42 protein-coding genes and 3 pseudogenes are annotated in these 48,503 nt (G+C 60.6%); 15 read left to right on the forward strand and 30 right to left on the reverse strand.

Annotated features, from left to right (window positions below):
* The coding region (locus YUU_RS0138645; protein WP_027527097.1) for a transposase at nt 1–322 on the forward strand (322 nt) is incomplete at its 5' end.
* Nucleotides 319–483: a hypothetical protein gene (locus tag YUU_RS55865; RefSeq protein ID WP_198031908.1), complete on the forward strand. Its 165-nt coding sequence runs from the start codon at nt 319–321 to the stop codon at nt 481–483. The genes YUU_RS0138645 and YUU_RS55865, both read left to right, overlap by 4 nt.
* 571 nt (nt 484–1,054) lie before the next feature.
* On the opposite strand, the gene YUU_RS0138655 is transcribed toward YUU_RS55865, so the two are convergent.
* The 9 genes from YUU_RS0138655 to YUU_RS0138695 all read right to left on the reverse strand — a co-directional run bounded on the left by YUU_RS0138655 (nt 1,055) and on the right by YUU_RS0138695 (nt 10,660).
* Nucleotides 1,055–1,810, reverse strand: coding sequence for an SDR family NAD(P)-dependent oxidoreductase (locus YUU_RS0138655; RefSeq protein ID WP_027527098.1), 756 nt, complete (start codon nt 1,808–1,810; stop codon nt 1,055–1,057).
* 60 nt (nt 1,811–1,870) lie between these two features.
* Complete coding sequence (locus YUU_RS0138660) at nt 1,871–3,385, reverse strand: amidase (RefSeq protein WP_027527099.1); 1,515 nt, start codon at nt 3,383–3,385, stop codon at nt 1,871–1,873.
* Between the two features lie 40 nt (nt 3,386–3,425).
* Nucleotides 3,426–4,133: an ABC transporter ATP-binding protein gene (locus YUU_RS0138665; protein WP_156944762.1), complete on the reverse strand. Its 708-nt coding sequence runs from the start codon at nt 4,131–4,133 to the stop codon at nt 3,426–3,428.
* A complete protein-coding gene (locus YUU_RS0138670) occupies nt 4,130–4,852 on the reverse strand; it encodes an ATP-binding cassette domain-containing protein (RefSeq protein ID WP_027527101.1) in 723 nt (240 codons plus the stop codon). Before YUU_RS0138670 ends, YUU_RS0138665 begins: the two co-directional genes overlap by 4 nt.
* Nucleotides 4,852–5,925 carry an urea ABC transporter gene (locus YUU_RS0138675; protein ID WP_051390128.1) on the reverse strand — a complete coding sequence of 358 codons (1,074 nt, stop codon included), beginning with the start codon at nt 5,923–5,925 and terminating at the stop codon, nt 4,852–4,854. The genes YUU_RS0138670 and YUU_RS0138675 overlap by 1 nt, the downstream gene beginning before the upstream one ends.
* Nucleotides 5,922–6,788 (reverse strand): branched-chain amino acid ABC transporter permease, encoded by an 867-nt coding sequence (locus YUU_RS0138680; RefSeq protein ID WP_027527103.1) that lies wholly within the window; start codon nt 6,786–6,788, stop codon nt 5,922–5,924. Before YUU_RS0138680 ends, YUU_RS0138675 begins: the two co-directional genes overlap by 4 nt.
* Before the next feature lie 39 nt (nt 6,789–6,827).
* On the reverse strand, nt 6,828–8,051 hold the full coding sequence (locus YUU_RS0138685; protein WP_027527104.1) for an ABC transporter substrate-binding protein: 1,224 nt from the start codon (nt 8,049–8,051) through the stop codon (nt 6,828–6,830).
* Between the two features lie 31 nt (nt 8,052–8,082).
* Nucleotides 8,083–9,081: an acetamidase/formamidase family protein gene (locus YUU_RS0138690; RefSeq protein WP_027527105.1), complete on the reverse strand. Its 999-nt coding sequence runs from the start codon at nt 9,079–9,081 to the stop codon at nt 8,083–8,085.
* A 61-nt stretch (nt 9,082–9,142) separates the two neighbouring features.
* Entirely contained in the window at nt 9,143–10,660 is a 1,518-nt protein-coding gene (locus YUU_RS0138695; protein ID WP_027527106.1) for an amidase, read from the reverse strand.
* 356 nt (nt 10,661–11,016) lie between these two features.
* On the opposite strand from YUU_RS0138695, the gene YUU_RS0138700 reads away from it, so the two are divergent.
* Both YUU_RS0138700 and YUU_RS0138705 read left to right on the forward strand, forming a co-directional pair.
* Complete coding sequence (locus tag YUU_RS0138700; RefSeq protein WP_027527107.1) at nt 11,017–12,198, forward strand: transporter substrate-binding domain-containing protein; 1,182 nt, start codon at nt 11,017–11,019, stop codon at nt 12,196–12,198.
* Complete coding sequence (locus tag YUU_RS0138705) at nt 12,195–12,797, forward strand: ANTAR domain-containing response regulator (protein ID WP_027527108.1); 603 nt, start codon at nt 12,195–12,197, stop codon at nt 12,795–12,797. The genes YUU_RS0138700 and YUU_RS0138705 overlap by 4 nt, the downstream gene beginning before the upstream one ends.
* Before the next feature lie 461 nt (nt 12,798–13,258).
* Here the strand turns inward: YUU_RS0138705 and YUU_RS0138710 are convergent, their stop codons facing one another.
* From YUU_RS0138710 to YUU_RS0138760, 11 genes are all read right to left on the reverse strand, one after another.
* Nucleotides 13,259–13,960, reverse strand: coding sequence for an HpcH/HpaI aldolase/citrate lyase family protein (locus YUU_RS0138710; RefSeq protein WP_027527109.1), 702 nt, complete (start codon nt 13,958–13,960; stop codon nt 13,259–13,261).
* 16 nt (nt 13,961–13,976) lie between these two features.
* The gene (locus tag YUU_RS0138715; protein WP_027527110.1) at nt 13,977–14,780 is read right to left on the reverse strand and encodes an SDR family oxidoreductase; all 804 of its coding nucleotides are present in this window, start codon (nt 14,778–14,780) and stop codon (nt 13,977–13,979) included.
* A gap of 7 nt (nt 14,781–14,787) precedes the next feature.
* The gene (locus YUU_RS0138720) at nt 14,788–16,470 is read right to left on the reverse strand and encodes a hydantoinase B/oxoprolinase family protein (protein ID WP_027527111.1); all 1,683 of its coding nucleotides are present in this window, start codon (nt 16,468–16,470) and stop codon (nt 14,788–14,790) included.
* A gap of 13 nt (nt 16,471–16,483) precedes the next feature.
* Nucleotides 16,484–18,550 (reverse strand): hydantoinase/oxoprolinase family protein, encoded by a 2,067-nt coding sequence (locus YUU_RS0138725; protein ID WP_027527112.1) that lies wholly within the window; start codon nt 18,548–18,550, stop codon nt 16,484–16,486.
* Between the two features lie 225 nt (nt 18,551–18,775).
* Complete coding sequence (gene nac / locus YUU_RS0138730; RefSeq protein WP_027527113.1) at nt 18,776–19,717, reverse strand: nitrogen assimilation transcriptional regulator NAC; 942 nt, start codon at nt 19,715–19,717, stop codon at nt 18,776–18,778.
* Between the two features lie 95 nt (nt 19,718–19,812).
* Nucleotides 19,813–21,021 (reverse strand): aspartate transaminase, encoded by a 1,209-nt coding sequence (locus tag YUU_RS0138735; protein WP_027527114.1) that lies wholly within the window; start codon nt 21,019–21,021, stop codon nt 19,813–19,815.
* 30 nt (nt 21,022–21,051) lie between these two features.
* Nucleotides 21,052–21,792, reverse strand: coding sequence for an ABC transporter ATP-binding protein (locus YUU_RS0138740; protein WP_027527115.1), 741 nt, complete (start codon nt 21,790–21,792; stop codon nt 21,052–21,054).
* Nucleotides 21,785–22,555: an ABC transporter ATP-binding protein gene (locus tag YUU_RS0138745; protein WP_027527116.1), complete on the reverse strand. Its 771-nt coding sequence runs from the start codon at nt 22,553–22,555 to the stop codon at nt 21,785–21,787. Before YUU_RS0138745 ends, YUU_RS0138740 begins: the two co-directional genes overlap by 8 nt.
* On the reverse strand, nt 22,552–23,538 hold the full coding sequence (locus YUU_RS0138750) for a branched-chain amino acid ABC transporter permease (RefSeq protein WP_027527117.1): 987 nt from the start codon (nt 23,536–23,538) through the stop codon (nt 22,552–22,554). Before YUU_RS0138750 ends, YUU_RS0138745 begins: the two co-directional genes overlap by 4 nt.
* Nucleotides 23,539–23,581: 43 nt before the next feature.
* On the reverse strand, nt 23,582–24,454 hold the full coding sequence (locus YUU_RS0138755) for a branched-chain amino acid ABC transporter permease (protein WP_027527118.1): 873 nt from the start codon (nt 24,452–24,454) through the stop codon (nt 23,582–23,584).
* Between the two features lie 20 nt (nt 24,455–24,474).
* On the reverse strand, nt 24,475–25,659 hold the full coding sequence (locus tag YUU_RS0138760; RefSeq protein ID WP_027527119.1) for an ABC transporter substrate-binding protein: 1,185 nt from the start codon (nt 25,657–25,659) through the stop codon (nt 24,475–24,477).
* 781 nt (nt 25,660–26,440) lie between these two features.
* On the opposite strand from YUU_RS0138760, the gene YUU_RS0138765 reads away from it, so the two are divergent.
* Nucleotides 26,441–27,202, forward strand: coding sequence for a C13 family peptidase (locus tag YUU_RS0138765; protein WP_245288237.1), 762 nt, complete (start codon nt 26,441–26,443; stop codon nt 27,200–27,202).
* Between the two features lie 52 nt (nt 27,203–27,254).
* Here YUU_RS0138765 and YUU_RS0138770 read toward each other — a convergent pair whose 3' ends face one another.
* The 3 genes from YUU_RS0138770 to YUU_RS0138780 all read right to left on the reverse strand — a co-directional run bounded on the left by YUU_RS0138770 (nt 27,255) and on the right by YUU_RS0138780 (nt 30,779).
* Nucleotides 27,255–28,751 (reverse strand): FGGY-family carbohydrate kinase, encoded by a 1,497-nt coding sequence (locus tag YUU_RS0138770; RefSeq protein ID WP_027527121.1) that lies wholly within the window; start codon nt 28,749–28,751, stop codon nt 27,255–27,257.
* Complete coding sequence (locus YUU_RS0138775) at nt 28,736–29,779, reverse strand: M42 family metallopeptidase (RefSeq protein WP_245288238.1); 1,044 nt, start codon at nt 29,777–29,779, stop codon at nt 28,736–28,738. The genes YUU_RS0138770 and YUU_RS0138775 overlap by 16 nt, the downstream gene beginning before the upstream one ends.
* Before the next feature lie 178 nt (nt 29,780–29,957).
* Nucleotides 29,958–30,779 carry a BtpA/SgcQ family protein gene (locus tag YUU_RS0138780; protein ID WP_027527123.1) on the reverse strand — a complete coding sequence of 274 codons (822 nt, stop codon included), beginning with the start codon at nt 30,777–30,779 and terminating at the stop codon, nt 29,958–29,960.
* A gap of 497 nt (nt 30,780–31,276) precedes the next feature.
* Between YUU_RS0138780 and YUU_RS0138790 the strand changes: the two genes are divergently transcribed.
* The 8 genes from YUU_RS0138790 to YUU_RS53230 all read left to right on the forward strand — a co-directional run bounded on the left by YUU_RS0138790 (nt 31,277) and on the right by YUU_RS53230 (nt 40,309).
* Nucleotides 31,277–31,987, forward strand: coding sequence for an FCD domain-containing protein (locus YUU_RS0138790; protein WP_035664576.1), 711 nt, complete (start codon nt 31,277–31,279; stop codon nt 31,985–31,987).
* Nucleotides 31,988–32,097: 110 nt separating this feature from the next.
* Nucleotides 32,098–32,877, forward strand: a complete 780-nt coding sequence (locus YUU_RS53225; protein ID WP_063621807.1) for an HpcH/HpaI aldolase/citrate lyase family protein — start codon at nt 32,098–32,100, stop codon at nt 32,875–32,877.
* Nucleotides 32,874–33,923, forward strand: coding sequence for an NAD(P)-dependent oxidoreductase (locus tag YUU_RS0138800; protein WP_035664578.1), 1,050 nt, complete (start codon nt 32,874–32,876; stop codon nt 33,921–33,923). Before YUU_RS53225 ends, YUU_RS0138800 begins: the two co-directional genes overlap by 4 nt.
* 68 nt (nt 33,924–33,991) lie before the next feature.
* Entirely contained in the window at nt 33,992–35,440 is a 1,449-nt protein-coding gene (locus YUU_RS0138805) for an extracellular solute-binding protein (RefSeq protein WP_027527126.1), read from the forward strand.
* Nucleotides 35,441–35,542: 102 nt separating this feature from the next.
* On the forward strand, nt 35,543–36,421 hold the full coding sequence (locus YUU_RS0138810; protein ID WP_035664580.1) for a carbohydrate ABC transporter permease: 879 nt from the start codon (nt 35,543–35,545) through the stop codon (nt 36,419–36,421).
* Nucleotides 36,418–37,257, forward strand: coding sequence for a carbohydrate ABC transporter permease (locus tag YUU_RS0138815; protein ID WP_027527128.1), 840 nt, complete (start codon nt 36,418–36,420; stop codon nt 37,255–37,257). Before YUU_RS0138810 ends, YUU_RS0138815 begins: the two co-directional genes overlap by 4 nt.
* A gap of 3 nt (nt 37,258–37,260) precedes the next feature.
* A complete protein-coding gene (locus YUU_RS0138820; RefSeq protein WP_027527129.1) occupies nt 37,261–38,334 on the forward strand; it encodes an ABC transporter ATP-binding protein in 1,074 nt (357 codons plus the stop codon).
* Between the two features lie 10 nt (nt 38,335–38,344).
* On the forward strand, nt 38,345–40,309 hold the full coding sequence (locus YUU_RS53230; protein WP_051390132.1) for a hypothetical protein: 1,965 nt from the start codon (nt 38,345–38,347) through the stop codon (nt 40,307–40,309).
* A 205-nt stretch (nt 40,310–40,514) separates the two neighbouring features.
* Here YUU_RS53230 and YUU_RS59365 read toward each other — a convergent pair.
* Nucleotides 40,515–40,685: pseudogene (locus YUU_RS59365) on the reverse strand (IS5/IS1182 family transposase); the annotation flags it as partial.
* Here YUU_RS59365 and YUU_RS53240 point away from each other — a divergent pair.
* Nucleotides 40,684–41,757: pseudogene (locus YUU_RS53240) on the forward strand (IS5 family transposase); the annotation flags it as partial. The pseudogenes YUU_RS59365 and YUU_RS53240 overlap by 2 nt on opposite strands.
* An 11-nt stretch (nt 41,758–41,768) precedes the next feature.
* Here YUU_RS53240 and YUU_RS0138840 read toward each other — a convergent pair.
* Genes YUU_RS0138840 through YUU_RS0138855 form a run of 4 tightly spaced genes read right to left on the reverse strand, consistent with a single transcriptional unit; the run spans nt 41,769 to nt 44,467 of the window.
* Complete coding sequence (locus YUU_RS0138840; RefSeq protein WP_027527130.1) at nt 41,769–42,707, reverse strand: glycosyltransferase family 2 protein; 939 nt, start codon at nt 42,705–42,707, stop codon at nt 41,769–41,771.
* On the reverse strand, nt 42,700–43,140 hold the full coding sequence (locus tag YUU_RS59370) for a hypothetical protein (protein WP_156944764.1): 441 nt from the start codon (nt 43,138–43,140) through the stop codon (nt 42,700–42,702). Before YUU_RS59370 ends, YUU_RS0138840 begins: the two co-directional genes overlap by 8 nt.
* Nucleotides 43,137–43,916, reverse strand: coding sequence for a glucose-1-phosphate cytidylyltransferase (gene rfbF / locus YUU_RS0138850; RefSeq protein WP_027527131.1), 780 nt, complete (start codon nt 43,914–43,916; stop codon nt 43,137–43,139). The genes YUU_RS59370 and rfbF overlap by 4 nt, the downstream gene beginning before the upstream one ends.
* A gap of 47 nt (nt 43,917–43,963) precedes the next feature.
* Nucleotides 43,964–44,467: a hypothetical protein gene (locus YUU_RS0138855; protein WP_156944765.1), complete on the reverse strand. Its 504-nt coding sequence runs from the start codon at nt 44,465–44,467 to the stop codon at nt 43,964–43,966.
* Between the two features lie 250 nt (nt 44,468–44,717).
* On the opposite strand from YUU_RS0138855, the gene YUU_RS53245 reads away from it, so the two are divergent.
* Nucleotides 44,718–46,049: a DUF4910 domain-containing protein gene (locus tag YUU_RS53245; RefSeq protein WP_051390133.1), complete on the forward strand. Its 1,332-nt coding sequence runs from the start codon at nt 44,718–44,720 to the stop codon at nt 46,047–46,049.
* Between the two features lie 552 nt (nt 46,050–46,601).
* Here the strand turns inward: YUU_RS53245 and YUU_RS57310 are convergent.
* Together YUU_RS57310 and YUU_RS53255 are read right to left on the reverse strand one after the other, a co-directional pair.
* Nucleotides 46,602–47,314 (reverse strand): annotated as a pseudogene (locus YUU_RS57310) (IS5 family transposase).
* A gap of 235 nt (nt 47,315–47,549) precedes the next feature.
* Nucleotides 47,550–48,503, reverse strand: a 954-nt coding sequence (locus YUU_RS53255) for an IS5 family transposase (RefSeq protein ID WP_035664599.1), incomplete at its 5' end; no start/stop codon positions are given.

Here is a 48,503-nt window from a genome sequence, read left to right on the forward strand (position 1 = left end):
CGCCTCCGTTCCGGAACTCGGCCGGATCGACAACAAAGCGGCTGCGGCCCTGATTGGAGTGGCTCCGTTCGTCCACAAGAGTGGGACCATGGCTGCTCCCGCACGCATCCATGGTGGCCGAGCGGCCGTACGCCATATCCTCTACATGGCCGCCATCGCAGCCAGCAGGCACAACCCTGTCCTGCGACCCTTCTACGAGCGGCTGATCGCAAAGGGCAAACCCGCCAAGCTCGCCCTGATCGCCGTCCTGCGCCGCCTCGTCGTCTTCGCCAACGCCGTCCTCAAGTCAGGTCAGCCCTGGAAAGGAGCTGCCATTGCTTGACAACCGACACGGTAGATCCCGGTACGTTCGTCTGGTTTCCCGAGGGGATGGTGCAATCGCATGGTGCGACGGAAACGGACGATGTGACTTTTCTCTTCATTACCAACAAAGCCTTCGATATCCACTTCACCCATCTTGAAGGCGAACCGATGCCTTCTTGATGGTTTATCGGAACTCGGATTCGAACCCTCTCCCGTGATGGTAATAGCTGAAGCGGGCTGAGTAATCGAACAGGTTCTGCCCACGGAGCTCGGGCTATGGCTCTTCTGACGCCCTGGTCCGGCCGCACGTCCGCTTTGCGCCGAAAACTGCCGCGCCTGCAATTGGGTCCCCTCCTTGCAAGTCGAGCGAAGAGCACAACCTCGTGACGGACAAGATCAGCACGTGAATCGCAGGCGAGTGCCCTGCCCTTGCGAGGTTCAGGCGTGGGAGTTCTGCGGAAGTCAGATCTTTCGAGGCCGCCCACTGCCCTCTATAGATTTTTCTTGATCTCCCGGTGCACACGTCGTGCACACGTCATCCTCTAACCAATTGAAAAACTTGAACTCTCGCTCCAATCCATCACGGGCCAATTTGAGCTAATTCCAGCCAATAGTCTCAAAGCAGGTCCCATCGACAATCAAGCGTCAGAAAGCATCATGCGTTGAAACTGCCGTCGCGGAAACCTTGAGCGAGCGCCAGCACCACGTCTTCCGCCAAGCGAGCTGCAATGAGACCCCAGTCGACAGCTCGCTAGACAGCCTTTGTGAGTGCACCATCGACGATGAGGTTGGTGCCAGAGATGCGGCTTGCGACCGGGCTCGCCAAAAATACCACGCCGGCGGCGACTTCCTGCGGCGTGCCCATACGCCCGGTCGGATTGAGCGACATCGCTGTCTTGTAAAGATCAGGCATGCCGCGCTCGATATTCTGCCAGATACCACCTTCGAAGTATGTGTTGCCTGGCGACACGGCGTTGACGCGAATTCCCTTGGCGATCAGCTGATTGCTTAGACCCTTGGCGTAGTGGATCAAGGCCGCCTTGAAGGCGCCATACGAACCGGCGGCAAAGTCGACCTCGAAGCCCGACACGCTGGACACGATGATGATCGACGCCGATTTCGACTTTTCCAGATAGGGCAGCGCGGCCGCGACCGAATTGACGGTATGCATCATGTCGGTGCGGAACGATTTCTCCCAGGTCTCGGGCGTATCGCCAACCGCCAGCGCGCTGACGTTGCAGACGATGGTATCGATGCCGCCAAGTTCGGCGGCGGCCCCTTCGATCCAATCCTTCAGCGCATCCGGGTCGGCGACATCAACCGCTCTGCCCCACGACTTGCCACCTTTCGTCGAGAGGCTCTTCACGACGTTGCCAACTTCGTCAGCATTGCGTGCGCAGATCGCGACGTTGGCGCCTTCGGCCGCAAATAGCTCGGCGATCGCCAGCCCAATGCCCTTGCTGCCACCGGTTACGAGCGCGCTCTTTCCCTTTAATCCAAGATCCATGGTCGCCTCCGTTGCTGGTGTGACGGCCTGCTCGCATGTCGGCAGGCCGCCTCGATCCGGTCACATCTTCTTCCAGTCGCCGGCACCTTCGAACGCCGCGGCGGCGCGATAGATCGTCGGCTCGTCAAAATACTTGCCGATCAACATCAGACCGACCGGCAGACCGTTGCTCATGCCGCAGGGAAGACTCATCGCTGGATGTCCGGTGGCGTTGAACGGCGCAGTATTGGGAACCATTTCAAACGCACGTTGGATATAAAGTTCGCGTGGCGCGTCCGCCGGCGGCAGCGGCGTCGCCTTCATCGGCAGGGTCGGCATCAGCAACAGATCGTATTTGGCCAAAGCCTCGTCATAGGATGCGCGCAGCTTGCGGTTCAAATTCTGGGCCTTGGCATAAAAGTGGCCGCGGTAGTGTTTGGTGAAATATTGACCGAGCAGCATCGTGATCTTGAGGCTGTCGGACAATTCGTCGGCGCGATGCTTCCAGGCGGAGTGGGCGTCAAGCAGCGTGGTGTTGTAGAGACCGCGCCAGTTTGTCCCCATGCCGTTGCCCTTCATCATGAACTCGGTGGCGCCTTCGGCGGCGATCGGTAGCCAGATCGCCGGTGCAACGAGGTGCATCGGGACCGAGACTTCCTCGACGGTAGCGCCGAGCTTGCGAAACAACTCGGCGGCCGCCTTAACCTTGGCGTCGACGTCTGGCTCCGAACTTGGATGCCCAAATCCTTTCCTCACGATGCCAACACGGAATCCCCTGACGCCGCCGTCTATCTCGTCGCTGTACTTTCCGACCTTGAGTGCGCCCTGCCTAGGATCAAGTCCGTCGGCCCCTGCCAGCACCTCCAGGAGCAGCGCGTTGTCGCGCACGTTGTTCGTCATCGGGCCGGTGTGATCGATCGTGAGTTCGATCGGCATCACGCCCGTATAAGGTACGAGGCCATAGGTAGCCTTCATGCCGTAAATGCCGCTGAAGGCGGCCGGAATGCGGATCGAGCCGCCCTGATCGCCGCCGATTGCCATATCGGCCTCACCGGTCGCCACCACCACCGCGCTGCCTGAGGACGAACCACCGGCGGAGTATCCCATCTTGTGCGGATTGTGCACGGGACCGGCCGCACAGGTGTGGCTACCGCCGGAGAAGCAGAAATATTCGCAATGCACCTTGCCCACGATAGTGCCGCCGGCGTCGAGCATACGGGTAACGATGGTGGCATCAGTATCGGGGATGTAGCCTTCCAGCGTCGATGCGCCGTTCATCATCGGAACGCCGGCGAGTGAGATGTTGTCCTTGAGCGCGATCTTCTTGCCAGCGAGCTTGCCGTTCGGGGCACCCTTGATCTCGGTCTTGATGTACCAGGCGTTGAATTTGTTTTCTTCGCCCTCGGGGCGATAGCCAGGCGTGCGCGGATACTTCACCACCGGCACATAGTCCGGCATGGCATCGACCGCATCGTAGGCCGCGTAATTCGCCTGCATTAACGCATCGTAGGATTTGAGCTCTGCATCACCCATGTGCATGCCAAGGTCCTCGGCGACGCTGCGCAGCTGATCGAGTGTGGGTCTCCTGACTGCCATGGCTTGATTCTCCCTCTGATCATGCCCGCATGCGGCGGGCTTACGTTGCGATACCGACAAATTCTCCGACGAGGCTTGCGTCGCCGAGTTCGCCTGGCTCCACTTCCCGGGTAATCGCGCCCTTCTGGATAATCAGGATGCGCTGCGACAGCGCAGCAATGAAGTCCAGATTCTGCTCGACTAAGATCATGGTGAGCCCGCTTCTGGCCCGCAGCCGCTGCAGTGTTTCGACGATCTCGTCGATGATCGAGGGCTGAATGCCTTCCGTCGGCTCGTCGAGCAGGATTAGCCGCGGGTCGCCGCAAAGGCAGCGCGCGATCGCCAGCAATTGCTGCTCGCCGCCCGACAGCGCGCCGCCGGGGCGATCGAGCAACGAATTCAGGCGGGGGAATTCCTCCAGTACGCTCGCGATGATGTCTTCTTCCGCGCGGTCCTGCGTATTGCAACCCATGCGCAGATTCTCGTAGACGGTGAGCCCGGGGAAGATCTCCCGGCCCTGCGGCACGTAGCCGAGACCGAGCCGCGCGCGCCGATAGGGTTCGATCGCCGTGACGTCGTCATGGCCGAACATCACGCGACCGCTGGTCGCCGGCAAAAACCCCATCAGCGCCTTGAGCAGCGTGGTCTTGCCCATGCCATTGTGACCGAGAATGCCGATGAATTCGCCCTCATTGACGGAGAAGCTTACCCCATTGAGGATCGGAATCCGGCCATATCCTGTTCGCAGTCCCTGTACATCGAGCATCATGCGGCCGCCTGTTTGCCCAGATAGATGTCGCGCACCTGCGGATTGCGCATGATGTTCTCAACGGTGTCTTCGACTAACACGCTGCCCTGATTGAATACCGTGACCTGCTTGGCGATCATGCGGATGAACTGCATGTCGTGCTCGACGACGATCAGCGCCTTGGTGCGGTTGATCTCGCGTACCAATTCGGCCGTCTTGTTGACCTCCTCGTGGGTCATGCCGGCGGCGGGCTCGTCGAGCAGGATCAATTTGGGATCGGTCGCCAGCACCAGCCCAAGTTCGACCCATTGCCGCTGCCCATGGGCCAGCTGGCCGACCAGGCGTTCGGCGGCTTCCGTCAGGCCGACCCTCGCCAGCATCTCGTCGACGACGCGCCTCGCCTCATCGCGCGAATGAAGGCGGTTTGCTGCAAGCCAGATATTTTCACGGACCGAAAGGCCATCGAAGACGCTCGGCACCTGGGTCTTGATGCCGATGCCGAGCCGGGCGATGTCGTGGGCGTGCGCGTGCGAAATGTCTTGGCCGCGGAACAGCACCCGGCCATGGGTCGGCTCCAGTTGCCCGGTCAGCATCTTGAAGAACGTGCTCTTGCCTGCGCCGTTGGGGCCGATCAGGCAGCGCAGTTCGCCTTCGGCCAGCGAGAAATTGACGTGCAGCACGGCGCGAACGCCGCCGAAATGCATGCTGAGATCCTGGGTCTGAAGCAGCGGCGCGGCCATCAACCCTCCTCCGCCCGCTTAGGCTGTAGCCGCTTCGCCTCTTTGCCACGCGACGCGAGTAGCGATTGGCCGATATCGCCGAGCGTCGGCACCAGTCCTTTGGGCACCAGCAGCACGAACGCAATCAGGATAATGCCGAAGATCAGCGGCGCGTTGGCAAAGATCTTGGCCCACCAGTCCGAACCGCCGCTGGGCTGGTTGGCGCCGAGCGCGGTCGTGAGCCATTGAATGCCGATGCACCCGACGATCGGCCCGATCAGCGTGCCGCGCCCGCCGACGATAACCCAGATGATGATCTGCGCGGATTGGGCGAGACCGAAGATCGTGGGACTGACGAAGTTGCCCCAATTGGCGAACAGGCACCCGGCAAATCCGGCCAGCGCACCACCAATGGTGAATGTCGCGAGCTTGTAGGCGCGCGGATCATAGCCAAGCAGTTCAGCACGCCGTTCGTTTTCCCGGATGCCGACGATGATGCGGCCGAACCGGCTCGCCAGCAGCAGGCGCAATCCGAAATAGGTCGCGAGCAATGCGGCGGTCGCCAGATAGAACATGCCTTCGAGATCAATCGGCGCACGCTTGTTGCCGGGCACATTCAACGGCGGGATCCCGGGAATGCCGTTGAAGCCGCCGAGTCGTGCCGAGCCGATATGGAATTCCGGTCCCGCAGTCGAGTTAATGGAATTGAACAGGATCAGCGTCACGGTCAGCGTAATGACGCCGAGATAGACGTCGCTGATGCGCCCGTAGAACATGAAATAGCCGAGCAGCGCCGCGAACGCGGCCGGCACGATGACGGCAAGCAGCAGCGGGACCGTGCTCTCGCCGATGTTGAACATCGCGATCGCATAGGTATACGCGCCCAGCCCGAAGAACGCGGATTGGCCGAAACAAAGTATGCCGCCATACCCCCAGATCAGAGCGAGGCTCAGCGCCAGTATCGCCATGATCATGTAGACCGTGAACTCGAGCACGACGTCGAGTTCGAAGAAACGCGGTACCAGCACCAGGAACGCAATGCCGATCACGCCGACGAGGCCAAGGCCGATCAGATTGAGCGCGCGGGCGTTCACAGGCCTCTCCGGAAGAAGCGGCCGGTGATGCCTTGCGGCAGCAGGCGGATCAGAATGATCGCGGCCGCGAGCAACGCGACTTCACCGAAAACCGGCGTGGTGACGAAGGTCGCGATCTGGTTGATGCTGCCGAACAGCGCCGACGCCGACACCGTGCCGCTGAGGATCGCGGCGCCGCCGCCGATCACCGTGATGAAGGATTTGGCGACATAGGCAACGCCGATGGTAGGGAATACACCGGAGACCGGCGCCAGCACGGCGCCGGCAAGTCCCGACAGCGCCGCGCCGAGACCGAAGGTGATGGCGTAAACGCGGGGCGGATTGACACCAAGCGCCGAGGCCATGTTGGCGTTTTGCATCGTGCCGCGGGCGATCAGGCCAAGCCGCGTCCAGCGCATCACGACGAAGATCACAGCCAGCACTACGGCCGCGACGGTGATCACGAACAGCGTGTAGGCGCTGGTGCGGTAGGCGCCGATCTGGAAGCTGCCGAGCGGCGCTGAGATGCCGACAGTGGTATTGCCGAAGATCGCCGTGGTCAGCCCGACCAGGAACAGGCTGAGACCCCAGGTAGCCAGCATGGTGTCGATCATGCGACCATAGAGAAAACGGATAATGGTCCGCTCGACGACGACGCCGATGAGGCCGACCACGATCGGTGCCACCACCAGCATTGCGATCCAGATGCTGATGCCGTGGCTGGTGGCGACGATTGCCGCATATCCGCCGAGCATCAGGAATTCGCCATGCGCGAGATTGATGACGCGCATCATGCCGAAGATGATCGCCAGCCCGACGCTGATTAGCGCCAGGCTGGCTATCGCATACAGGACCTGGATTGCCAGAAGAACAGCGAGATCCACGTTCACCTTTCCGAAACAGAATTGAGAGCCGGTCCGGTCTCAAATCTTGATCACGTATTGCTGGTTGTCGGTCGGGTTCTTGATGAGGTCGCAGACAGCTGCGGTATCGGCGGGCTTCTGCTGGGCAAAATCTTCCAGCACCTTGAGCTTCTTGTCGGCGACTTCGGCGATGTGCACGTCGAGCACGCAATGGTGCGTCGGCGGATCGATGGTGACCTTGCCGGAAGGCGCATCGATGCTGATCCCGGTCTCCAGGGCTTCGATGACCTTCATCCGATCGACGCTGCCGGCCTTCTTGACCGCTTCCGCCCACAGCCGGAACCCCTGATAGGTACCCATCGCGAGTTCGGTGATGTTCGGATAGTCGGTGCCGAAGCGCTTGTGGAAACTCGCCACGAAACTCTCGTTGACGGGGTTCTTCAGGTCCTGGAAATAGTTGTAGCAGATCAGCATGCCGTTGCATTCATCGGGCGACAGCACGATGTGCTCGTTGCCGACCGCAAACGTAGTCGATGCCATCGGAATGCTCTTGCGCATGCCCGCGGCCGCCCATTGGCGGTAGAACGAGATGTGCGCGCCACCGACCAGTGCCGACCAGACGAAATCCGGCTTGGCCGCCTGGATTTTGGAGATGGTCGGACCGAAATTGGTGACGTCGAGCGGGAAAAAGTCAATCGAGGACACCTCGCCGCCATTTTCGGTGACGTATTTTTTCACCCATTGCGATGTGATCTGCCCGTAATTGTAGTCGGCCGCGACGACGTAGACCTTCTTGCCCCATTTCTTCATGGCATGAGGCACCAGCTTTTCCACCGTCTGCGCCGGGGTCACGCCGGTGTCGAACTGGTTGCGGTCGCAGACACCGCCTTCATACTGCGTATTGTAGAAATACAGCGTCTTGAACTTGTCGAGCACCGGCCGGATCACTTCGCGCGACGCCGAGGTGATACCGCCATGGACGACCGCGACCTTGTCCTTCAGGGCCGCCTGCTGCGCGAACTGGGTGTAGAGTTGCATGTTCGACTGTGTGTCATAGTTGATCAGCTTGACCTGCCGGCCCAAGAGGCCGCCCGCCGCGTTGGCTTCCTCGATCGCAAGCGTCAACGCGTCGACCATCGGCTTGCCGTAGATGTCGAGGCCGCCGGAGAGATCGTGAATGCTGGCGACGTTGATCGGATCTTCCGCCCATGCGCTGGAGGAAAACATCCCCGCGGCAGCGATCGCAGCGGTACTCTGCAAGAACGTTCTGCGATTCACCCTCATAGCGCTAGTCCTCCTCGCGGTTGCCGATGCTTCATGAAGTCAGGTATTTTTTCAGAATTGACGCGCCCATCGTGTATTTTGGGTCAACCATGTTGCCGAGCCGGATTCGTCCAGCCTGGCTGAGCAGCATGTAGGCATCGATCTCGTCGAAGCCGTACTCCGCGCCCATCCAGCGGACCAGTTCGCGATAGGCGATGCGCGCCGCATCTTCCAGCGGCCGGGCGCTGCCTATCGTCATCAGAAACTCCCTGGTCTCGAGCCGCGGCCAGGCAAAGCTCCAGCCCTTGATGACGTCGATCTGCATCGTCACGGTGGCGCGCTGTTCGATCGCAACGCCCGACAATTCGCCGTCGCCCTGGACGGCATGGCAATCGCCGACATACAGAAACCCGCCTTTGACATGCACGGGGAAATAAAGGATCGCGCCCGGCGCAACATCCGGCAGGTCCATATTGCCGCCGTGATAATCGGGCTGCAGCGACGAAATCGCCTCGATCTCGGGCGAGATCCCGATGGTACCGATGAACGGCTGGTAAGGCAGCGTGATCTTGTCGCTCCAGCGCACTCCGCCCTTGTCGACATGCATCACCCTGACCCGTTCGGGTAACGGCGGATTGAGTAACGCGGTCGACGCCGTTCCGACCAAGCCGCCGAATTCCGGAATGATGCAGGTCTTGCCGGCCGGCTGCGCGCCACGGGTCTCTACGGCATGAATGTGCACAGCGAGGCAATCACCCTTCTCGATGCCGTTGACGGCAATCGGGCCGCATTGCGGGTTGAGGAAGGGAAACCGCAGCTTCGCGGTCGGGCTGTCCTTCTCGCTGGTGATGACGCCGCCAAAGGCATCCTCGGTCTCGACGGCGACGACATCGCCGGGGTCGACGGTGAGAACGGGTTTTGTGTAGGGACCGTAGACGTAGTGGAAAGTGCCCTGCTTCTCGATCGTGAGTTCGTGGTGCTTGCCGGCCTGCCCCTTGGCGAGGCCGCGCTTTGCCATGATCGATGTGCTCAGCCAGGTGTCGTCGGTCATCGCGATAACCTCGAAAGCAATCGGCACGACAAAACGCATGCCAGCGTCGGATTTGGCTCGTTCAATTTGATTTCCAGTCTACGGCGGTTTCGATCGCCCGCGCCAACCGTATCAGCGTCGCTTCCTCGAAGTGACGCCCGACCAGCATCAGGCCTACCGGCAAACCATCTACGCGGCCGCATGGCACGGTGAAAGCGGGATGTCCCGAAACATCGAACGAACAGGTATTCGCCTGCATATTGAGGGCGACGTCGATCACGGTGTTCAGCGGCGCATCGGGCGGCGGAATCGGCGTTGCAGTGAAGGGAATGGTCGGCATAACAAGCGCGTCGAACTTTTTCAGCGCGTCGTCGTAGGCCCGCCGCAGCAGCACCCGCAGGTTCTGCGCCTTGGAATGATAGCGCCCGTGATAATGCCGGTGCATGTATTCGCCGAGCATCAGCACCAGTTTCACCGTCGGCGATACGTCGTTGATCCGCGTCCCCATGCCGCGCGCAAGCGCCTCCTGCATCGAGAGCGGGTAGTAGCCTTGGACGTTGTTACCGACGCCAAAACCCTTCAGCATCATCTCGGCAGCGCCTTCCAGGATGACGCCGCTCCAGACATGCGGTCCGTCGAGATGCCAGGCGATCGAGACCTCCTCGCTTTCGACTCCCGCTTTATCCAGCGCCGCAATGGTTTGCCGCACCTTCTCATTGACCGCGGGATCGCTCTCGGAATGGCCAAACCCCTCGTGCAGGACGCCGATGCTCAGTCCTCTCGCCGGATCGCCGAGCGCCGCCATATAGTCTCCAGTGCGCGCGGCAATGGTCCGGGTATCCCAACCGTCATGACCGGCGATAGCCGTCAGCAGCCGCGCAACGTCTTCGACCGAAGCGCACATGGGACCGCAATGATCAACCGAGTAGCTGATCGGCATCGAGCCCGTGGTCGGCACTAGGCCCCAGGTCGGCTTCAGGCCATAAACGCCGCACCAGCTTGATGGCGTTCTGATCGAGCCACCCTGGTCGCCGCCGAGCGCCATCGGTACTTCACCCGATGCCACCAGCGCGGCGCTCCCGCCGGACGAGCCGCCAGCGCTGTGAGCCGGATTGTGCGGGTTGCGGATCACGCCGCCGGCGCAGGTATGGCTTGCGCCTGAAAAGCAGAGATCCTCGCACGCAGCCTTGCCTGCGATGGTGCCACCGGCGTCGAGAATCCGCGTCACGACGGTGGCGTCGATTTCGGGAACATAACCTTCGAGCAGCGCCGAACCATTCATCATCGGCACGCCGGCGACGCAGATGTTATCCTTGATCGCGATCGTTTTGCCGCTCAACAACCCCTCTGCGCCGGTGCGGATATTCGTCTTCCAGTACCAGGCCCCGAAGGGATTTTCGGATGCCGTGGGCCGATAACCCGGCGAACGTGGCGCGATCGGCGCCAGCGCCGGCGGCACCAACTCGTCCAGCCGGCCGTAGGAAGCCAACGGCCCCTTGAAGGCCTGCTGAAACGCAGCAATCTCGTCAGCAGTAAGGACGAGACCAAAGTTGGACCCTAGATCGTCGATCTGCTCCAGCGTCGGAAGGCGAACCGCCATGCTCCACCCTTGGCCTATTTCGCGTGTTTGCCAGACAAAACGAAAAAAGCCATCCGCGGCCCAAAAGGCCCCGAATGGCATCAATGCCGCTGCTATCGATGGTCGCGTAGGTTGCGTTGCAGAACGAAACTCGGAAGTCTTCACTCAGACGTCATCGGCCGTGCGAAAACATTTTCGTCATGCACGCATTCACGTACCGCGATATTGTGTATTAGCGTTGCCGACCTTGTCAATGCGAGGCTAGCGTCTTTTTTATGCTGACAGCACGAATGACGCGCAGTGCGGATTGACGATACAAGGAAGCAAAGCCTACTTTCTCGCGAGAAGATTGTTGCCGCACAGGGCCCAGCTTCTTCATGACCAAGTCGTCCATCCCTCTCGGCCTCGTATTTTCCCAATCGGGACCTTACGCCATGATGGCCGGCGAGATGCGCAAGAGCGCGTTGATGGCGGTCGACGAAATCAATCAAAGCGCCGAGTTCGATTTCACATTCACGCCTCGCTTGCGCGATCCCGGCGGGGTGGTCGCCGGCTATCACACCGCATGCGCCGACCTCATTCGCGAAGATCAGGTTAGCCATATCGTCGGGTGCTACACCTCGGCCTCACGCAAGCAGGTTATTCCGATCGTCGAACGGACCGAACGGCTGCTCTGGCATCCAGCGCGCTATGAAGGGTTCGAAAGCAGTGACAACGTCATCTACGTCGGTGCCGCGCCCAACCAGCACGTCGTGCCTCTAGTCCGCCATATGCTGGACCACATCTCGACGGACGTATTCTGCATCGGGTCGAACTACATCTGGACCTGGGAAATGAACCGCGTCATTCGCGAAATCGTAAGCAGCGCAGGAGGCCGTATCCTTGCCGAACGCCTGCTGGAACTCGGCGAGACGGCCGTGGACCACATCGTCAGGGAAGTCATCGACCGGAAACCGCCGGTCGTCTTCAATACGCTGGTTGGTGAGTCCAGCTACGCCTTCATGCGCGCGCTGCACGCTGCTGCGGCGCGTGCTGCTCTCTCGATCCCGATGCTGAGCTGCAGCCTTTGTGAGCCCGAACTTAAGCTGATCGGATCGGCGGCTTCGGTAGGATGTGTCACGTCATCTGCATATTTCGAGAGCATCGAGGGAGCTGAAAATCGCAGCTTTGTGGCGCGGTGGAAGGCACGCCACGGCGCGGACAGCAGCCTTTCCGTCGACGGACAATCGACTTACGTTTGCGTCATGCTGCTCGCCCGCGCCATCCGCCGAGCGGGATCCGCGGACGTCAGCGCCGTGCGGCGCGCTGCGGCAAATCATCGCTACGATTCCCCGCAGGGACCGGTTTGGGTCGATCCCGATAATAACCACTGCTTCCTCACACCACGGTTGGCACGCTCCGCGCCTGGATGTCGGTTCAATATCTTCTGGGAGGCGGATGCCCCCGAGCGTCCCGATCCTTATCTCTCGAACCTTGACCTCACGACGATTGGCACGAGGCTGGAAAAGAGCAATGATACGATGACGAAGCGCTCCGCCCATCTGCGTGTCGTGAAATGACCAAGCCATCGCCCTTCTCTGTTGGCGGCCGTCGCGCTCTCATGGTGATGAGAGATGAGCGCGAGATTTCTATCGTGCGCCGCCAACTTAGCCGCCTCGGTATGGCGATTTCGGAGCACGATCCGGCCGAGCCGCCACCGGCGAACCGGGCCGTTGATGTCATCCTGATGGATGCGGACAGCATTCCCATCAAGTCCGATCAGGCCACCTTGTGGAAAGGCAACGTACCGATCATCGCGCTGATTGGAACGGAAACGCCCAGCCGACTGAAGTGGTTGCTCGATTTGCGGCCGGCCTCTTTTCTCATCAAACCGCTGCGTTCGGCCGGACTTTACACCGCGCTAGTGGTTGCGTTCGATTCAGCGCAGCGAAGGGTTGACGAAGCCATCCACATCGAGAAACTGGAAGACCGCATTCGATCCCGGCGTATTGTGTTCGCCGCCGTTCTGCAGATCATGCGCGGTCACGGCTTGTCGGAGACGGACGCCTTTTCGCTTATTCGACAGACCGCGATGCGGCATCGCACGACGATCGAAGTGTTGAGCGCGGAGATCATTGCGGCCGGTGGAATGCCGAACCGGACTACACGAACTGCATAGCATTAGTTGCTAAAGGCCGACGCACTGCATCAATCTTGGATCGTCACTTCGTGGACTTCTTCAATACGCCAAGAGCTGCCGAGCCCGCGTCTGCAACTCCGTCTGATCGCCGCGACGCTGTCCATCTCCGAAAACTTCAGACTGCTGCCTCCAGCAGTCGCGGATCTACCCCAAGCACCAAACAAAGACGGGCCGCTTCAGAAGGCCCGCTCACATTGGCTGTAACAAGATTTTTCTTGATCTCCCGGTGCACACGTCGCGCACACGCCGCCTTCTAACTATTTGAAAAACCTAAACTCTCACCCCAATCCATCATGGGCCAATTTGGTCCAATTCCAGCCAAGACGATCGGGAGGGATCAATAGTGGTCTACTTTGCCGCCATGAACTGCCCTCCCCGCAACGTCTTACTTTGACCCAAGTCGACATACTTGGGAGTCAGGTCGCTTCGGTTGATGGAACCTATCGGCCGAGCACCTTCTTCACGCGGGCTAGCCCGACGCGAAGGAACGGATCGGAGTGAATGTAGAAATACCGCACGCCCTGCTCGAACCATGATGGCAGTTCATCTGCGGTGACGAGCGTGCCGGCGATCTTGCCTGCCGCCCGGATCGTCTTCACCGCAAATCCAACGCGCTCGATCACGGCCTGCGGACGCGGCTGACCGAATGGCGGGGCTGGCGAAAAGCCCATGTTCTGGGACAGGTCGCCGGGCCCGATGAAGAAGACGTCGACGCCCTCCACCGTGAGCAGCTCATCGATATTGTCGATCGCCAGCGGCGTCTCGATCATGCAAATGGTCAGCCGCTTCTCATGATCGGCGGGGCACGCATAGCGGACCGCGTCAACGATAGCACGCGCCTGATCGGCGGTATCGACCATCGGCACCATCAGGCCGTCGGCGCCCGCATTGAGATAGCGGATCAGGACTGGCCGCTCATGCGAGTGCGGGCGAACGATGGCCGCGCCGCCCGCGCCGCGGATCGCCTGTGCGGTGACGCGCACATCCTCAAAGCTCCAGGTGCCGTGCTCGCAATCGACGAAGATCGCATCCGCGCCGAGCTCGACCAGGCGCACCGCGAGGCCCGACGAGGTGTGGTGCGGCGTGAGCATGGTGACCGCCTCGCCCTTGGCAAGACGCTCGCGTAATTTGGCTCCGTTCATGGGAGATCCTTTTCCTTTAGCTCTTCGGCTTGTCCTTCAACCCCTCGGGCGCACCGACCCAGCGAGCGGTCTCGATGTCCGCGGACGTATCGCGCATGAAAGTCGGGCAGATGTGCAGTTCAGGAATCATGGCGCCCTTCTGCAGGCTGGCGCAGAGCAACACGGCGCGTGCGACATCGTGCGGATCGAGCATCACGGCGCGTTCGCTCTCGAGCGGCGGGCGCGCTCGATTGTCCATGATCGGGGTATCGGTCTCGCCGGGCAGGATGGTCGTCGCGCGGATACCCTGGTTGCGGTAGGTGTTGTGCAGGAAGGTCATGAAATTCTTCACGCCGGCCTTGGCCGCACCATAGGCGGCGCCACCGAGCAGGTTCGGAGTGACGACCGCGAGCGACGACACGGTGATGACCGTGCCTTCCTTCCGAGCGATCATGTCCTCCAGCACGGCCTGGGTCAGATTGAACACCGCGGTGAGATTGACGTTCACCGTCGCGTTCCACTCGGCCTCGCTGATAAAGCGGGCGTTCAGCACCTTGCTGGCGCTGCCGGCATTGTTGACGAGGATGTCGATCGCCCCAACGTTCCGCTTGGCCCAGGCAACTGTCTCCAAAATCGACTCGCGCGACGCCACGTCCAGCACATGGGCGACGGCCTTTCCGCCTGATTTCTCGATCACGCTGACGACGTCCCGCAGCGGATCGATCCGCCGTCCGGTCAGAACAACCGATGCGCCTTCCCCGGCAAGCAGGATCGCGGTCTCGCGTCCGATTCCCGTTCCCGCGCCGGTGACGAGTGCAACCTTTCCGTCGAGGAGACCCATGATACCCCTATTCGGCGGCAGTCGCCGCCACACTGGAGCGTTGATAGCCGTAAATCTGCCTCGCGGCCGCTGGCGTGATCAAGCCTTCGGCGAGGTCGAGCTCGATCGCAACCGCCGCGCGCTCCGATGTCCGTCCCCAACCGCCGCCGCCCGGTGTCTCGACCTCGAGGCGATCGCCGGTCTTCAGTACCACCTTGCCCTTGGGGAAGTGCGGTTCCCCATTTCGGGACACTTTGCCGGTGCTGCCCGACTTCCCGCCGACGACACCGAAGCACGGATGCCGCACGCGCTCGGACGCGAGGTAGATGTTCATCGGGTTGCGCCCGAGATTGCGCAGCACGACGCGCTGGCCGAGGCCGCCGCGGCTCCTGCCGGCGCCCCCGGAGTCCGCAATGAGCTCCTTGCACTCGGTGAGCGCAGGCACCGCGATCTCGAACATTTCGATCGCCGTGACGCGGCAATTGGACGGAAAGCTCAGGGTGTCCAGCCCGTCAAATTCGGCGCGGGCGCCCTGCCCGCCGTGGAAATTCTGCACCGAGCCATACTGCGAACCATCGTCGCGCCGACCCACGCAATTGGCGGCCCAGATCGGCGCACCGCCGCTGTCGCCCATCACCTTGTCAGGCACCACGCCCTCCAGCGCCTTGAAGATCAGAGACGGAATGACATGGCCAATCAAGTTACGCGAGTTGCCCGCGGTCCACTGCTCGGGATTGAGGATGGACCCGAGCGGCGCCTCGTCCGTGATCGGCGTGATGCAACCCTCGTTGTTCGGGGTATCGGGGTCGAGCAGGCATTTCAGCGCGTAGACCGAATGGGCGTAGCGGTAGTTGGTGCGGCAATTGATCGAGTGAAGAATTTGCTCTGATGTGCCCGTGTAGTCGACATGAATGGAATCGTCGCGGATGATCACGGACGCCTTGAGCGTCACGTCGGTGTCATAGCCGTCGAGCAGGACCTCGGCGCTATAGGTGCCGTTCGGCCATTGCCGGATCGCGCGCCGGGTCTGCGCTTCGGAGCGGGTGTGGATCGCGTCGGCCAGCTCGTCGATGCTGTCGAGACCATACTCGTCGAGAAATTTGACCATCTCGCGGCCCATGACGTTGTTGGCCGCGACCATGGATTCGAGATCGCCCATCACCTCGGTCGGCAGGCGAACGGACGCGGCGATGATGTCGAGAACGTCCTGGTTGGGGACGCCGGCCTTGTGCAGCTTCACGATCGGGAAGCGAATGCCCTCTTCGAAGATGTCGCTCGCTTCGGAGTGCAAGGGAGCGCCGCCAATGTCGGGCAGATGCGCGATCGAGCCGGCATAGGCCACGACCTTGCCGTTCTTGAAGATCGGCGTGATCATGGTCACGTCGGGCAGATGGCCGGTGCCGATCTCCGGATCGTTGGTGGCGAGCACGTCGCCTTCCTGGAGCGTCTCGGCCGGGAACTTCGGCAGGAAGTATTTTTGCGCGGCGACCGGCAGCGAGGTGATGAACACCGGGATCGACCAGGTGCACTGCGCCAGCGCGCGGCCGCGGCTGTCGAGCAGCACAGTGACATAGTCATGGTTCTCGCGCACGATCGGCGAGAACGCGGTGCGGCCGAGCACGATGTCGGCCTGATCGGCGATGAAGATCAAGCGATTCCACATCACCTGCAGATTGATCGGATCGTTGAAGTCGGCAGCGTTCGCGGACATGAGGGCGTAGTCCTTAGGCGATGTTGATCACGAGATTGCCGTTGATGTCGACATGCGCCGTGCCGCTCGGCCCGACCACCGCGGTCGACTCGCGCTGCTCGACGATCGCCGGCCCCTGGATCGCTTCGCCGACGGGGAGTTTGTAGTGGTCGTAGACCGGCGTATCGACGAAGCCGCCGGCTTCGCTGAAATAGACCGAGCGGGTGCCCTTGCGGGCCTCGGCGGCGTGGCGGGTGTGCGGCGGCGTGACCTGATCCTTCTCGCCGCTGGAGCGCAGGCGCCAGGTGATCACCTCGACGGACGAGCCCGCGACGGTGCGGCCGAACAGCTCGCAATAGAGCTTGTAGAAATTGGCGAGCAACTCCTCATGGAATTGCTTTGGCGGCAGGCTGCGATCCGGCAGCGCGACCGTGATCTCGTGGCCCTGGCCGACGTGACGCATGTCGACCGTGTAGCTGTTGGTGATGGTCTCCGGCGCAACGCCGGCGGCGCGCACGACCTCAGCCCCTTGGGCCGAGAGATCGCCGAGCAGGCGATCCATCGCGGCAAAGTCCCAATTGTCGACCTGCATCGGGAAGCTCGCGGACAGATCAACCGCGACCGGCGCGATCAAGAGGCCGATTGCCGACGTGACACCGGCGCCGGTCGGGCAGATGATGCGCCTGATGCCGAGCTTGCGCGCGATGCCATAGGCATGCACCGGCCCGGCGCCGCCGAAGGCGACCATCGGCAGGCTGCGTGGATCGACGCCGAGGTCTGTCGCGTGAACCGCCGCGGCCTTGCTCATGGATTCATTGACGAGATCGTGGATGCCGAAGGCGCAGCGAGAAACGCTGACGTCGAGCGAGGCCGCGAGCTTCGTCATCGCGGCGAGCGCGGCGTCCCTCGACACCTTGAACGAGCCGCCGACGAAGGATTCGGTGCCCATATAGCCGAGTAGGATATCGGCGTCCGTGACGGTCGGCTCGGTGCCGCCGCGCTGATAGGCCGCCGGCCCCGGCAACGCCCCCGCCGACCGCGGACCGACGTCGAGCAGGCCGAGCGGATTCTTCGCCGCGATCGAGCCGCCGCCGGCGCCGATCTCGATCATGCGGATCGACTGGATTTTCAGTGGGAAGCCCGAACCCTTTCGAAAGCGGTGATAATGCGCGACCTCGAGGTCGGTGCCGACCGTCGGCTCACCGTTCGGGATCAGGCACAATTTCGCGGTGGTGCCGCCCATATCGAAGGACAGCACGCTGCCTTCGCCGGCGATACGGCCGAACTCAGCGGCGGCGACGGCGCCGGCGGCCGGCCCCGATTCAATCAGTCGCACCGGTAGCTCAGCGGCGCGGCTGCTCGGCACGAGGCCGCCCGACGAGGTCATCCAGAGCACCTGGCGATGGATGCCCCTGGCGCAAAATTCGCGTTCGAGATGGGCGACGTGGCCCGACATCTGCGGTCGCGTATAGGCATTGACGACGGTAGTCGAGGCACGGTCGAACTCGCGAACCTCCGGACAGACCTCGGACGACAACGACACGAAGATATCGGGATCCTCCTCGCGCAGCAGCGCTGCAATGCGCTGCTCGTGATCCGGATATTTATAGGCGTGCAGCAGACAGACGGCGACGGACTTGATGCCTTCCGTACGCAACCGACCGGCGATCTCGCGGACCGTCTCCTCCTCCAGCGCCGTGATGACGTCACCGTCAGCCGAGATCCGCTCGATCGCGCCAAAGCTGTTGGCACGGGTCACCAGCGGATCGGGATACTTCAGATTCAGATCGTAGAGATCGTAGCGCCCCTCGTTGCGGATGCGCAGCATGTCCTGGAAGCCGGCCGTCGAGATGAACCCGGTCTTGACGCCCTTGCGCTCCAGCACGGCATTGGTGACGACGGTGGTGGCACCGAGCACCTGAAGGCTGTCGAGATCGACGACGTCGCCGAACTCGGCGAGCAGTTCGGAAACCCCGCGAACCACGGCCTCGGCCGGGTTGGTTGGCGTGCTCAGCACTTTGTGAAGATGAAGTTCGCCCTTGTCGTCGAGCAGCGCGAAATCGGTGAAGGTGCCGCCGGTATCGAATGCGAGCTTGGCCATCTTTTTCCTCGAAGCGATCGCCTTCACGACGATGCTGATCCGTCGAAATCGCCTGCAGATCGTGCGATCAAATCCACGACGTATTCGAAGGTAGGAAATGCGGTCGCACGCGACCACCACAACTCCGGTCTGCCGCCATAGGTTTTGTTTATGGCTCGACGAAACCGGCGCGATGCAACCGCCGAGCATGGCGAGGCGCGGCACTTTGAAGTGCAAGCGTGTTGTCTAGACGGTCCGGATGCCCTGCGGATGGCTGCGCATCAGCTTCTCGACGACGGTCAGCAGGACTGCGCGCGTGGCAAGCGCCGGCTCCGACAGCGGCAGATGATCGGAGACGCACAAGGAGACAGTCGCCTCGATGGCGGGGCGCACCAGCCGCCGCACCTCGACGCCGGCAAAGCTCGACGCGCTGGCGGCCGCAACCGAGGCCGGCAGGATGGTCGAGCCGAGCCCCTCGGTGACGGCGGCGCCAAGCGCGGAGACGGACTCGATCTCAGAGGTCACATTCGGCGTCACTCGCGCCCGCGCAAGCGATTCATCGATCAGGCGCCGCAAAAAGTGGCCCTGGCTCGGCAGCAGCAGCTTGACGTCGGCCAGCGCCGACAGCGGTAGCGGCTCATCCGCTGGCTTTTTCGCCGCCGGCCCGGCGCGCGAGACAAGATACAGTTCTTCGCGAAACAGCGGTTGCAGCTTGACGCCTTTGATCGGGCCGGAGCCGTAGATCATGGCCATGTCCATCCTGCCGGTCATGATCAGCTCACTCAGTACATGACCAAAGCTGTCATTGATATGGACGATGATCTGCGGATGCAGCGTCGACATCTCCTTCAATATCGGCAGCGACAGCGTGCTCGATGCCGAATAGGTCGCAAGGCCAATCGACACTCGCCCGGCCAGCGCCTTGGTCGATTGATCGATATCGATCTGCGCCTGTTCGATCTGCTTCAGCAGCAACTGGGCGTGGCGATAGAGGATCAGGCCGGCTTCGGTCGGGACGATGCCGTGGTTGGAGCGGAGCAGCAGCTTGTGCTTGAAGTGGCTCTCGAGCGCGGCGATCTGCTGGGAGAGCGCCGGCTGCGCCGTCCGCAACAGGCCGGCGGCGCGCGAGACGCTGCCGGCGTCGACGACTTTGACAAAGCTCTTCAGCTTCCTGAAATCGACGCTCATCTCTGTCGAACGCTATTCCTCAAATCTGTGCCGACACTATCCTTTATCTAGCCCCTTGATTTCAATGAGTTTCTTCCTGGGATCGCCGTTTTCGCTCAGCGCAGGGCGCGGCAGGCCCGCTCGATCCGGTCGCAGGCGTCCTTGATCGCGTCCATCGAGGTCGCGATCGACAGGCGAAAATACGGCGACAGGCCATAGGCCGCGCCCTGCACGGCGGCGACGCCGACTCCGTCAAGCAGATAGAGCACGAAGTCGAGATCGTTCTCGATCACCTTGCCATCTGGCGTGGTCTTGCCGATCACGCCGGCACAGCCGGGATAGAGGTAGAAGGCGCCATCAGGCACGAGGCACGACAGGCCCGGGATCGCATTCAGCCGCGCGCATGCGTAGTCGCGACGTTCCTTGTACAGCTTGACGCTGTCGCGCACGAACGACTGGTCGCTGGTCAGCGCATGAGCCGCTGCCGCCTGGCTGATCGACGACGGACAGGAAGACATCTGCGATTGCAGCTTGTTGATCGCCGCGACCAGCGGCGCGGGGCCGGCGGCATAACCGATCCGCCATCCAGTCATGGCATAGGTTTTGGACACGCCATTGGTCAGCAGAATGCGATCCTTCAAGGCCGGCACCGCAGCCGCCAACGTGGTCGCAGGCTCGTCGCGGTACCAGATTTGGTCGTAGATATCGTCTGACAGCACAAGGACATTGGGATGGCGAAGCAGCACAGCACCGAGCGCCTCGAGGTCGCTGCGGGAATAGGCCGCGCCGGTCGGGTTCGACGGCGCATTGAGGATCAGCCAGCGCGTCTTCGGCGCAATCGCGGCTTCCAGCGCCTCGGCCGTCAACTTGAAGCCCTGGTTCTCCGAGCAGCGAACAATCACGGGCTTGCCGTCATTGGCGATGACCATGTCGGGATAGGACACCCAATAGGGTGCGGGAATGATGACTTCGGCGCCCTCCTCCACGCTCGCCATCAGCGCCAGGAACAGGATCTGCTTGGCGCCGCCGCCGACGCAGATCTCATTGTCCGCATAGTCGAGCCCAAGGCGGCGCTTGTAGTCGGCGATCACAGCCTTGCGCAGCGCAACTGCGCCGTTGACGGCGGTATATTTGGTCTCGCCACGATCGATCGCCTCATGAGCCGCCGTCTTGACGTGATCGGGCGTGTCGAAATCAGGCTCGCCAATCGCCATGTCGACGATGTCGCGGCCGGCGGCCTTCAGCTCGCGCACCCGCGCGGACGCCGCCGTGGTCGGAGATATCTTGATGCGCGAGACGCGCGCGGCCGGCACGAAGATCGTCACTGTGATCGTCCTTTTAGTTTGTTAATCGCGTCAGTGTTCGACGTCGGTCTCACCGCGCATGCGGCCGGTGAGGAAGAGCTCGCCGAGTTCGTCATGGGTGATGTCGGCGGGAAGACCGTCCCAGATCACCTTGCCGAGCCGCAGGATGACGGCGCGCTGAGCCACCGCCATCGCCTTCTTGGTGTTCTGCTCAACCAGCAGGATGGTCTGGCCGGCTGCGTTGATGCGCAAGAGCTCGTCGAACACGATACCGATCGCGGTCGGCGACAGGCCGACCGAGGGCTCGTCGACCAGCAGGATCTTTGGCCGCTGCAGCACGGCCATCGCGACCTCGAGCAATTGCTGCTCGCCGCCGGACATGTTACCGGCGAGCGTATTCCGGCGCGTCTTCAGGATCGGGAACAGATCATAGACATAGTCGCGCTCCGCCTTCACTCTGGCATCGCGCAGTGTGTAGGCGGCCATCTGCAGGTTCTCGTCGACCGTCATCACCGGAAAGTTGCAGCGGCCCTGCGGCACCCAGGAGATTCCCTCGGCCAGGATCGCGCGGGACTTGAAGGCCGAGATGTCCTTGCCCTGCCAGTTGATGCTGCCGCCCTTGACGGTCGTCATGCCGTAGAGCGTCTTGAGCAGCGTCGACTTGCCGGCGCCGTTCGGCCCCATCAGCGCGACGAACTGGCCCTGTGGCACGTCGAGATCGACGCCGTTGAGGATGTCGAGCGAGCCATAGCCGGCGCGCAGACCCTTGATCGAGAGAGAGGGTTCAGCCACCGAGATAGGCCTCCCTTACCGCCTGGTTCTGGACGATTTCGTCGGGTGTTCCCTCCGCAAGCTTGCGGCCCTGGTCGAGCACGACCACGCGCTTGCACAGGCTCGTCACCACGTCGATATTGTGCTCGATGATCAGGAAGCTGACGCCGAAGGAGGTGTTGGCGAGGCGAATGCTCTCGACCACGCGCTCGATTAGCTTTGGATTAATGCCGGCCATCGGCTCGTCGAGCAGAATGAGCTTCGGCTCGGGCATCAGCATCGAGGCGAACTGGATCAGCTTCTGCTGTCCACCGGAGAGCTTGCCCGCGGGCTGGAAGCGCACGTCCCAGAGGCCGGCGATCTTGATCAGCTCGCGCGCCCTCTCCCTTAGGGCCGTGACGCGGTTGCGCGCGGCGGCGCCGATGCCAAAGGTCGACCAGATCCCCGGAAAGGTGAACATCTGGCCGGCGATCACGAGGTTCTCCTCAATATCGAGCGCTGAGAACACCACTGTCTTCTGGAACGAGCGCAGCATGCGCCCTTCGCGGGCTATGTCGTTCAGCGACCAGCCCGTGATGTCCTGGCCATCGAGCTTCACCGCTCCCGCGCTGGGCTTCGCAAGCCCGGTCACGCAGTCGAAGAAGGTCGATTTTCCGGACCCGTTGGGTCCGATCAGCCCGCAGATCTCGCCACGATCGACATGCAGGTCGACGCCGTCGACCGCACGCACGGCGCCGTAGGATTTGCAGAGGCCCGAGATGTCGAGGATCGGCAGCCCGCTCATTTGCGCCTCTCGAGGAATGACCAGAAGCGGCCGATCAAGGGAGCGAACCCGTTCGGGAAGTAGAACACAAGGGCGAGCAGGAAGAAGCCGTAGGCGATCATCCGCAGCTCCGGCGCGACGCGCAGGGCTTCGGTGAGGCCGACGAACAGCAGGCTGCCGAAGATGACGCCCGAGATGGTCCCCGCCCCGCCGCCGAGTACGATGATCAGCATCGTCGTCGAGTAGTACATCTGGAATGTCAGCGGGCTGACCACGGTCAAATAATGCGCATAGAGGCTGCCGCCGAGCCCGGCAAACACGGCGCTGATCATGAAGACGACCAGCTTGTAGTGCCAGGTAGGGATGCCCACGGATTCAGCGAGCGTCTCATTCTCGCGGATCGCGATCATGTTGCGGCCGGCCGGAGAGCGAACGATCAGATAGACGGCCAGGGTTGCCAGCGCAGCGATAGCGAGCACCAGATAGTAGAAGCCGACGGTGCCGGAGACCGTGAACGAAGCCGGCCCCAGTGCGAAGTAAGGCTTTGGTATCGCCGCCAGTCCCATGTCGCCACGCGTCAGGCTGATCCAGTTCTTGGCGATGGCCTGGCCGATAATGACGAAGCCTAACGTGCACATCACGAAGGAGGTGGCGCGCAGCCTCAAGGCGGGGATCCCGAGCGGCAGCGCGATCGCGCCGGTGACGAGGCCGGCGGCGAGGAAATTCAGATAGAACGGCGTACCGAAATGCACCGCCAGCAACGCGGAGGCATAGGCGCCTATGCCGAAGAACGCCGCCTGCGCCAGCGACAACAGGCCGGTGTATCCGAGCAGCAGGTTGAGACCGTGGGCCGGCAGCAGGAAGATCAGGGCGATGATGATCGCGTGCAGCGGGTAATTGCCGAGGAACAGCGGCGCGACACAGGCCAGCGCGACGAGCGCGAAGCCGAAGGGAATGCGGAGATCCGGTCCCCTCCTCACGGCCGGGCTTGCGGCTGATGTCATGGTCTGGTCTCGGACGATCTCGGTCAATGTCACATCCCAGCGATCAGAAGCGCGCCTGCGCGGAGAACAGCCCGTGCGGACGCCACATCAGTACGAGCATCAGGGTCGCAAAGCCGACGGTGTCGCGGAACTGCAGGCCGACATAGGTGGCAACCAGGCTCTCGGCGATGCCAAGGATCATCGCCGCGACGAAGGTGCCGCGGACATTGCCGAGCCCGCCCATGATGATGATCGGCAGCGTCTTGAAGGTGATGAGCTCGCCCATGCCGCCGTAGACGCTCACATTCACCGGCGCAGTTAGCACACCCGACAGCGCCGCAAGGCAGGCGCCGAGGATGAAGGTCCAGAGCGCAACATGGCGGACGTCGATGCCGACCACCGCGCAGCACTCGATGTTCTGCGAGACCGCGCGCATCGCCTTGCCGATCCGGCTGTAGGTCACCATCAGCTCGAGGCCGACGAACACGATGAGGCCGACGATGATGATCAGGATGCGCTGCTCGGCCAGCGTGAAGCCGAACAGGCTTACCGGCTCGATATAACCGCCGGAGAAGAACTTGTAGCTGCCGCCGAACACCAGGATGATGGTGTTCTGCAGGATTAACGCGACGCCGAGCGTTGCTAACACGCCGGCCTCGGCGGGCGCTCCCACGATCCGCTGCATCACGAAGTTGCCCACGACGACGGCGATCACCGCCGTCGCCACCACGCCGATCACGATCGCCGCAGGATAGGGCAGATCGAAATAGTCGATCGCGAACCAGGCCCCGAAGGTGCCGAGCATATAGTATTCGCCATGGGCGAAGTTGATGGCGCGCAGCACGCCGAAGATCATCGTCATGCCGACGGCAACGATCGCATAGACCGATCCAGATACGATGCCGTTAACGATCTGCTCGATGACCGTGTAGAACATGTTGATCCCGTTGCGCTGCCCTATTTCGGATAGTCGATCTCGGCCGAATAGGCTCCCTTGATGACCGGCTTGCCATTCTCGATCTCGAGAAGGATCATCGGCAAGCGCGCCTGGTTGTGATCGTCGAAGGTCACTTCGCCAACCGCGCTCGCATAGTGGATGTTGGACAGCGCGGTGCGGACCTTCTCGCGGTCGATGCTCTGGGCCTGCTCGATCGCCTTGGCCAGCAGGTGCACGGTCTCCCAGTGCACATAGGCGTGGTTATTGGGCGCCTCGCGGAACTCGGCGGTGAACTTCTCGACAAAGGCCTTGCTCTTCTCGGACTCATAGGCCGGAAGCCAGGCCGCCGCCTCGATGGCTCCTTCGAGCGCCTTCGGCGCCGCCTTGATGGAGCTTGCCGTATTGAACTCGGCGTTCCCGATCAGCGGAATCTTGCCGGCGATCCCGACTTCCGTCATCTGGCGCCCGACGATGGGCGTGCTATCGGCATTGCCGTACATGATGATGGCCTGGGCGCCGGAATCGCGGATCTTGGACAGCACGCTGCGGAAATCCACTTCGCCTTCCTTGTAGTAGTCTTCCGTCAGGATCTGGCTCTTGAAACGAGGCAGGTACTTCTTGGTGAACTCAATGGCCGCGCGCCCATAATCGCTGTCGACCGAGAGCACAGCATATTTGGTAAACCCCTTCTTCTCGGCGGCGTATTGCAGCACGATCAAAGCGCGGTTCTCGTCGGTCGGATAGTTGCGGTAGGTCCATTTGAAGCCGCCGACGCCCGCCTTGTAGGTGATCTTCGGATTCGACGACGCCGCATTGAGCAGGAGCACGCCGGCATCCTCGGCCACCGGCTGCATCGCAAGCGTCACCGAGCTCGAGACGTCGCCAATGATGAAGTCGACTTGATCCTGGTCGATCAGCCGCCGCGTCGCCGAGACACCCTCGACCGGCGTCCCCTGGCTGTCACCGGCCATGATGTTGATCTTGCGCCCGCCGACTCCGCCGGCATCGTTGATTTCCTTGGCCGCCATTTGCGCGCCGCGTAGCGAGAAAGCGCCATAGCGGGCATTCGGCCCGCTCATCGGCGCTACGAGGCCGAGCTTGACGGTTCCATCCTCGCTTCGGGCGAAGGCGCTTGAGGAAACGGCTTGCAGTCCAACAAGGGCCGTTCCGATGCAAAATCCCCGCCGGCTCAACTCGATCGTCATGTCCCCGCTCCGTTGCTGCTGCAAATGTGCGTCCTCCAAATTCTGCCACTTCCGTGGTCTTCTTCGATTTTGGCGGCGGCTAGCGGTAAAAAATAGATTTACGTGCGTCAGCTGGGGAAGCACGACTGCGGTCTGCCGCCATAGCGAATTTTTATGGCGGCGCCCCTGCGCTCCGTCGGTTGCCGCGCTCTATGTGCAGCTAGCGTGTGCGAGAGACCGCTAAGAGATATCCGCTTAAGTTAGGTTCGCCCTGTGCTCGCTGCCCACCGGCGGCCTTTTCGCCTTCCGCGCAAGCCAGAGCGAACGGCGCTTCTGCTACTCAGCGCCTCGGCGAAATCGTCGACCAACAAAGTAACCGACGTCCGCCGCTCCAGTGCGGCGCTACCTATATTGGAAGACCTGCTCACGTTATCTGTGATGAGATCTTTCTTGATCTCCCAGTGCACATATCGTGCACACGCCCACTTCCAACCATTTGAAACACCTGAACTCTCGCTCCGCTCCATCATGATGGGCGCAATGGAAAATTTGCGATCTAAGCTTTTCATTTTAGAGAGATATTTCTACTCTCGGCCCTTTGTATGATTGGACCGATTGAGAAATCTGGTTTTGGCCAAGCTTCCGGTGTTGGGCTCTTCTAGGACCATATATGCATGAATTGGAAGCGGAAATCGCCTCTTCGGGTTCTCGGTGCACACGCCGTGCACATGAAGGGGTGTCGCCCAACAGGCGGAGCACCGGAACATCTTTGGCCCTTTGCCAGCCGAAAGCGAGGTTCACCATGATCTCCAACACCATCACCTCGAAGTCCTGGATCAGGCGACATGGCGCGCCGCTCGTTGCTTTTGCCTTGGCCCTCACGCTTTCGGTTTCGACCGTGCATGCCAACGAGGATGCCCACAAGGTCGGCGTGGTGTCCTTTGGCCTTTTTGGCGATCAAGGCGTGTTTCAAAGCGAGGCGATCGGTGCAGCCAAGGTCGTCGCAGATCGTTTCGAAGTTGGCCCGATCGAGGTGCGATACAATTCGAAGAAGGGTGGCAGCGCTACGGCCGAAACGCTGGCCAGGTCGTTACAGGTTGCAGCTGGCCGCCTGGACGCCGAGAACGACGTTTTGTTCTTGATTCTCACCTCGCATGGCTCGCCAGACGGCCTTGCAATCAAGGCTGGGCGGCTTGTGCAAACGCTCACGCCATCCCGTCTCGCCGAGATGCTCGGAAAGACCGGCGTGCGCCACAAGGTGGTGATCATCTCGGCCTGCTACTCTGGAGTCTTCATCCCTCGTCTCGCGAATCCCGATGTCTTGGTCATCACAGCGGCCGACGCCGATCATCCGTCGTTCGGCTGCGAGGACAAGGCGAAGTGGACCTATTTCGGTGACGCCTTCTTCAACGTCGCGCTCCGTCGAGCCGAAAGTCTGAAAGATGCATTTGCCAGTGCGCGCGCGCTCGTCAGGAGGCGAGAGCTGCGTGAGCATTTCGAGCCGTCGAATCCCCTGATGGCAGGTGGCGAAAACGTGCAGCCCTTGCTGGTTGCCCGTCCTTGAAGCGATCGGCCACGCTCGTGATAGCCACGCCAGCTCCCTTCGGCCCCATCGACTAGCTTGCCGTGGACCGTCGCATCATACCTCTGTTGTTGACGTAAAGCGCTTTGAAAGCGGCGTGATCGACCTCGTAGCGATTGCGGTTGGCCTCATTCGGCGCGATTTGAGACACAATCGGGTTAATGCGGTCGATATCCTCCGGCACGAAGATCCCGCACCCTATTCCTGCGAGAAAGGCAGATCCGAGCGCAGCACCCACCGTCTGCCGGCGCACATTCTGACGGACGTCCGCAATGTCGCTAACGCATTGTGTCCAGAGTGGATTCTGCACGCCGCCTCCGGCGGCATAAATGCTTCGAGCCGGCTGTATTTCGGCAAAGCCGTCGAGATTGTGCCGGGTGGCGTGCCCGATTCCCTCGATCAGCGCACGATAGACATCGCCGCGCCGGTGCGCGAGCGTCAGGCCGCAGATCAGTCCCTTGGCCTGCGGATCGTTGATTGGCGTTCGCTCACCACTGAAATAGGGCAGCATCAAAATGCCGTTTGCGCCCGGCGGACTTTTGAGCGCCTCTTCCATCAACGTCTGGAAGGATGAATCCTCGTCGCAAAGTCCGGTCATTTCCTTGCGAAACCATTGGGTGAGACCGCCTCCAGTCGCAAGCCCGCCCATGACGCTCCAGGTGTTCTCGAACAGAAACGGCGCGGCCCAGAAACGGGAGTCGACGACAAGATCGGCATTGACCTGGATGAAGAAGGCCGTAGTGCCATACATGATCATCAGGTCACCCGCCTTTTGCACACCGACGCTGATCGCTTCGCTCGCCGCATCGATGGTGCCAGCGATCACAGCCGTGCCGGCGGCAAGCCCGGTTTCGCGCGCGGCCTCAGAACTCACGTGGCCGATAATCTCCGTTGTCCAGGCTATTTCAGGCAGCCAGTCGACCGGGCAAATCCGTTCGATGGTCTCGTCATGCCAATCTTTGGCGGCAAGGTCGTAGAATGGCGTGTAGCAGGACGCGCCGTAGTGATCGACGACCCACCGTCCCGTCAATCGGTGAACGATAAAGGTAGGACACCCGACGATCCGCGCAGTTTTGCGGAAAGTGTCAGGCTCGTGCTTGGCAAGCCATCGTACCTTCGGGCCGACAGACTGTGTCGTCAGCGGATTGCCGGTTCGGGCCAGCACGGCCGGTGCGCCGAGTTCAGCGTTGAGCTCTTCGATTTCGGCTTCGGCGCGGGTATCCACGCCATACAGGATGGCTGGACGTAGCGGCTTTCCGGCTTCTGTCACAGGCAGCGCACAGGGGCCAATCCCGCTGCACCCGACAGCAGCGATCGCTGCCGGGTTGATCCCACTGTCCACGATCAGCCGCTGGCTCAGCGTGCGAAAGCCCTCCCACCAATCCTGCAGCGCATCATGTTCGGCAAGTCCTGGCCCCGGCACACGCATGTCGTGCTTGCGCTGCGCCGTTGCCCGAATAGTACCGGCCTCATCAAGCAGGACGCCTTTGCTGGAATAACTGCCAATATCGATGCCTAGGAGGTGGCGCATGAATATCTCCTCCGTTCGAAGGAGAAGCCTGCTTTCATATCGCGCAGAGCCAGTGCAAGCAGTGCCGCTATCTGTTCAAGATCGGCAAGGTCGCAGGTTTCGATCGGCGCATGCGTGTAGCGTGTCGGATAGCCGATATCGATGGAGGGAATTCCTTCACCCACGAGCTGAACGTACGAGGAATCGGTCAGGCAGCCGGTGTGAGCGCTGCGCTGGATCGGCATGCCCACACGGCCTGCTGTCTCCACGAGATGATTGAGGAGCGCGGGATGCGCAAGCGTGCCATTGAGCGTGCCGCGCCCGTGGAAGCTGTAGAGGCCAAGCGCCGGGCCGCCGCCAAGCTGCAGTTCGCCGCGCTCCGCGAGATCAGGCGTATCGGAGGCGACCATGATGTCGATCGAAATGGCGGCATCTGGCCCGAGACGCCCGGCCGCAAGCATGGCGCCGCGCAGATTGAACTCCTCCTGGACCGAAAAGACCGCATGCAGCGTTGCGGGAACGGGTTCATCCAGAAGTCTCTGCACGAGGTCCATAAGCGCGGCGCAGCCGGCGCGGTCGTCGATCGCCGTTCCGGACACACGGGTACCGGCCAACCGTTCGAAAGAGGGGCAGTACGTGACGGGCGCACCGATTTCGACGCCGAGGGCGCGCACCTCTTCCGCCGATGTGGCGCCGAGATCGAGGAAGAGCTTGTCATAGCCGAGCACCTGGCCCTTTTCGTCTTGCGGCGTGGCATGGTGTGCCTTGACACCGACGACGCAGGGGATCTGCCTACCGTACTTGTTCATGATCACCAAGCGGAGGCCCGGCAGCACACGTTCGGGCACGCCCCCGAGCCGTTCCACCCGAACGAAACCGTTCGCTTCGATCCGCCGTACCACGAGGCCAAGCTGATCGGTGTGGGCGAAGACCATCACCGATGGAGCAGCGGGGTCTTCCCCCTTCACCGTGAGGGTCAGATTCCCGAACGCATCGCCGTGACTCTCGACGCGGCGGTCGGAAAAAGTGGCCCGGATGTAGTCGCTCACCGGATCTTCGTAGCCGGAAAGACCAGGTATCAGGCAGAGCTCTTTGGTCCATGCCTCGATGCGTGTGAGGCTGCGTTGGTCAATCGTCACTTTGGTCCAATCTGGTCCGGTACCGGACCTCTGCGGGTCAGCGGATCTGGATCGAGCCGGCACCGCTGCCGGATCGGGCGAACATTTCCTAAGCGACCGCGCGCGAGGCAGAGCGGATCGCTTTGACCTTGTCCATGAAGGCCTTGACACGCGCCGGATCGACCGGATTCTCGAAGATGCCGTCGACCTTGAATGTCGATCCCACGACTGCCCCGTCCGAAACGGCGAGCTGGCGTTCGATATTGTCGATCCGGCAACCCGTGTTGCAAAGCACGGCTGTGCCCGGCACGGCCGCTTTGACCGTGGAAAGGACCTGGGTGTCTGTTTCGGCGCCAGCGGTGAGGCCGGATACGCAGATGGCGTCAGGCCGGTTGTTGAACGCGGTCGAGCGGGCGATATCCGCAATCGGGCGATCGCCCAGATAGGCGGCGGCTTCGGGCACGATGTTGAACAAAAGCCTGAGCTTCGGGGCGAGCCTTGCCTTGTGGCGCGCCGTTTCACCGACATTGGTATTCCACAGCCCGAAATCGCTGGCGTACACCCCGCTCATGATCTCGCGGATGAAGCTTGCTCCGGTAGCGGCTGCAAGATCGATCGAAGCAATGGGATCCCACAAGACGTTGACACCAAACGGCACCTTGATGAAGCGCATGAGCTCGCCGATGACGCGTGCCATGGCCACGGTGGTTTCGGGACGTACCTTGGTCAGGTAAGGAAGGCTGAACTCGTTGGAAAACATTACAGCGTCGGCACCGCCGTTCTGAAGATGGTCGAGATCGGCTTGGGCCATTTCGACCACTCTCCTCATCCCGCCGGCCGCATCATATCCGGGATCGCCCGGCAATGCCTGCAAGTGACACATGGCGATGATCGGCTTGTCGACATGAAAGGTTTCCTTGAGCCACTGCATGAGCGTGTCCTCTTTCGATCTTTATTCGGCCAAAGCATTTCCCTGCGGCACAGCATGGCGAAAGATGGCCCCTCACCTTGATCTGCCGTAGATGGACGTCGGCCAAGACCATCCTACCATATGCGTCAGGCTCTCAACGCTCCCTCGGTTCGGCGGGCCGAGACAACGGAATGCGTTCGTTCCTCTTGCCTCATTCTAATCGATAATGGCCACGAGTTCGTCGAGAGGCCCCGCTGTTTGTCCCGTCCCTGCTAGCTGCGGCCTGACGGCAGTTCGGTCATCATGCACGATTGGCGACGCAGGCAAGCATGGTTTGATTAGTCCGCTTTGCGAAAGGCCGCCGATCCGCGTGTGGCGCTTCGCATTGAAGGCTTGCTGTCGGCCTTTGCTGCGCTTGAGGTCTGGACCCATCTCCTCGGACGCCTTTCGTCAATCATGGCGCTTATTGACAGCGGCAACAGCAGGACCTAGCCTGCCCTGGTATACTAGGTATACCAATGTCCCCTCAGCTCAAACGATCGCGTCTCTTTGAGCAGGTTGTCGATATCCTCGAGCAGAGGATACGCGATCGGGAATTGGTGGCTGGTGCCGAGCTGCCATCGGAGCGTCAGCTCATGGCGGAATTTGGCGTTGGCCGGACAGCCATCCGCGAGGCATTGTTTCATCTGCAGCGCGCAGGGCTCGTCGATCTCCGGGCGGGTTCGCGGGCACGGGTCACAGCGCCCAATGCTGAAGTCGTTATGACGTCGCTGTCGAGCAGTGCCAAATATCTGCTCTCCGACGATGACGGCGTCCGTCATTTCCAAGATGCGCGTGCCCTCTTTGAGACTGGCCTGGCACGTGATGCCGCACGCAACGCCACAGCAAAGGATATCCGTTACCTGAGCGATGCGCTTGACGCGAACTACAAGTCCATTGGTGACGTTCAACGCTTTGAGGACTCGGATATAACATTTCACTACGCGATCGCTACGATCCCCAAGAATCCCATCTATGTGGTCATGCACCGAGCCATCATCGATTGGCTCGTCGACCAAAGGCGTGTGACGCTCAGCTATCCCGGCCAGAACCGCGTCGCCTTCGACGCGCATGTCGCGATCTTCGAAGCGATCAAGGCACACGATCCGGAACTTGCCGATGCCCGCATGCGCTCGCACCTCGATCAGGTTGGCAAGCTCTACTGGAAGGTCCGGAGGGCGGGCAAATGAACGGTTTGCGGACAGGACCAGCGCCAACCTGATCGCGAACAAGAACGTCGAATGGGTTTGATCTCAACTCCGAGGGATCGAACAACAGACGCCAAACGGGAGGATGAACAATGGCTCGTGCCGGACTTAAGCAAATGACCCGCACGCCAGAGGCCAAGCTTGGTCATTTCATCGTCGAGTTTGCCACTCCTGGAATTGGCCATATCCTCAAACAAGCGGGTTGCGATTTCGCACTTTTCGACCTGGAGCATTCGGGCTTCGGTTTCGAAACAGTCAAGAGTGCTGCACGCTATTTTGAAGCCGCAGGGTTGCCGGCCATCGTCCGTGTGCCTTCAAAGGAATATCACCACATTGCGCGCGCCTGCGACGCTGGAGCGGAAGGGATCATGATCCCGATGGTTAGCACAGCCGCAGAAGCAGAGGCCGTCGTTAGTTGCATGAAATATTATCCGGACGGGCGACGTGGCGTCGCCTTGAGTATTGCGCATGATGCCTATGGGCAGGGCCCGGTACCCGAGAAGCTTGCGGCTGCCAACGAACGGACAACGCTGTTCTGCCAAATCGAGACGGCTGAAGGCGCCGAAAATGCCGACGGGATTGCCGCCGTCGATGGCGTCGACTGCCTGTGGGTCGGCCATTTCGACCTGTCAGTATCGCTTGGCATCCCCGGCCAGTTCGACCATCCGAGATTTCTGAAGGCGGTCGAGCAGACGATTGCGGCCGCCAAGAAGCACAAGAAAGCACTCGGCCGCCTGGTACCAACTACCGAGGTCGGCATATCGCTCTACAAGCAAGGCTTCGATTTCTGCTGCTATTCGGGTGACGTGTGGGTGCTTCGGGATGCGCTGACGGCCGCAATCACCACCTTGCGGAAGGGATGCATGACATGAACGCGCCATTCCGTGTTGCCCTTTCAGGTGACTTCAGGAAGCCCGACGGCTCGGCCGTCTACCCCGATTTCGATCTGAAGCCTCTGCTGGAGACCCCCGGCGTGGAAATGGCCTATCTGGATAACGCCAACCCTCTGCGCAGCAGCGATCTTGAAGGCTTCGACGCACTTATCCTGCTGGCTCACCGCTTTGCGCCCGAAAGCGCCCCCAAAAACGGCAGGCTCAGCATCATAGCCCGCTTTGGCGTCGGCTATGACACGGTGGATGTGCCAACCTGTACCGCCGCAGACATCGCGTTGGCGATCACGCCGGACGGCGTGCGCCGCCCTGTCGCAGTGTCGATCATGACCTTCATTCTGGCACTCGCCGGAAAGCTGATGGTGAAGGATAAGCTTACCCGGCAAGGTCCGCCGGGTTTTGCCGCCCGTGGCGAGCATATGGGCTTTGGCCTGGTCGGCAGGGTGCTCGGTTCGATCGGTATCGGCAATATCGGAGCCGAACTGTTCCGGCTCGCCAAGCCGTTCGACATGAGGTTCATCGCTCATGATCCATTTGCGGATTCCAAGCTGGCGGCCGCGCTGGGAGTCGAACTCGTCGGTCTCGACGACCTCTTCGCCCGCGCCGACATCGTTACGGTGAACTGTCCACTGACGGCCGAGACACGCCATCTCGTGAACGCAGACCGCCTCGCCCTGATGAAGAAGACCGCCTTCTTCATCAACACTGCGCGCGGACCAATTGTCGATCAAAACGCGCTCACAGACGTTCTGGCGAGAAGGCGGATCGCTGGCGCCGCCCTCGATGTATTCGAGCAGGAGCCGACCGATCCGTCCGATCCGCTGTTCGCACTCGACAACGTCATCGTGACGCCTCACGCACTTTGCTGGACCGATCAGTGCTTCGCCGGAAATGGCGCAGCCGATGTCAGGGCTGTGCTCGACATTCAGCGCGGGCAGATTCCGAGCGGTATCGTCAATCGCGCCGTACTCGAGAAACCGAATTTCCAACGCAAACTGGAGGAGTATCGCCGCCAATTTGCCCATTGAGAATTCCTCGCCGCTAACGAGCGAGGGACATTTGAAAGGCTCTGCCATTCAAGGAACGGGAGGATATAATGATCAATAGACGTGATTTCGGAAAGATTGGTCTGGTCGCCGGCCTCGCCGCAACAATGGGAAGGCCGGCGTGGGCTGCGTCAGCCGCCGACACCGCCGTCAAGGCCGCGCAGCAATACAAGGGGCGCACGATCACGATTGTCTGGGAGGCAGGGCTGCAGTCGCTCGATCCCACTCACTTCTCGGGTCCGAAGTGGAAAGAGCTGACCGGGATGGACGTGAAGGTCGTCGAGGTCGCGACTGCCGAGATGTTCACCAAGATCATGCAGGACTACAAGTCGGGAGCCGGCGCCTATGACGCTCTCAACGTCATACCTGCCTGGATGCCCGATCTTGCCCAGGCCGGCGCGCTCGAGGTCCTCGACCCCTATGTCGAGAAATACGGCTACGCTCCCGAGCTACAGACGATTGCGCCGACCTATCGCGACAACCAGATGAAAGTGGGCGGCAAGATCTACGGCTTCCCCGACGATGGCGACGTTTTCCTGATGTACTATCGGCGCGACCTCTTCGAGGATCCGGCCGTACAGAAGGCCTTCAAGGAGAAGACCGGCAAGGACCTCGCGGTACCGAAGACATGGGCGGATTTCGATGTCGTCGGAGCTGGTCTTACGGCCATCCTAAAAGACAAGGGCATCTACGGCGCCTCCTTCTTCCGGCAGCCTCCTTACGCGATGTACATGTTCGAGGAACGCTTCCGCAATGAGGGCGGCAAGTTCTTCGACGCTGACACCATGAAGGCCACGATCAACTCCGATGTCGGCGTCAAGGTCTTCACCGACATGCGCAACGAGAACAAGTTCATGCCGCCAGGCGTGGAGCAGTTCGGCTTTGTGGAGAACCTCGCGACTTTCCTGCAGGGACAATCGGCCATGACCATCTCCTGGCCACCCTATGGGCGCTGGGCCGAGGGTTATGGTACGGACCAGGAGGCACTGAACTGGGTCCCGAAAACAACTATCGCAGGCAAGGTGGGTTACGCCCTACCGCCGGGAGGACATCCCGAACTCGCTGCAGGCTTTGCCTTGTCGATTTCGTCCACCTCGAAAAACAAGGACGCTGCCTATCTGTTCATCCAGTGGCTCAACAGCGAAGATGTGAGCCGCCAGCGCGTTCAGCTTCCCTATACGCTCCGCGATCCGTTCCGCGACGCGCACTATGCGGATCCTGGCTATCTCGCCCTGTGGCCAAATGCCAAGGACTATCTGGCAGCCTTGAAACAGGCCTCGCAGACGGGTCTTCTCGATCTGTCGCTTCTGCAAACCGACAAATATGAGGAGGTCTTGCGCCAGGCGATTTCAAAGCTGTGGGCGGGCGACGATCCGAAGACGATCCTCGATGCGGCAGCAGCCCAGTGGAACGACATTACGCAGAAGATCGGCGTCGACAAGCAGAAGCCGGTCTATGCGGCCTGGGCCGCTGAGTCCGGCGCCTATCCGAAAACATAAGCACGCCGCTCCCTCTCCCCTCTCCCGCTTTCCAGCGGGAGAGGCTCCGCCCACTGTCGACGACGGCACGAGACCAAAGCGGAACGTATCCCGAATTCAGCCATGGCCGCCATCGCCCATCCCGACCGCAACTTCAAATACTGGCTGATCTTGCCGGCGGTCTTCCTGCTCTTGCTGGTCGGCCTGTTCCCACTGATCTTCTCGCTGGTGGTGAGCTTCATGCGCGTCACCATGCTGGAGACTGACACATCCTTTGCCGGATTGGTGAATTACGTCCAGCTCTTTCATGACGCGAGACTATGGCAGTCGCTCCTCCACACACTGCTTATCATGGTCATAGCCCTGCCCATCGAGCTGCTTCTCGGCCTCGCCATGGCCTACCTGTTCCTCGACCGTATGCCCGGACGACAGCTTCTGGTTTCGCTGCTGGTGCTGCCGACAATCATCTCACCGATCGTCGCCGGCGCCACATGGCGGCTCCTGTTCGATAACCGCTATGGTCCGATCAACCAGATCATTGGCTGGTTCGCTGGCCACCCTGTGCCGGCCCTGTGGACAGTCAATCCCGGACTCGTCTATCCCGCCATCATCTTCTGCGAGATCTGGCAGTGGACACCGTTCATGTTCCTGATCTTGCTCGCCGCCCTTTCCAATGTCGACCGCTCATTAACCGAAGCCGCTGAGATCGACGGAGCGCGCTTCTGGCGCAGCTTCCGCTATGTTGTCCTCCCCGCAATCTTTCCGGTGATGTCGATCGCCATTCTGATCCGTGGCCTCGACCTCTTCCGCATCTTCGACATCATCTGGGCGCTCACGGCGGGCGGTCCCGGCACGATGACCGAGACCATTTCCGTCTACACCTATGTCCAGGGATTCAAGCAGTTCGAGTCGAGCTATACGGCGGCGATCGCCTTCCTTGTCATCGCGCTTCTCACCGTCATCGTGACCTGGGCTATTCGGCGCATGGGGCTGGCAAAATGAAAGGCGCACCGTTTCATCGCCGCAAGGAGACGAAGCTCGTCTTGCGCTATCTCATGGCGGCGTTCCTCGTCGTTATATTTGTCTTTCCGATCTACTGGCTGTTTGCCATTTCGTTCAAGACCCCAGGCGAGATCTTCGCTTTTCCACCGGTGTGGTATCCGAAGAGCATCCAGTTCAACAATTATGCGGTGCTGTTCAAGGATGGCGATGCCAAAACGGTCGGCAACAGCCTGGTACTCTCTTCGGTATCAACCTTCTTCGCCATGATCTTCGGCACCATCGCCGCCTACTCACTGGCGCGCTTCAAGACGGGCGGCGAAAACCTCGGCGTTTGGATTATATCGCAGCGCATGATGCCTCCCGTGGCCATCGCATTTCCGATCTTCCTCTTCTATGTCTGGCTCGGCTGGGTCGATACCTACATCGGGCTCATCATCCTCTATACGGCCTTCAGCCTGCCCTATGTGATCTGGATGATGCGGGGTTATATCGAGGAGATTCCGCTAGAGCTCGAAGAGAGCGCCCTCATCGACGGCTGCAATCGTTGGGAGGTCCTGTGGAAGGTGGTATTCCCGATGGCGCGCTCCGGACTGTTCGCCACCGCGGTCTTCACCTTCGTCTTTTCCTGGAACGACTTTCTGTTTGCACTGGTGCTCACCCGCACCGAGGTCACGACCTACACGGTCCAGGTCACGCATTACTTTGGAGGCCAGTCGAATTTCTGGTCCAAGATCGCCGCGATGTCGGTGCTTGGGACCATTCCTGTATTCATCACCGTCGCAACGCTGCAGCGCTATCTCGTCCGCGGCATATCCATGGGCGCAGTCAAGGGTTAACTCGTGTCGGATCTGAAGATTACCGGACTCCACAAGCACTACGGCACATACCACGCCGTCAAGGGAATCGATCTTGAGGTACCCTCGGGCGAATTCACGGTCCTGGTAGGCCCATCGGGATGCGGAAAATCAACCCTGCTTCGTACCATCGCAGGACTCGAGGAGGCGAGCGCCGGCACAGTCGAAATCGGCGGACAGAACGTCACGTGGGCACGCCCGCGCGATCGCGACATCGCGATGGTGTTCCAGAATTACGCGCTCTATCCCTATCTCAACGTCTATGAAAACATTGCATTTGGCTTGCGGGCGAGGAAAGTTGCGTCCGCCCAGATCGACAAGCGTGTGAAGCGCGCCGCCGACATGCTCGGCATTGCGCAACTTCTTCAGCGCTTTCCGCGTGAGCTTTCTGGCGGTCAACGCCAGCGCGTCGCGATCGGCCGCGCGATCGTGCGCGACGCGCTGCTCTTTTTATTCGATGAACCGCTGAGCAATCTCGATGCCCAGCTTCGCGACGACATGCGGGTTGAAATCAAGCGGCTCCATCAGGAGCTCGGCCGCACCATCATCTACGTGACTCACGACCAGATCGAGGCGATGACGCTCGCTGACCGCATCGCTCTGCTGCGCGACGGCAGGATTGAACAGCTCGGCACGCCGCTCGATTTGTTCGAGCGGCCGGCAACGCGCTTCGTGGCCGGATTCCTCGGCAGCCCGAAGATGAACTTCCTTCCCGCCACCGTCGAGGCCGGAGAGGTAACCCTTCGCGACGGAACCAAGCTGACCCTGCCTACCGGGCGCAAGGCGCCAAACGGTCAAGCCATAATCTTGGGACTCAGGCCCCAGCACATTGCCAAAGCCAGCGCGAGCGCTGCGCCAGGTCACGTGCAGTTGCCGTCGACTATAGAGCTCGTCCAACCGACGGGCTCGCGGGTGCAGGTTAGCATGCCGCTCGGGGGAATCAGCATCACCGCGGAATTCGCGGCTCACGAGGTCACAGCGCCGGGCGAACAGGTTCGTATCGACATCGATATGAACCGCGCCGTTCTGATCGATCCACAAACTGACAAGGTCATTTGAGGGAGCCGCCATGGCCCAGAGGAAGCCGAGCCGCGCAATCAAGCTCTTCGGAACCGAAGCTCTCGAAGGCAAACGTCGCGAATTGACCGCAGGTCCCATCTCGGCTGTCTTCGACAACGGCGCCTTACGCTACATCCGCTATTACGGTGAAGAGATCTTGCGAGGAATTTCTTATATCGCGCGCGACAAGGACTGGGGGACCTATGCTCCGGCAATCGAAGACCTGAAAATCCGCCAGAACAAGGATGGGTTTGCCATCGCCTATCAAGCCATTTGCAAGGACCAAGATCAGGCGATCCGGTATTCCGCCAAGATCGACGCAAACAGCAATGGCACACTGACGTTCTCGGCCGAAGGAACGCCCCTTTCTGACTTCCTCACCAATCGCACAGGGTTTGTGGTGCTGCATCCGCTCGCGGGAACGGTGGGGCGCCCGGTTGAGGTCATCCACACGAATGGAAAGAAAGAGCGGCGCAAATTCCCGAAGCTCATCAGCCCCGGTCAGCCCATCTTCGAAATCCGCTCGCTCAAGCACGAGCCGCTGTCCGGCGTTGCCGTCACCGTTCTGATGGAGGGAAACAAATTCGAGATGGAGGACCATCGAAACTGGATGGATGCCTCCTACAAGACCTATGTATGCTCCCTGCTCGATCCCTGGCCGTACACGCTGGAGAAAGGCAAGAGCTTCAGCCAGTCAATCACCCTCACCATCTCAGGCAAACCGCCGAAATCGAGGCCGAGGACCTCCGCTGCCGATACGACGATAACTCTTGCAGGCACGAAAGGCCGTATTCCGCAAATCGGCCTCGGCGTGCCGATGGGGGAAGCCGCGGCGGCGCTCGAGGCCGTGGACCTGATCGCCGCGGCGAAGCCTCAGTCGCTCGTTTGCCAGATCGATGGACGCGAGCGAGGACAGGAAGAAGCTGCTGCCTGCTACCGCGATCTGTCAAGGCAAACGGGAGCTCCGGTCACACTCGAGATCATTCTTCCGGCCAGGGAGCCGGCCGATAAGGAAGTGGCTGCGATCGCGAGCGCAGCGAATGCCGCGGGGCTCACACCTGCGTCCGTTGTTGTCACCCAGATGCACGATCTCAAATCGTTTCAGCCCAATACAACGAGGCCCTGGGGTCCCACCTACGAGGAAATGGCGACGGCGGCGCGAGCCTCCTTCCCCGATGCCACGCTTGGCGGTGGAATGCTCTCCTATTTCACCGAATTGAACCGCAAACCCGTCCCCCAGGGCGTGTTTGACTTCATCACACATACCGGCTGTCCCATTGTCCATGCCCCAGACGACATCTCGGTCATGGAGACTCTTGAGACTCTTCCGTGGATCTTCGCTTCAGCACGCGCCATTATCGGCAAAGTGTCCTATCACATTGGCCCGACCAGTATTCCATGTCGTGACAACCCCTATGGCGCAGCGGTCGCGCCAAACCCGGACAACAGGCGGATCTGTCTCTCCGATATTGATCCGCGCCAGCGCGGACTCTTTGCCGCCGCATGGAGCCTCGGCTATCTGTCGGCGGCCGCGAGAGCCGGTGTCGACGCCGTGGCCCTCGGCTCTGCCACTGGCGCGCAAGGGATGATCTATCGCAAATTGGCCCATGCCCAACCGTGGTTCGACGGTGGTAACGCCAGACTGCTCCCGATCTATCATGTGATTGCAGGTCTTGCCGGTGCGAGCGGCGCAAGGCGCATCGATACGGATTCGTCTGCACCTCTAAAGCTTGCCGCTCTTGCCCATCGCAACAAGGCCGGCCAAGTGCTTTGGCTTGCCAACCTTTCGAGCGAAACTCAGCACGTGAAGATCAAGGGCTTCGATGGCCCTGCTAGGGTGGATGTTCTCGCCCCGGGAAGCTTTGAAGCGGCCGCGCGCAATCCTGCCTGGCTCGAGAGCGGCCGCACCTTCGTCCGCAGGGTGGGAAGCTTTGAACTTCCGTCCTATGGGGTTGCTCGAATCAAGAGCGGCTGATCCCCCACGGTGCTCGACCGCGTGCCGATCGTCTCACTAAGGTGTCGCGCGACGGCTTTGAAAGCGACTGTCGTACATAGTTCGCAGCGCTGACGGAGAGAGACCAGCCCATGCTTGCCCTCGATAGATTTTCCTTGATTTCCCGGTGCACACGCCGCCATCTAACCTATTGAGTCGTTTGTGAAGAACGTTTCTGAGCACCGTTTTACGCAAGGTGTGGTTGCGATAGGTGGCGACAGAGTATCGATAACAGGCCGCGTAAAAGTTTCGCGAGCCAGCGTCGGAGCAGGCTGAAGTTGTAGCCGGCGGCGGCGAGCACGGCGTTGATGCGGTCGCCGTCGCGGCCCTTGAGATGGTTACGGCGCATCCGGTGGTCNCAGTTCTTCACCGGCGAAGAGTTCTTCCAGCACGCCTTTCCGCACGAACCCTCGGACCTCAGCCATTGGCGCAAGCGGCTCGGCGACAAGCTGGAGTTGCTGCTGGCAGAGAGCCTGCGGGTGGCGCACGAAGCCGGCGCGTTACGCAGCCAGGACCTCAAGCGCGTCACTGTCGACACCACGGTGCAGCCGAAGGCCATCACCTTTTCGACCGATGCCAAGCTGTTGCATGCGGCCATCAAGGGGCTCAATCGCCTGGCGAGGAGGCACGGCGTAAGGCTGCGGCAATCCTATTCTCGTGTGGCCAAGGCCGCCGCGATGATGGCGGGACGATACGCCCACGCCAAACAGTTCAGGCGGCATCAGCGGCAGTTGCGCATCCTGCGCAGCCGGCTGGGCCGGATCATTCGCGACATTCGCCGCAAGATCGAGAGCCAGCCGGCGCTGGAGGAGGCGTTCGCCCTTCCGCTCGGCCGGGCCGCGCAGATCCGCTCGCAGCAGCAGCGCCAGCGCGGCTGGAAGCTTTACTCCTTCCATGCCCCGGAGGTGGAGTGCATCAAGGCCGCCGCCCCTTACGAGTTCGGCGTGAAGGCCTCCATCGTCACCAACAACCGCCGTGCTCCCGGCGGCCTGTTCGTGCTGCACGCCCGCTCGCTGCCCGATAATCCCTACGACGGTCATACCCTGCGGGACGTCATTGACTGCACCGAGACACTCACCGGCTGTCCGATCGAGCGGGCCTATGTCGACAAGGGATACCGCGGCCACGACGCACAAAACCCACGGCGCGTCTTCATCTCCGGCCAGAAGCGCGGCGTCTTCGGCATCATCAAGCGCGAGCTGCGCCGCCGCTCCGCCATCGAGCCCATCATCGGGCACATGAAGACCGAAGGTCACCTCGGCCGCTGCCACCTCAAAGGCCGCGTAGGAGACGCCGCCAACGTCATCCTCTCAGCCGTCGGCCACAACTTCCGCCGCATCCTCGCCTGGCTCAGAGAACTCTTGTGCCTCTTCCTCACCCCGTTATGGCGCGCAATCGTCACTCTACACCCGCTCGATTCGGCTTCTTAACGGACGACGAGCTAATCCGACTTAAAATTTATCCGCTCGGCTTCAATAACATGAGGCATGTTTCTCACGTGCGTTTGTATTGATCCAACATATTCTCCAATTAGGCCCAAGAAAAGCATTTGAATTCCGCACGAGAAAGAAATGCCACCGAGAATTGGGGCGAGGCCGAGTTCGAACGAGTTCCGGAATAAAAGCTTGGCGCCAAAATAGCCGAGAGACATAGCCAAACTGACGATCGATATCAGAGAGCCGAGGATAGTCATCAGACGAAACGGCGCTTTGGAATGCTTGGTCACACCCAACATCGCCATGTCATAGAGTGAATAGAAGTTCTGACTGCTAAATCCTCGATTGCGTCTAGGTTGATGGAACGGAACGGTAGCAATCTTATAGCCGATTTCGCAGACGAGCCCACGAAAAAAGGGATAGGGCTCGTCGAGCTTGCGCAGCACATCAATGATAATGCGATCGTAGAGACCCGCGCCCGTCGCGTTCTGTATCAAAGGAGCATCAGAAATACGCGAGATCATCCGATAATAGAGCCTGCGCAGGTGGAATATGACGGGCGATTCCTCACTCGTCGGCTTAACGGCCATGATGGTCTTGTACCCCTCTTCCCACTTAGCGATGAACTGAAGAATCATTTCAGGCGGATCCTGCAGATCAGCAGCGATCAGCACCACGGCGTCGCCCCGAGCCTGCAATACGGCATGAAACGATGAGCGGATATAACCGAAGTTTCGGGTATTTACGATGACCCGAACCCGGACATCGTTCGCTGCAATGCCACGCAAGATTTCCAAAGTTCGGTCAACGGATGCGTTGTCGACGAGGATATGTTCGTAGTCATAGGCGGTGCCAGCCATTACTGTTGCGATACGGCTGCATAGTTCAACGACATTGTCCTGTTCGTTAAACACAGGCGTGACAATGCTGATGGTCTTAGTCATGTGCGTTTGCGCTCCCGCGCGACGAACGTCGAGACAAAGAGGACGGGCGAGATTTGCGCCATGACGGTTCAAATGTGACCAGCAGGTCGTGCGCCTCGGCAATCTCCCGCAACTGAGCAGGATCGTATCCGCTGACAAAAGGCACGCTAAGATTTGACCAGGAGCAAAAAGGACGATGCGCCACGATGGCGCCGGTGGCGAGGATCGCAAAATCGTGCCCCACTTGCCGAAGCTCGCCGACCGAAGGATGGTAATTTCTGACGTCGACCAGAATCGGCTCGGCCCCGACGAAGACGATTTCAAAGAGGCTGGATGTTGGTGATGGTGGCGCCAGCATGTAGCCGGTGCCCCCGGCGCCGAGATATTGTATACTGACCGCGAGCCGCGAGCCCTTGAAGCCCGTGTGCCACCACTTGCCTAAGAACGCGCTCATTTGTCCCACACCTTCCAAGGAGCGCTGCCATCAGCCCAGAGCGCTTCGAGGAACGTCTTGTCGCGCAGAGTATCCATGGGCTGCCAGAAGCCGTGGTGCTGGTAGGCCGAAAGCTGTTGTTGCTCAGCCAAGGCCGCGAGCGGTTCGCGCTCCCAAACAGTGGAGTCATCTACTAGTAGATCAATCACTTTCGGCGAGAGCACGAAGAAGCCGCCATTGATCATCCCTCGATCCCCCCGAGGTTTTTCCGTGAAACTGGCGACGCGCTGATCTGCGCCAAATTCGAGAGCGCCGAAACGGCCAGGGGCATAGGTAGCGGTCAGAGTGGCAAGCGTACCCTGCCGGTGGTGGAAAGCGATCAAAGCGGCTAAGTCTATGTCTCCCACACCGTCGCCATACGTGAAACAGAAGGCCTCATTATCGGTTAGGTATTTGCCAACTCGCTTGAGCCGACCACCTGTCATGGTCTTCTCGCCCGTATCGACCAGCGTCACCTTCCAAGGTTCGGCGCGGTGCTGATGAACCTCCAAGCGATTATTTGTCATGTCGAGGGTGACATCCGACATGTGCAGGGTATAGTTGGCAATGTATTCCTTGATCAGGTAGCCCTTGTAGCCGCAGCAGATAACGAAATCGTTGATGCCATAGTGAGAGTAGATTTTGAGGATGTGCCACAGAATCGGCTTGCCGCCGATCTCGACCATGGGCTTGGGCCGAAGGTGGGTCTCCTCGGAGAGTCGCGTTCCGAGACCACCCGCAAGGATCACAGCTTTCACCATTGGCTCCATTTCTGGCAATGCGCGCGTTGTCGCCTTGCTTCATGTCAGGATTGCTTCGCCAACGTGGCGGACCGTACAACTTTGAAGGTCTGGCGCACGAGCCCTTGCGAGTCGGCTAACAGTAACCCGATCTTCACCGTAAAGGCCGATTGGATCCTTAGTTTGTAGTAGTTGTGGCTCGGCAGTATCACGGTTTGAAAGGCAACTAACGCCCGGCTAGCGATTCCTGCCGAAAGCATCGTCGTATGCGCCCAGCACCCCGTCCAGAGCCGCCGGATCACAAGGAAGCTGAAACTCCAGCCCAGCGCTATAGTGAGCGGGACGTTCGCTATGCCAAGCACTGCGATGCCGCCATCCGCCCACTGATATGGCCAGTGACAGATGAAACCTAAAAGGAGCGGTGGAATATTGATACCGTAGGCGAATGGGTTGTTGAGCCAGCAACCGTCGTCCCCGAGATCTAGACCGTATCTCCCGAAGTATACCAGCCAAATGAAAGCGATTGTTATGGTTGCGGCGGATAGACCCGGCAAAATCCGATCCAACACTGACAACCTCCTTCCGTTGGCGAGGTGGTTATCTCTTGGCATAGGCCCCTTTCTGCCACCTAATAGAGGAAGCACGTTTGAATGGAACCCAGCCTAGAGAAAGTTCTAACTTACCTGAGCCCCACAATCTCCTCCAAGAATTGGTAGAGACTCTGGTGATTACATGGACCGAGCCGGTGACTATGTTATCGCCCAAGGATGAGGCTTGGCTGTTGCTCGCAGACGGCAGGCTCTGAGGACTGGGCTAGAGATGGCAGTGAAATTCGACGTGAAAGAAACAGAGAGGAAACCCGCGATCGATCTTTATGATCTCGTCGCCGAACTGTTTCCGATTAACCGTAGTCTGACTGGCTCAGGAGTTCGCAAGACACTCGGCATAGTCGCGCGCCACATTGGTCTTGAGATCAATGAAATCAAAAGTGGGACTGCTGTTTTGGACTGGCATGTGCCGATGGAATGGAACATTCGCGGCGGATCAATCACCACATTGGACGGCAGAGTTCTGGTCGACTTCGCCAGCAGCAATCTTCACGTACTGGCGTACAGCAAGCCGGTGCGGGGAGTATTCACTCGTGCCGAACTAGAACGGCACATCCACACCTTGCCTGATCAGCCGGACCTTATTCCGTACAGGACTGGCTATTACGCCGACGATTGGGGCTTCTGCTTGCCTCATAACCTTTGGCAGAGCATGAACGATGAGGTCTATCATGTCGAAATCGACAGCGATCTGTCGCCTGGTTCATTAACTTTTGGCGAGTTTTTCGTTCCAGGCGAAGCAGGGGACGAGGTTTTGCTCAGCTGCCATGTTTGTCATCCCAGCCTCGCAAATGACAATCTTTCGGGAATCGCGCTTATGACTGCTCTGGCCGTGCGGCAGGCGCGGCAAAAACGGCGGCTAGGATATCGATTTCTGTTTCTTCCGGCGACGATCGGGGCCATCATCTGGCTCGCCCGCAATGAACCGGTATTAGTTAACGTCAAACATGGCCTCGTGCTGACATGTTTGGGTGATAGCGGGCGATTTCACTACAAGCGGAGCCGCAAGAGTGCCGCGATCGATCAGGCCATAGCACATGTCCTGAGGCATTCTGGCTTCAGCCACGAGATAATGCCGTTCAATCCCTATGGATATGATGAGCGGCAGTTTTGCTCGCCGGGTTTTAATCTGCCGGTAGGCTGCCTTATGCGCAGCGTACATGGTACGTTCCCTGAATACCATACGTCAGCAGACAACCTGGATTTCGTGAAGGCAGAGGCCCTCGATCAGTCTTACTCGGTGATAGAGACGCTCCTAGACTTGCTCGATGCGAACTGCACATATCAGCGCGTCGAGGGTCGAGGCGAGCCCCAGCTCGGAAGGCGCGGTCTCTACAGAGCGATTGCGGGAGAGCGAGAGGTGGGCGGCGCCACGCAGATGGATCTGTTGTGGTTTCTCAATCTCGCCGACGGGAACCATAGCCTGCTGAAAATGGCAATCCGCGCCGATATTCCCTTTGCTCGGCTTGAGTCCTCGGCTCGAATCGCATTGGACGCAGGGCTCGTCACGCGCGTCCCGAATGATCAAAAACGCATCGAATGATGCACCATCACGCCGCAAGTTCATCTTGGCAAGTGATCAGCTCAATGGCGTGGGGAAGTCAACTGTCCAAGCCGAAAGGATGACGCCGCCTCGACGTTTTCGACCTGGATGTCCTTGTCGACCTGGCCGGCAGCCACGCTCTACCTGCGGGGCATTTTTAGCAATGCGTGATCGTGCAACTCTCGAAACCCGATCTGAACGCGACATGAACGTATCTTGGTTGGCTGCGGCCGACAAGGTTTATTGGGCGAATTCGCCGAAGAATGCAAGTGGCGATGCCCGTTTCAGCGGAGCCGATTTCACCCACTTCAATGAGTAGCGTTGGAACTGCGTCGATGACGTGACGCAGCCCCGTTTGAATCTGCAGATGGGATGCGTTGTATCTCCCCAAAGAGCAAGCAACGGCAAATGTCTTCCCGCAGCGCGCGCTACGCGGCCGCCAGGTCATTGTAGAGTCCTCTAGTCGAGGCCTTCGACTGCCTCCGCTGCTTGGAACAGTCCTGGGAGGACGCCTGCCGCCGCAAGCGGATTTGACACAGGCCGTGTCGACACTTATCGCAGCCATAGCACGATAGCAGCGAGAGTGACGATGGCGCGGTAGGTTCGGGCGATTTTTTGGAGAAGCAGCATTCCACGAGATGGCGCTGGGGATAGAGATCTTTGACGAGCGGATATTTGAGCGCGCGTGATGGGTTCTTGGGGATGACGGCGACCGCCTCTTTGGAGGCGATGTCTTGGCGCAAATTGATCGGCGTCACAGGCTGTATCGGCGATGACGACTTCGGCGGGCAATCCATCGATTAATGCGGCGGCTTGCGGTGCATCCCCCCTCTGGCCTGCGGTGAGCGTGAAGCGGACAGGACACCCCAGGCCGCGAACGGCCTTATGTATCTTGGTGCTCAGACCGCCGCGCGAGCGGCCAAGCGCCTGATCTTCAGACCCCTTTTTTCGCCCCGGCGGCGTGCTGATGCGCCCGGACGATGGTGGAATCGACGATCAGATATTCGAAGTCTGGGTCATCGGACATCGCCTCGAAGATCCGCCATCAAACATTGCTCCATCGGCTGGAGCGCCGGAACACGCTTTTTCCATTCCCCGAACACCTCCGGAAGATCACGCCAGGGAGAGCCCGTGCGCACGATCCAAAGCACACCTTCCACGAACATCCGGTTGTCTCGCCCGATCCAGCCCTTCTGGTCAGGCCGACCGATGATCAACGGCACCATTCGCTCCCAGGCCGCGTCGCTCAACACCAAACGATCCATCACACCCGAGGCCGCCTCCCAAAACTCAAAGGGGAATCCTTAGACACTGCCTGGTCCACGAGATCATTGTACGCGTCGGCGACGAGGCGATCGAGTTTGTGATCCACTAACAGAGTGGCCATCATGAAGCAGTAAAGATCAGCACGCCAGCTGCCCGACAGCACGATCGCTGCGGTCCTCAAACGGGCGGGCAAGTCTAAGGGGTCGTTTGTGAAGAACGTTTCTGAGCACCGTTTTACGCAAGGTGTGGTTGCGATAGGTGGCGACAGAGTATCCATAACAGGCCGCGTAAAAGTTCCGCGAGCCAGCGGCGGAGCAGGCTGAAGTTGTAGCCGGCGGCGGCGAGCACGGCGTTGATGCGGTCGCCGTCGCGGCCCTTGAGATGGTTACGGCGCATCCGGTGGTCGTCCTTGAGATGGCCGATCACAGGCTCGACGGCGGCGCGACGCCGCATCTCGCGACGGATCGCTTTGGTGACACGGCGAACCTGGCCGCTGATCCANACCTTGAACCGGTCGGGATAGTTGTGGCCGCGGTAGCCCTTGTCGCCGTGGATGCGGCGCGCTGCAACACCTGTGAGCTTTTCGAGGTCGGCGATGACGGGACCGAGCGTGTGGCCGTCATAGGGATTGCCGTGCAGGGCCTTGGCATGNAGCACAAACTGCCCGCCTTTGGGCGCGGTGGCAGGCGTGGCAANNGAGACTTTGCAACCAAACTCGTAAGGTGCCCGGGCCTTGCCTTTGCCGATGCACTCCACCTCGGGGGCGTGCAACGAGTAGACCTTGGGACCGCGCTGACGCTGCTCTTGATGGCGAACCCGGTNGGCGAGATCGAGCAGCGGACCAAAGCGATCCTCAAGCGCAGGGTCGCCCTCGATCTTGCGTCTGATGTCACGGATGATGCGGCCAAGCCGGGTGCGCAGGAATTTGAGCTCTCGTCGGGCACGCTTGAACTGGTGGGCATGCGTGTACCGCCCCACCATGATGGCGGCGCGCTTGGCCACGCGCAGATAGCTCTGGCGCAGTTCGACNCTCTCGNGNTTNGCCAAATCGACCAGCTTCTCGATCGCCCGGTGCATAAGCCGCGCATCGCTCGGATGCGCGATCGCCTTCTCCTGGACGGTGGTGTCCACAACGACCCGCTCGAGATCTTTGGTCTCGATCGCCCCAGTTCGATGCGCCACCGAGAG

Origin of the sequence: Bradyrhizobium sp. Ec3.3 (assembly GCF_000472925.1) — a bacterium.
Classification (GTDB): Bacteria; Pseudomonadota; Alphaproteobacteria; order Rhizobiales; family Xanthobacteraceae; genus Bradyrhizobium.

Coding starts and splice junctions, on each gene's coding strand:
- YUU_RS0138790 (WP_035664576.1), top strand. CDS start 31,277: ATGTCCCCTCAGCTCAAACGATCGCGTCTCTTTGAGCAGGTTGTCGAT.
- YUU_RS0138655 (WP_027527098.1), bottom strand. CDS start 1,810: ATGGATCTTGGATTAAAGGGAAAGAGCGCGCTCGTAACCGGTGGCAGC.
- YUU_RS0138765 (WP_245288237.1), top strand. CDS start 26,441: ATGATCTCCAACACCATCACCTCGAAGTCCTGGATCAGGCGACATGGC.
- YUU_RS0138700 (WP_027527107.1), top strand. CDS start 11,017: ATGACCAAGTCGTCCATCCCTCTCGGCCTCGTATTTTCCCAATCGGGA.
- YUU_RS0138755 (WP_027527118.1), bottom strand. CDS start 24,454: ATGTTCTACACGGTCATCGAGCAGATCGTTAACGGCATCGTATCTGGA.
- YUU_RS53230 (WP_051390132.1), top strand. CDS start 38,345: ATGGCCCAGAGGAAGCCGAGCCGCGCAATCAAGCTCTTCGGAACCGAA.
- YUU_RS0138685 (WP_027527104.1), bottom strand. CDS start 8,051: ATGAGGGTGAATCGCAGAACGTTCTTGCAGAGTACCGCTGCGATCGCT.
- YUU_RS0138810 (WP_035664580.1), top strand. CDS start 35,543: ATGGCCGCCATCGCCCATCCCGACCGCAACTTCAAATACTGGCTGATC.
- YUU_RS0138750 (WP_027527117.1), bottom strand. CDS start 23,538: ATGACATCAGCCGCAAGCCCGGCCGTGAGGAGGGGACCGGATCTCCGC.
- YUU_RS0138695 (WP_027527106.1), bottom strand. CDS start 10,660: ATGGCGGTTCGCCTTCCGACGCTGGAGCAGATCGACGATCTAGGGTCC.
- YUU_RS0138805 (WP_027527126.1), top strand. CDS start 33,992: ATGATCAATAGACGTGATTTCGGAAAGATTGGTCTGGTCGCCGGCCTC.
- YUU_RS0138715 (WP_027527110.1), bottom strand. CDS start 14,780: ATGGGTCTCCTCGACGGAAAGGTTGCACTCGTCACCGGCGCGGGAACG.
- YUU_RS0138770 (WP_027527121.1), bottom strand. CDS start 28,751: ATGCGCCACCTCCTAGGCATCGATATTGGCAGTTATTCCAGCAAAGGC.
- YUU_RS0138710 (WP_027527109.1), bottom strand. CDS start 13,960: ATGAACGGAGCCAAATTACGCGAGCGTCTTGCCAAGGGCGAGGCGGTC.
- YUU_RS0138725 (WP_027527112.1), bottom strand. CDS start 18,550: ATGGCCAAGCTCGCATTCGATACCGGCGGCACCTTCACCGATTTCGCG.
- YUU_RS0138840 (WP_027527130.1), bottom strand. CDS start 42,707: ATGACTAAGACCATCAGCATTGTCACGCCTGTGTTTAACGAACAGGAC.
- YUU_RS0138665 (WP_156944762.1), bottom strand. CDS start 4,133: ATGATGCTCGATGTACAGGGACTGCGAACAGGATATGGCCGGATTCCG.
- YUU_RS0138720 (WP_027527111.1), bottom strand. CDS start 16,470: ATGTCCGCGAACGCTGCCGACTTCAACGATCCGATCAATCTGCAGGTG.
- YUU_RS0138660 (WP_027527099.1), bottom strand. CDS start 3,385: ATGGCAGTCAGGAGACCCACACTCGATCAGCTGCGCAGCGTCGCCGAG.
- YUU_RS0138705 (WP_027527108.1), top strand. CDS start 12,195: ATGACCAAGCCATCGCCCTTCTCTGTTGGCGGCCGTCGCGCTCTCATG.
- YUU_RS53225 (WP_063621807.1), top strand. CDS start 32,098: ATGGCTCGTGCCGGACTTAAGCAAATGACCCGCACGCCAGAGGCCAAG.
- YUU_RS0138780 (WP_027527123.1), bottom strand. CDS start 30,779: ATGCAGTGGCTCAAGGAAACCTTTCATGTCGACAAGCCGATCATCGCC.
- YUU_RS0138670 (WP_027527101.1), bottom strand. CDS start 4,852: ATGGCCGCGCCGCTGCTTCAGACCCAGGATCTCAGCATGCATTTCGGC.
- YUU_RS0138815 (WP_027527128.1), top strand. CDS start 36,418: ATGAAAGGCGCACCGTTTCATCGCCGCAAGGAGACGAAGCTCGTCTTG.
- YUU_RS59370 (WP_156944764.1), bottom strand. CDS start 43,140: ATGAGCGCGTTCTTAGGCAAGTGGTGGCACACGGGCTTCAAGGGCTCG.
- YUU_RS0138745 (WP_027527116.1), bottom strand. CDS start 22,555: ATGAGCGGGCTGCCGATCCTCGACATCTCGGGCCTCTGCAAATCCTAC.
- YUU_RS0138800 (WP_035664578.1), top strand. CDS start 32,874: ATGAACGCGCCATTCCGTGTTGCCCTTTCAGGTGACTTCAGGAAGCCC.
- YUU_RS0138760 (WP_027527119.1), bottom strand. CDS start 25,659: ATGACGATCGAGTTGAGCCGGCGGGGATTTTGCATCGGAACGGCCCTT.
- YUU_RS0138690 (WP_027527105.1), bottom strand. CDS start 9,081: ATGACCGACGACACCTGGCTGAGCACATCGATCATGGCAAAGCGCGGC.
- YUU_RS53245 (WP_051390133.1), top strand. CDS start 44,718: ATGGCAGTGAAATTCGACGTGAAAGAAACAGAGAGGAAACCCGCGATC.
- nac (WP_027527113.1), bottom strand. CDS start 19,717: ATGAGCGTCGATTTCAGGAAGCTGAAGAGCTTTGTCAAAGTCGTCGAC.